Genomic DNA, 53,041 nt, shown 5'->3' with positions numbered 1-53,041 from the left:
CGGACGCGCGGGCGAGCGGATCCTCGACCTCGTGGAACGTCTCCCAGAACGTCACCGGGTCGACGCCGTGGCGGCGCAGGCACTGGTCACGCGTACCGCCCATACCGTACCAGAGGACGGTCACGTCCCGGTCCGTGAACGTGACACCGAGTCGGTCGCCGACCTCGGTCAGGACCTCGCGGGGGTAGGAGGGCTCGATGTCGACCAGGGTGCCGTCCAGGTCGAACACCCAGAAGTCGTAGTCGTCTCGGGGCATGCGGATCGTGTGAGTAGGCGGGTGACAAGTAAGTAGTTTCCGGCGAAGCCGGGATGAGCGGCGTCCGAGCCCGTTCCAGCGGGACAGCGAAAATAGTCAATCGAGCTAACTCTTTTGGACTTCCTGTTCGAAAAGTGAAATATGGACGCGTTCCCCGACACTGACGGCCGTCTCGAACGACGCCGTCTGGGACTGTTCGTACTCGTCGCCTTCGGCATCGCCTGGGCGACGGCGGGCTACATCTACGCGAACGGCGGCCTCACGGACAGTCCGACCGTGATCGAAGCCGGCCCGCTCTCGCTCACGCTGGCCGGGATACTGCTCCCGACCGCCTATATGTTCGCGCCCGGCGTCGCCAACGTCCTCACGCGCGCGCTCACCCGCGAAGGGTGGGACGACCTCGGGCTATCCGTCGGCTTCTTCGAGCACTGGCGGGCGTACGTCGCCGCCTGGTTCGTGCCGGGCCTCCTCACCGCGCTCGGTGCGGCGCTGTACTTCGCCGTCTTCCCGCAGTACTTCGACCCAGCGGCGGAGTCCTTCGTGTCGGCCACGGTCGGCGGCACCGACGTCGGCATGTCGCCGCTCGCCCTCGCCGCGATAACCATCGGCGCAGCGATGGTGGTCAACCCGCTGTTCAACGCCGTCTTCGGCTTCGGCGAGGAGTTCGGCTGGCGGGCCTATCTCCTCCCGAAACTCGCGCCGCTCGGCCTCCGGGGCGCCGTCGTCGTCCAGGGCCTCGTCTGGGGCGCGTGGCACTGGCCGCTCATCGCGATGGGCTACGAGTACGGCTTCGACTACGCCGGCTTCCCGTGGGTCGGATTCGTCGTCTTCCTGGCGTTCGCCCTCGCTGCGGGCACGTTCCTGGCGTGGCTCACCCTCCGGACCGACAGCGTCTGGCCGGCCTCGCTGGGCCACGGCGCCATCAACGCCACCGCCGTCGTCGCCGTCGTCTTCGCCCGCGGGGACCCCGACTACCTGCTCGGGCCGCTCCCGATGGGAGTCGTCTCCGTCCTCCCGTGGCTCGCGCTGGCGGGTTATCTGCTGGTCAGGATGGAAGAGGGTGCGCCGGCGACGCGTTCGACGAGCGGCGTCCCGCCCGCCAGTTCGGCCGACGAGTAACTACTCGACCCGCCGACGAGTAGGTTACTCGACGCGGATCGAACTGCCGAGGTACTTGGTGAGGACCTCGGAGACGGTATCGGCGTTGAACAGGTCGAGGTCGGCAGCGATCCGTTCCTTCAACTCGTCGAGGTACGCCCCCTCGGTCTGAAGTTCCCGGAACGAGACCTCGGTCACCGGGACGTCCAGTGCCTCCTCGGTGAGTTCGCGGAAGTGGGCCTCGTCGCCCAGGTCGCCGCGCCAGAGGTTGTCGCGGAAGAACAGCCACCCCTCGGAGCCGGGCCGGTCGGCCTCGCGGTACAGCACCGTCTCGAAGCTGGCCGGCTCGACCGACAGCTCGGGTGGTCCCGGTTCGACTCGAAACCGGACCCGGAAGACGTAGCTTGCCGTGCCGACGTCCTTCGTCGACTCGCCCTCGCTCCCGCCGTCGGGGAGTAGCCGCGGTGAGCCCTCGTCGCCCACCGGTGGTTGGCCAGCGCCGGTCGATCGTCGACCGTCGCGCATCAGTCGTAGATTTCGTCGAACCGCTCGGCCAGGTCGACGTCGTTGCCCGTGATGCCGCCCTCGTCGTGGGTCGTCAGGCGGATCTCGACCTCGCGCCAGCCGATGGTCATCTCCGGGTGGTGGAACGCCTCCTGGGCGAGGCCGCCGGCCGCCGCGGCGAAGCCGACGCCGTCGAGGTAGGCGTCGAACTCGTACGTTCGGGTGATCTCGTCGCCGTCGCGTTCCCACTCGTCTGGTAGCTGTGCCGCGATCTCGTCGTCGGAGAGCAGGTCTGCCATACGAGCGAATTCTCCCGGCTGGCTGAAAACTATTGGCCCTGCCGGTGGTCTGCGGCCGAGATCTCACCACGGCGTCCTGCGTGTCGGCCTATCGACACGCTTCGTGCCGTTCCCCCGCATGATTTGAAGGGGGAACGCAAACGCGGTAGCGATGAGTACAGCGTCCGACGGGAACGGCGACGCGGGGGACGACGACGAGTCGTTCGTGGCGTTCGGGATCGACGACCGACCATCGCTGCCGAAGTCGATGGTCCTCGGGATGCAACACTACCTGACGATGGTCGGGGCGAACGTCGCCGTCCCGCTCATCCTGGCAGCGGCGATGGAGATGCCGACCGGCGTGACCGCGCGGTTCGTCGGCACCTTCTTCGTCGTCTCCGGGATCGCGACGCTGGCACAGACCACGTTCGGGAACCGCTACCCGCTCGTCCAGGGGGCGCCGTTCTCGATGCTGGCGCCGGCGCTCGCCATCGTCGCGACCGTGAGCGTCCTGCCGGGCGAGGTCGGCTGGCAGGTCAAGTTGCAGGCGCTCCAGGGCGCCATCATCGTCGCCGCGCTGACGGAGGTCGCCATCGGCTACTTCGGCATCGTCGGCAAACTTCGGCGATTCCTCTCGCCGGTCGTCATCGCCCCGACTATCACCTTGATCGGGCTGGCGCTGTTCAACGTCGGCCAGGTCACCAGTGCAGGAAACAACTGGTGGCTCCTCGGGCTGACGCTCCTGCTGATCGTCGGCTTCTCGCAGTACCTCGACAGCTACTCTCAGCTGTTTCGCCTCTTCCCGGTCATTCTCGGCGTCGTCATCGCCTGGCTCGTCGCCGCCGTCCTCTCCGTCACGGGCTTTTACACGCCCGATACGACGGGTTACGTCGCGCTCGGAGCGATCACCGACGCCCGGTTCCTGCTCCCCATCTACCCCCTCCAGTGGGGGATGCCGACGTTCAACGCCGCCTTCGTCATCGGGATGTTCGCCGGCGTGCTGGCCTCCATCGTCGAGAGCATCGGCGACTACCACGCCGTCGCGCGGCTCACCGGCAACGGGATGCCCAGCGAGCGCCGGATGAACCACGGCATCGGGATGGAGGGGCTGATGAACGTCTTCGCCGGGATCATGGGGACGGGCGGGTCGACCTCCTACTCCGAGAACATCGGCGCCATCGGGCTGACCGGCGTCGCCTCGCGCTACGTCGTCCAGATCGGTGCGGTCATCATGCTTATCTTCGGTTTCGTCGGCTACTTCGGCCAGCTCGTGGCGACCATCCCCGACCCCATCGTCGGCGGGCTCTTCGTCGCGATGTTCGCCCAGATCGTCGCCGTCGGGCTCTCGAACCTGCGCTACGTCGATCTCGACTCCTCGCGGAACGTCTTCGTCGTCGGCTTCGCGCTGTTCGTCGGCCTCGCCGTCCCCGAGTACGTGGCCAACGTCGGCTCGATCGGTGCGTTCCGGGAGGGCCTGGCGGCGGTTCCGGTCGCCGGCGCGGTCCTCGGCCAGCAGGTCGTCGCCGACACGGCCTACGTCATCGGGACGACGGGAATGGCCGTCGGCGGGCTCGCGGCGCTCGTCCTCGACAACACCATCCCGGGGACGCGCGAGGAGCGCGGCCTCGCCGAGTGGGACGACATCGCCGAGGACGAGGGCGCGTTCCAGCCCGTCTGGTACCAGTGGTTCGGCTTCGGCGAGGACTCGGTCGCGAGCGAGGACGCCGAGACCGGTCGCAGCGGTCGGTGACCGGCCCTCAACCGGGCGTCTCGCGGACCTGCAAGGTCAGGTCCACGGGGTCCAGCAGGTAGTAACACTGCCAGGCCGGAGCGAGGCCGACGACGCGGGTGCCGTGAACGGTCGTCTCGTGGTGGCTGTGGTGGTGGCCGACGAGGACGAGGTCCGGGTCGAGCGTGGCGATCAGGTCGTCGACGTGGTCACAGCCCGGGTCGTAACCGTAGGAGAGGAGGCCGTTCGGTGCCTCGTGGGTGAGCAGCAGGTCGATATCTTCGAGTTCGGCGAGTCGCTCGACGTCCTCGTGGGTGAAGTGGCGCCGCCGCTCGCCGACGAGGTCGCTCCGCGCCCTGTCGTAGCGCGTCGGTGCGAAGTTGCCGGAGAGGCCCGCGATTCGCAGCCCCTCGATCTCGGTGGCGGTGCTGGCCAGGAGGTGTGCGTTGGTGACCCCTGGTGGCGTCTCGCCCGCTCGCATCGCCTCGGTGACCTCGAAGTCCTCGTTGTTGCCCGCGATGAACCACGTCGGCACCGGCAGGTCGTACCACTCCAGGTCCCCCAACTGGATGGCCACGTCCGCGTCGGCGTCGTCGTAGGCGGCCAGCAGCGCCGCGCGGTTCTCCGGGTCGGCGGCGTGTGCGTCACCGAGCACTAGCATTACCTGAACCTCTGACACGGGCCATGTTAGTACCCCGAGTTCCGTCTGCGACGATCAGCCGTCGACCTCGGGCGCGTACTGTTCGCGGTAGACGTCGAGGGTGGCCCGGAGCGCGCCGATGATGATCGGACCCACGAACAGGCCCATGAACCCGATGGCGTAGAGGCCGCCGATGACGCCGAGGATGATGACGCTCGGGTTGACGCGGGCGTACCGGTCGACGACGACCGGGCGGAGGTAGTCGTCGGAGATCCCGACGATGATCGTTCCGTAGACGAACAGCAACGCGGCCGGCACGGGTCGCCCGACGAGGACGAGGTACACCGACGCGGGCCCCCAGACGAGGAAGGATCCGACGACCGGGAGGAGCGCCAGGACGATCATCACCGACGTCCAGAACAGGGCGTTCGGAATGCCGACGGCGAAGAGGCCGAGCCCCGCGATGGCGCCCTGCACGATGGCGATGAAGACGTGGCCGGCGAGGACGGCCCAGGTGATGTCGTCGATGGCGTCGAGCAGCTCGTCGAGGACGTCGGCCGGGAGCGGCAGGACCCAGCGGAGCCAGGCGACGAAGTCGTCGCCGTCCTTCAGGAAGTAGTACAGGAGGAAGATGGTGAGCCCGAGCCCGATGACGGCGTGGGTCACCGCGCCGAAGACGCCGAGGATGCTGCCGAACGCCTCGGACCCGCCGTTGCTCACGACCGACTGGAGCAGCTCGCTGAAGGAGATATCGGCGCCGACCAGCGCTTCGATTGCCGCCTCGAGTTCCGCGACGCTCTCACCGCCCTGCTGGACGCCCTCGACCAGGGCCGCCGCGTCGGCGGCGACGGCGCGCGTCACGACGACCAGCGGGAGGATGACCGCGACGCTCGCGAGGGCGACGACGGCCCCCGCGGCGATGCGCGGACTCGCCCACTGCTCGGCACGGGCCTGTACCGGTGCAAGCACGTACGCGAGGACGACGGCGAGCAGGAAGTACTGGAGGAACGGGAGGACGAACAGCGCGGAGAGCGCGAGGAGGGCGGCGACGAGGAGGAGGAGAAATCCCCGGCTCGAATCCATACGATCACTGACGGGCCCTGCGGGGAAAAGTGTCTCTAGGGCGACACTCTTCGCGAGTCGGAGAGAACCGGACTCGCGACGTCCACGCCGGACTGCGAGCGCGGCGAGGGGCTGGAACCGACCCTGTTTTCTTCCGGGCTCGCGAACCGTCGGCCGACCAGCTATGGCAGGATCAGACGACGAGGAACCATCGTTTCCAGTGGTCTGCCCGGAGTGCGAGACGGAGACGAGCGTGGCGCTCTCGGACCTCGAAGACGCGATCGACCGACACAACGAACAGTTGCACGACGGCGACGAGGTGGCCCAGATAGACCCCGCCGTCGCCGACCACGTCCTCGACCTCGCCGCCGAGGACATGGGCCTGTACGGCGAGTGAGCGCGACCGGGCGGTCGGAGAGGGCTCGCGGAGAGCAACCGACTTGAGGGTCGGTCCGGTAGGACTACCCGGCCGATGACGAACGTCGCCGGTGACGGTGACCGGTTCCGAGCGGGGATGACCACCTCGCCGTGACGAACCCTATGAGTGCCGAGGCCAGCTTTCTATCCACGGCGCCGAACGGCGACTGCGGTGAGTATGCGACGAGTGGATCCACCGCCCTCGCCTCAGACGTCTCTCATTCGCTCGGTGTAGTCCCAGCTATAGATCTCACGCGGATCGATCCGGATCCTGACCTCGTCGCGGTCGTCACTGAGCAGGTAGCTGGCCAGTGAGGAGTCCGTCCCGCCGAGGTAGCGCTGGACGAGTTCGCGCAGGACGTCACCGCCGCCGTCGCGCGAGACGGTGGCGACGCCGCTCCCCCGGATCCCGCGGTAGGGCACCTCGTTCGTCGAGACGTCGAATCCGACGCCCGGGTCGTTTCGGAGGATGGCCACCAGGGCGGCTCCCGCCTGCGTCGCGCACTCGAAGACCCCGTCGCGGTACCGATACCACACGGTGACGGGCCAGAGCGACCCGTCCGACCGGCGAGTGGCGATCCGGATGGGGACCGTCGTCTCGTGCAGGAAGGATTCGACCTCGTCCTCGTACCAGGTGCCACGGAAGTCGGTCATGTGCGAGAGGTACGCACGGATGGCGGAAAAGTTCGTTCGGTGAGCGTTCCGTCCGATGGTCCGGTGGTCGAGTGGTCCAGCGGCCCGTCGTTTCAGGTGGTCTCGGCGTCTCCAGCCGGACGCACCGCCCTAGTCGCTGGTTTCCGTCTCCGTCACGTCCTCGTAGCGAACCTCGGTCCCGTTCGCGACCGGCTGGAAGAGGTACGTTCCGGTCCGGCCCCGCTCGACCGGCGTGAAGTCGGCGACGAACGTCGTCCGCTGGCCCTCGCGGACCTCGAAGCCCTCCTTGAACTGGAGCGGGGCGTTCCCGGGCGTGTCTACCTCGGCCTCGCCACCGTCGGCGAGCGTCCCCTCGACGGCCGAGACGTCGAGCTGGAGGAACGCGTAGCTCCCCGTCTCGATCTCGCGGTCGTCGACGAGCTGCGAGTTGCCGTCCTGGAGCTTCACGAGGTCCGCTTCCGCCGGCTCGTCGAACTCGTGGTACTCGCGGCCGTCGCTCTCGTCGACGTCGTCGGCGTCCTGGGTCGTCACGGCGTCCGCGTCGGTTTCGGTGGCCGAATCGTCGTCGCCGTCCTCGCCGCTCCCGTCGCCGTCGTCGCCGCCATCACTCTCGTCGCCCTCGCCGGGCTTGAGCCAGATGCCCTCGATCGTAACGACACAGGACTCGAAGTCCGAGATGTCGCCCGGTGCGTCCTTCACCGTCGTCGCGAGCGTACCCGTGGCCGATCCGGTCAGGCTCGAACAGCCGGCCAGCCCGACCGTGCTCGCCAGCCCGACTGCGCCTGCCGCCTGGAGATACGCTCGTCGGCTCGTCGTCGCGTCGTCGTCTGTTTTTCGCATGGTACCTTTGCTACTGACCAGGTCCGGATAAGATGGCTACGTCGTCCAGCCCAGTTCACGCCGAGTTCTGGGCAGTTCAGTCGAGTTTTGCCGGCTGAACCGTCTGAACGGTTCTGGACGGTCACGACGCGGCCAGCGACCGAGCGATGAACGATTCGACGAGGGTCACGGGACGCCGCGCCCGGTCCCGCTCCACCGGTCGGCAGTCGCGCCCGGGTCAGCGCTTTAGTCGCGTCCGGTCCAATCGTCACGTATGACCGCCGAGGCCCGCGACCGCCCCGCGAAAGAGCCCGAAGAGATCGAAGCGGTGTACGAGGACGTGGCGCCGAAGTTCGCCCGGTTCGAAGCGCTCGACCGGCTGTTCACCGGGCGATATCGCGAGCAACTGTTCTCCCGCGCAGACGGGCGCGTGCTCGACGTGGCCTGTGGGACCGGTATCAACTTCCGCTATCTCCCAGACGACGTCGAACTCGCCGGTATCGACCTCAGCGAACCGATGCTCGAGCGGGCGCGCGAGCAGGCGGCCGAACTCGGGAGGGACGTGGACCTCCAGCGGGCCGACGCGGCCGACCTCCCCTATCCCGACGACAGCTTCGACACCGTGATCTCGTCGCTGTCGACGTGTACGTTCACCGACCCGGTAACGGTGCTGCGGGAGATGGATCGGGTCTGCCGACCCGACGGCCGAATCCTGCTGCTGGAGCACGGCCGGAGTAGCCTTGGCCCTGTCGCCAGATTCCAGGACTGGTGGGCGCCGCGCCACTTCGAATCGATGGGGTGTCGGTGGAACCAGGAGCCAGTCGACCTGGTCGCCGAGGCCGGCTTCGACTCGTTCGAGGTCCGCGAGCGGTTCCTCGGCATCATCACCCTGCTGAAAATCCGGCCGAGAGGCCACGACCCCGCGTAGGCTCACAGTTCAGTTCGGGGGTGGATCGGGCCGGTCACGCCGGTCTGGTTGGTCGGGTCGGTCGGACCGGTCAGGCCGGGCGCCGTCGAAAGTGTAGTCCAAACGAACTTACTGGTGCGGGTCCAACTGCGGACGTGAACCGATTACTCGATCCCCGACGGGAGAGCGAAGCGGTAGAACCACCGGACGACGTGACTCCGAGCCCTGACCAGAATCGCTCTGGCGGCGGGCTCAGGAGAATCCTCTTCGGTCTCGGCGTCGCCGCGCTGACCTACCTGGTCGCACGGCGGATCCGGCGAAGCGAGAGTGCGCCCTCGATGGGCGAACTAAAAGAGACGGTGGGTGACGTCCGATCCGGCGACGGGTTCGAGATTCCCATCGGCGAGACCGGCGACGAGCGGTCGGCGGGCAGCGAGGCCTCCTGGGGCACCGGCACGACACAGGGTGCCATCGGTACCGAACCGATGCCCGGCGAGGACCTCTCCAGCGGCCGCAGCGGTGACGAGGACGCCCCGGAGAGCGAGGGGCCCGACCGTGGACAGTCCGACCGGGACGAATCTGGCGGGGACGAACCGGAACCGGACCGCTCCGGGGAAGCGGTCGATGAACGGGCCCAGGATGAGCCGAACGGACCCGGCGAGACGACCGTCGACGAGGACGCGACCGACGACGTTCACGCCGACGCGGACGAGGAGACAGACGGTGTCGAAGACGCTGGTGCGGAGGACGAGGACCGCGGGGCGGAGGACGGGGAGCCGGACTCGACCGACGTCGACGACGAAGGGAACGCGTAGGACCGCTTGCTCGGCGGGCTGGTCGCTTCTCCCTAGTCCGCGGCCGTGACGTTGCCGCCCGTCTCCTCGACGACGTAGCGCTGGCCGACCATCGGGTCGAGCAGGCTGTCGACGGGCGCGTGGTCGTCGCGGAGCATCGGGACGCCACTGGTCTCGGGTGGGTCCCGGTAGTTGGCGATCTCGTCGCCGAGGTCGATACCGACGTCGCGGCGGTCGTTGCGCGCCTGGAGCTGTGCCTCCGTGAGTCGGGTGTCGTTCTTCGTCGCGACCACCTCGATGTTCTGGACCGCGACCGTCTCGGTCGTGGGGAAGCTGTACACCTGGGGATAGACCTGGTCCATCGTTCGGTACTCCGCGCGGTAGAACTCCGAGGCCGGCCCCGTGGGCGCGGAGATGAGGTTGGCGAAGAGGACGCCGTCCTCGGAGAGGCGGTCGTTGGCCAGCCGCATGAACTCCACCGTCGTCAGCTGGAAGGGGACCTTGTCCTTGCGGTAGGCGTCGACGACTATCAGGTCGTACTCGTGGTCGGTCTCCCGGAGGAACTGGCGCCCGCCGGTGGTGTGGACGTTCAGGTTCTCGGACTCCTCCAGCCGAAAGTACTCCTTCGCGGCGCCGACGACCTGGGGGTCGACCTCCGCGACGTCGACCGTGACGTCGTAGTCCGCGGCGAATCGTTTCGGTCCGGTGAATCCGCCGCCACCGATAAACAGCACGCGGTCGACGTCGTCGGTCAGCAGGAGCGGCAGGTGGAAGTAGCGCGTGTACTCGAAGACGTGCCGGTTCGGCTCGGACTTGTCCATCGCGCTGTGGGGCTGGCCGTCCAGGTACAGGGTCCGCGTCTCGCCGCGGTCGACGACTTCGAGTTCCTGGTAGGCGGTCTGGGTCTGGTAGACGACCTGGCCCTCCGGGGCGATACCCACCGCGCCGCTGCTCGCGGCGGCGACCAGCAGCACGGCGACGCCGACGCTCGCCAGCGCCTGGTCCCCGTCGACCCAGGGGCGGACGAGCGCGACGGCGGTCCCGACCGAGAGCAGGCCGAAGACGAGTCCGATGACGTCGACGTCGAGGGCCGGGATGAGGAGGAAGGTCGTGGCGAAGGCGCCGACGATACTCCCGACGGTCCCGACGGCGTACACGTGGCCCGACGCCTCGCCGAGGCCCTCCTTCGCCGAGAGTTCGGCCGCGTACGGGCTGATGTATCCCAGCAGGTACGTCGGCGGCCCGAACATGAGGATGATAGCCGGCAGCGAGGCGTACCGGCTGGGGAGCGGGAACGCCGTCGTCGACCGCAACAGCAGGTCGCCGGCGAATATCAGCACGGCGACGTACAGCGCCGTCAGGAGGAACAGTCGCGCCATGTGCCCGTTGGACGCCCTGCTCGCGGCGTACTTCCCGCCGCGGTAGTAGCCGTAGCTGAGCGCCGCCAGGAACACGCCGATGATGCTACCCCACGTGTAGATACTGGAGCCGAACTGCGGGGCGACCATCCGACCCGCGAGAATTTCGAGACCCATGCTGGTGACGCCGGAGACGAAGACGGCGAGTTCCGGGCGCGACGGGCGGTAGTCCAGGGGCCGGGACGGTGCCATATCGCTACGTCGGGCAGCGACGCCAATAAACGTTGGACGAACGACGGGGCGACGAACGACGACCGAGAACCGACGAACTACGCCGTCGTGGCGCGAAACGTCCGGACGGTGTCGCGGCGGGTCTCGCCGACGTCGACCTGCTCGAAGCCGCGTTCGGTGAACACCCGCTCCCAGTCGCGGTAGTACAGCGGCAACTCGTCGTGGACGTAGTTCACGTCGGCGTCCCCCTGGCCGTCGGCGGCGGAGTCTGGGTCAGTGCCAGAGTCGGCGACAGTTCCGGGATCGGCGTCGTCGGCCGGTTCCGCGTCCTCGGCAGGTTCCGCGTCTGGAGCGGGCTCCTCGATTTCGGCGGTGACGAACACGTCACCGGTGATACGGGCGAGTTCGTCGAACACCCACTCGTCGTCGGGGTGGATGTGCTGGAGCGTCTCGGCGGAGTACACCGCGTCGAAGCGGTCGTCGTCGAACTCGGCGACGACGTTCTCGATGGAGTCGACGTGGAACGTCCCCGCCTCGGCCAGGTCGGGGTAGGCATCCGCCATCACGTCGAAGGCCTCGTCGTTGATGTCGACGCCGGCGAGCGAATCGAAACCGTCCTCGTGGAGGTGCGCGAGGTGGCGGCCCGAACTGCAACCCAGTTCGAGGATAGACGCCTCGCGGTCGAGCAATCGCGCGAGCGACGCCCGGATCAACTCGCTGGTCTCGTCCGGACCGTAGTAGGCGTAATACGCCGGGGAGTACTCGCCGGACCGGTCGGCCCACTGCTGACGGACGTTGTTGGCATCCACTGCCCGAAACTCCGGGCCCGACGCTTAAGTCAGGTCGGACTGGCCGACTGCGGCCGGATCCGTCGAACTTGCGATCCGGCAGAACAACTGGCCCGATCCACCGGAGTGGGCATTTATATCGGCGATTCCCCCACCAGACTGGACATTTATCTCCCCACCCAAGTTTGCTTCGGACGTTCGTCCACGAAACGCGTGGCGGAGTACCACGACTCACGGAACCCTTATCCCTGCATCGGCACTGTGTCTATTTGCAATGGCAAACGGTAAGGTTGACTTCTTCAACGACACAGGCGGCTACGGTTTCATCGAGACTGAGGACGAGGACGACGACGTGTTCTTCCACATGGAAGACGTTGGCGGCGAGGACCTCACGGAAGGGACCGAGATCGAATTCGACATAGAACAAGCCCCCAAGGGCCCGCGCGCGACCAACGTCGAACGCGTCTAACTACGGCTTCTACCCGTCGCCGCCTGGCGACGACGAAGTACAAGTTTTCTCGAACGAACGAATCGCCGAGCGATAGCGACGCTACGCGAGAGAGCCGAGAAAGCCCTGTGAGCGGCGTCACAGCGCGAAAAAAGTGGAGCGGTAATTGACCGGTAGCGTGCTGCCCGGTTACGGTGCGAGCAACAGCGTGTCGTTGCCCGTCTCGTTCGCCTCGGTTTCGTTCACGCCACCAGCGGTCACGTTTCCGGTCGTCTCGTTCTCCGTCGCGTTCAGACCGGCGTCGGTCTCCGTCTCGTCGAGACCGACGTCAGTCTCGGTCTCGGTCTCAGTCTCGTTCATACCGGCGTCGGTCTCGGTCTCAGTCTCGTTCATACCGGCGTCGGTCTCGGTCTCAGTCTCGTTCATACCGGCGTCGGTCTCGGTCTCAGTCTCGTTCATACCGGCGTCGGTCTCGGTCTCGTTCATCGCCGTCTCGTTCGCCTCGCCGTCCTCACCCGGCAGGTTCACCGTCGTCGTCGCGTCCTCGGCAGCCGTCAGGTTGAGGCTCCGCTGGGAGTCGGCCGGCGGCTGGTCGTAGCCCAGCGCGATGGCGGAGTAGGCCGTGCCGCCCTCGACGGTGACGTCGAAGGTCTCCAGGATGTTGGAGCCCTCCTCGTCACCCTCCATACGGACCTCGACGGTGTAATCGCCCTCGGGGACCGTCACGTAGTCCGAGGCGTTCTGGTAGGAGAGGTTGTCGGCGAGGACCACGTCGCTGCCCTCGACCGTGACGTCGACGTTACCCGCGTCGGGGGACAGGTGGACGACGCTCACGGCTGCCTCACCGTCCGCCGGCTGGTACGCGTTGTCGTTGAACAACGCGGCTTCGAGCTGGGGCGTCTCCTCCTCGTCCGCTTGGTCCTCGTCGTCGGCTTCTTCCTCCTCGTCGGTCATCTCACCGCTGGTCGCGGCGAACGTCGTCACCGTGCGCGGGTCCAGCGTCACGTTCTCTGAGTAGACGACCTCGTCGTCTTCGCTCGTCGTGACCGTCACGTTGTACTCGCCGGCTTCGAGCGTCAGATAATCACTCACGGCACCGTAGGGGACCTCCTCGAGGACGGTCTCGTTGTCGACCGAGACGTCGACCGCGTCGACGTCGGGCGCCCCGTGGACGACGCGGAGGTAGGAGATCTGCTGGGTGTCCATCTCGTCCTCGGCAGTCTCGTTGGCAGCAGCCGTCTCGTTCATGCCGGCGTCAGTCTCGTTATCGGTCTCGTTCGCGCCGGTCTCCGTCTCCGTCTCGTTCATGCCGGCGTCGGTCTCGTTATCGGTCTCGTTCATGCCGGCCTCCGTCTCCGTCTCGTTCATGCCGGCCTCCGTCTCCGTCTCGTTCATCCCGGCGTCCGTCTCCGTCTCGTTCAGGCCACTATCGGTTTCGGTCGCCGTCTCGTTCATGCCGGCGTCGGTCTCGTTGCCGGTTTCGTTCCCGTCTGTCTGTGCAGCGACGATCGCGCCGCCCGCGAAGACACTCGCGACGAGTGTCACTGCGAGGGCGATCGCCACTACTCTCGTACGTCTGTTGTCGGACATTCCAGGCGACCATTGGGAGACGGGGCGCTTTGTTATCCAGCGGCAAGTACGCGGGCCCGCTCGCTAAGGTGAAAATACGTGGCCCGCCGTCCGACGGGGCACGAAACCGGCCTCCAGGGCGACCAGGGCAGAGAGCGATGGGATAGTGGCCGTAATCGCAAGAGGGCGGCCGGAAATCCGCCCGTATCTCGAGGGGTGGGACGTACCGAGCGAGTAAGCCGACGTTTCCCGATAATCCGGTGACGGCGGCCGTGTTAGTGATTCACGGGAAAGGTGGTAACAGACATCGTCACTCGCCGGGCGGAAAGACTGGACACGATGGCACGCTCGCGTTCGCGGCGCGTCTCGCAGTCGGAAAATCAGTCGATGTGGCCTTCTTCGCGCAGCTGCTCTGCGTCCTGGCCGGTGTAGCGCCACTCGATGTTGGCCTTCTCGTCCTGCCAGTCCCAGGGCTCGACGAGGACGACGTCGCCCTCGTTGATCCAGGTTCGGTACTTCATACGGCCGGGAATACGGCCCATTCGGTTCTCGCCGTCTTCGCAGCGGACGCGTACGTGGTTGCCGCCGTTGTGTTCCGTCACCACGGCGAACAGCTCGTCGTTGTTGGGCATCCGGAGATTGCGACGCCCTTGTTCTTCACTCACACCTGTACTAGTCCGGACGCACAGTTAAATGGTTTGAGATTGGTGGTACCGTGTGACACGGTCGGCGGCGCTCACTCGGCGCGGGTCGGACTGTCGACGGTGTACTCGTCGATCCACGGCGGTTCGGTCCGGTCTTTCGCCCAGGCGAAGAGGTGGCGTTTCTCGTTGGCGTAGTAGAACCGATAGGCGTCGACGTAGTGGTCGGCCGTCCACTCGCCGGTGACCTGTGGCGGGTCCCGGGCCGACTCGGTTGGCCAGTCGAGGTCGCGAATAGCGCTCTCGTCGAGCGAGTTCACCACCGCCCAGGACGCGTGGTCCTCGTCGTCCGTGTGATCCCAGCGATAGCGCCACTCGTCGTGGGCGGCCCCGGTGTAGTCGCGCAGGCGACGCCAGTTCGCGTGGCTCTCGGTCGCCCAGCGGGTGAGCGGGTGGTCCGCGTGGCTGAAGTACAGGTCCGGTGTCTCGGGATACCCGTTGACCTGCGCGGCGGTGGTGAGCACCGTCGCGTTCTCCAGGACGCTGCTGGTCACGTGTCTGTCCACCAGCCAGCGGGCCGCCTGGGCGACGTCCTCGTCGAGCCAGAAGGCGTTGACCATCGGCCAGAGGTAGTCCCTCCTCGCGGTTATCACCTCCGCTCGGTCCCAATTCACTTCACCGTCGGGCGCCAATCGTTGCCATGGAACAGTACGAGCGGGAGTTCCTGGAGGCCGTCGCCGCCAACCTCGCGGCGAGCATCGCCAGCGGGATGCGCTCGACGACCGACGAGGACCTGTTCGAGGACGAAACGACGCTCACGGTCGCCGGTCGGATGTGGGCCAGGGGCTATCTCACCGGACGTCTCTCCATCGTGCGGAGCGGCACGACGGGGAACCCCAACCTCTCGGCAGACGACCTCGAAGCGGTCGCCGCCCTCATCGACCAGAACGAGTCCGACATCGCGGCGCAACTCTACGGCTAACAGTCACTATTCCAATGCCCCTCCCGGTCAGCGTCCTCTCGTACAACGTTCGCTACGACAATCCCGAAGAGAACACCCATCCCTGGCGGAAGCGCCGCGACCGCGTCGCCAGCGTGATCCGGTTCCACGACCCCGACGTCGTGGGGCTCCAGGAGGCGCTTCACGGACAGCTCGAGGACCTGCGCGACCGACTTCCCGAGTACGAGTGGCTCGCCACCGGGCGCGAAGAGCCCGAATGCGCCGGCGAGTACGCCGCCATCGGGTACAAACGCGACCGCTTCAACCTCGAAGAAGAGGGGACGATGTGGCTCTCCGAGACGCCCGAGGTGGAAGCGAGCGTCGGCTGGGACGCCCAGCTCCCCAGACTCGTACACTACGTGCGCCTGCGCGAGGAGGAGACGGACGTCGAGTTCTACCTGTTCAACACCCACTTCGACCACTACGGCGAGACCGCCCGTCTCGAGAGCGCGAAGCTGTTGCTCGACCGGATCGACGACCTGGCGGCGAACGAGCCGGTCGTCGTGACGGGCGATTTCAACTGCCTGGCGGGGTCACCGCCGTACGAACAACTGACGAGCCGGGAGAAGCGAAGCGCCGGACGGACGCTCCGGGACACCCACCAGATCGCCCGCCGCGGGCACCACGGGCCGACGACGACGGTCACGGACTTTCAGAACCTCGTCCCCGAGCGAAAGATCGACCACGTCTTCGTCACCAGCGACGTCGAACCAGTCCAGCACGGGGTGTGCGCCGACTGCTTCGACAGCGGGGTGTACCCCTCTGACCACCTCCCGATTCTGGTGGAACTGATGTTACCGGAGAACGCGCCGAATCCGGCCGAACAGAACGCCATCGAGGGCGCTGGCGCGCACGAGCCGACCTCGGAGTGAACCGGCCCCGATTCGCCGGCACCCACCCACGTCAGACCGCTTCGACACCACCGCGATGCCCGAATTCGCCGTCGACCTGGCGGAGAACACCAGTGTGTGCCCGTGCCAGCGAGATACCTGCCAGTCCCACGCGCCACGCAACCCAGTAGGCGGCCACCTGCCGGTCGAGAGCGATTCCGGCGCACGCCAGCGCCGCTACCGGTCGGCCGCCTCCGGTAGCGGACGGCAGTATGGACAGCGAAACGCGGCCGCCCGTCTCGCGGGTGCCGGTATCCTCCCGTTATCGGTCGTGAACTAACTGTCCCGGTAAGACCGATAGCGTCCTATCGCTATTGATGGGACAGTATCGCAATCAACCTCGACGTATCGTTCGTGAGTCCGCATGAGTACGCTCCGTGCTCCCGACAGAGCCGTCGAAGTCCTCTACAGCTGCGAGCGCCCCTTCATGCGCAAGACGTTCCAGGCGATCGACCGCCACCTCGACGCCGAATCGGCGTACGTCCCGCTCCGCGAGGAGGCGGTCGGGTGCTGGGACGAGGTCCCGATGGTCGACGTACCGCCCGGTGACGTCGACACTATCGACGAGACCGTACGGGCGCTCGATCCGGACGTGGTCGTCGAGAACCACCGGTTCCGTCCCGGCGAGCGCCAGTACGTCCGCGAGTTCCCGGTCGTTCACGTCCGTCACGGCTGCTCACTCGGCCGGGGCGAGGAGTGGAACACGACCCGGGATCTCGGGGACCTGGTCGACGTCGCGCTCGCGCCCGGGTCGTTCTGGGCCGACCACTACCGCGAGCAGTTCCCCGACGGGGTCGAGACGCCCGTCGTCGGCGTCCCGGAGGCCGACGAACTCGTCGACACCGACCCGCCCCGGAAACGACGGGTGCTCTACGCCCCCACGAACCACAACTACGGTGGCGGAAGTTACGTCAACACGGCCGAGCACGTACTCGACACCTTCGCCGACAGCGACTACGAACTCCGCTTCCGGCCCCACCCGATGGACCGCATCGAAGAGCCCGGCGAGTCCGTGACCGAGCGGTGTCGCCAGCGCATCGCCGACCTCCCGAACGTCACGTTCGACGACGAGGCCACGCCCCGCGAGAGCCTGCTGTGGGCCGACCTCCTCGTCTCGGACTACTCCGGCATCGTGACGGAGTGGCTCCACACCGGCCGGCCGCTGGTCCAGCTGACCGACGTCGTCGCCGACAGGGCGGTCCCGAAGGTAGGGCACGCGACCGACCAGCTCACGCTGGCACTCGTCGACGAACTGTACGAGGACGGCTACGCGCCCGACGTCGAGCGACGACGGGACGAGACGCTGTCCGAACTCGGCATCCCGATGGACGGACGCGCCGGCGAGCGCGCCGCAGCGGAGGTGGCGACGTGCGCGCAGTGATCCTCGCCGCCGGCGAGGGCAGCCGGATGGGCGTCCACACCGAGGACCGACCGAAGGCGTTCATGGATCTCGGCGGTCGAACGCTGTACGCCCGTCAGCGGGCCGTCCTCGACGAGTACGTCGACGACGTGACCGTCGTCCTCGGCTACGCCGCCGACAACGTCCGTGACGAAGTCGGCGGGGCCGACGTCGTCGTGGTCGAGGACTGGGACGACTACGACAACGCCGAGTCGCTCCGTCGGGCGCTCCAGGTCGTCGACGACGACGTGCTCGTGCTCAACGGCGACGTCATCGTCACCGAGCAGGCGCTCGAAGAACTGCTCGGCGCGTTCGCCCGCGCGCCCGCCGGACGGAACGTCGTCGGGTGCATCCGTGGGGACCAGGAGGAGTCGACGGCGATTCGGTGTGACGAGGCGGGCGTCGTCACGGACTACGGGATGATACGGGGGCCCCAGCACGCTGGCGTGGGCGTCGTCGACCGGTCGACCGTCGGCCCGGCGGCGTCGTACCTGGCCGGCTACCGCGAGGAGTGGTACCCCGTGGTCTACCCGGCGTTCGCCACCGATGCCGTCGCCATTCCGCGGGCCCACCACGTCGAGATAAACCGACCCCGGGACAAGGTGCGCGCGATGCGGAAACTGCCCATGGTCGCGACCAGCGAGGCAGACGTCGAAATCTGAGAGGCGCGCGCGGAAATTACACTCGCCCCGACGATAAGGACGGGTTAGCGCCGGCAGAAAACCGCCCGACGGCGAGGCGACAGCGTTAATTGGATCCTTCCCTTCGACTCCGGCAATGCAGGTGATCGGCCACCGAGGCTGTGCCGACGTGTATCCCGAGAACACCGTGCGTGCGGTGACCCGCGCGGCGAAGTTCCTCGACGCCGTCGAGGTCGACGTCCGCCGCTGTGGCTCCGGCGAGCTGGTCGTCTTCCACGACGAGACCGTCGACCGCCTGACGGACGCGAGCGGCCGCCTCGCCGACATGGCGTGGGCGGAGCTACGGGAGCTCGACGTCCTCGGGTCGGGGGAATCGATCCCGCGCCTGGAGACGGTGCTCGCAGCCGTCCCCGACGGCGTCGAATTGCAGATCGAACTGAAGGAGACCGGCCTCGCCGCCGACGTCCGCGAGGCCGTCCGTGCGGCCGACTGCGAGGTGAGTGTCTCCTCGTTCGACGAGGCCGCGATCAGGGAGGTCGTCGACCTCGGCTGGGACGTCTCCACCGGGCTCCTCTTCGAGTCCGACCCGCTGGAGAAGCTCCAGACCGCCGTCGACCTGGGCTGTGACGCCGTTCACCCCTACTACGATATGTGCCTGGAGACGGACGTCGTCGAGGCGGCCCACGAGGCCGGCCTGGCCGTCGTCGCCTGGAAGGCCGCGCGCCGCCGGACCGAGATCCACGTCCTCCGGTCGCTCGGCGTCGACGGAGTCACCGCCGACCGCTGGGAGATCGCCAGCGGGCTGGCGTAAGTCCTCGAAACCAGCGTCTAATCGGCCTCTGTCTCCGTCGCTGTCCCGGTCTCCGTCCGCTCAACGGGGGCGTTTGCCAGCGCGTCAAGCGCGCTACTGATCGTGTCGAGGACCTCGTCGCTGGCCGTGAGCCCGTGGCGACGAGCGAGGTACGCCGGGTCGTTGTACACGACGGTCGTCCCCGCCTCGTCCGCGAAGACGAGGATCTTCTGGGGGAGGTCGATGGCGACGGTCCGCCGTTGGTTCATCAGCTGGGTCCCGAGCGAGGGGTTGCCGAATAGCAGGAGCGTCGTCGGCGGAAGCGACTGGTCCACGGTCGCGGCGTTCTCGGCGTGGTCCACTGTCGTCATCAGGTTCAGGTTCTCGTTGGCCTCGATCGCGCCGGAGATCGCCGCGACGACGTCCGCGACGGAGGCCTCGCGCTCGACGGTCACCAGCCCGTCCATCGCCATCTCCGTGGCCGTCTCGGTCGCTTCGCAGTCGGGCGTCGACCCGTCGGCCGTTGCCCCCTCGGTCACCGTCGCGTCTGTCTCCTCCGTCGAGGTCCGGGTCGACTCCTGATCACCGACGGCACCGGTACAGCCGGCCAGCGCGGTCGTCCCGAACAGGGCGCCGGCGAGGGCGAGCGCGTCGCGTCTCGTGCGTGATCGTTCCGATTGCATAGCCAGTACATGACGACTCGGTGACGGGTGAAACCGTTGTGTCCCGGGTCGCTGCAGCATCGTCGCAGGCTACGCACCAGTTTGATAGACGGCGCAGCCGTCACGGGACGAACGGACGGCTCGCCTACGACGTGATTAGCGTCCGCGTCGGAGCTCCACGGGTGACGCTTCCTCGGAAAAACCGGAGAACGGAACGGCCAGGGTGTGACCCCTGGTTATCGCTGCATGACGCGCTCGAGGGACTGGACGACACCGCCGCTGCTCCCGCCAGTCGCCTGATCGACCATGTCGCTCATGCGCGTCTGTTCGAAGTAGCCCGCGAACGCCAGGAACGTCGGTGGCCACAGCCCGACGAACAGGCCGGTGAGTTTGTCGCCCTTGACGAAGTAAAAGTACCAGGACAGCGCGACCGACGCCGCCGACGCCACGACGGCGGGGTCCATTCCGGTCTTTTCTGCGGCACGCATCGCCTGTTGCTGTTGACCTCTGTTTGCCATGCTCGTGGGCATTGGAGCCAGGCATCCTTTGTTAGAACCTGAGTAGCGCCGACAACCCGACGTTAGCGCTGGATCGACGAGCATTCCCGGCCCGGACCGAAAATCGCGCCGCCGGTGACACAGCGCCCGACAGGCGCCTCCAGTGGGTGAAACGCGACGTTTCCCCGGCCGGAACGAGCGAACGGTCGGCCTAGAGCGGTGGGGATCGCTCTCGCTCCGTCGGCGAGCAACGGTCGACGGGCGTCACTCGTGGGCGTCCCGGAGGTAGGTCGAGAGTGCCGCGACCCGGTCTTCGTCGTACGTCCAGAACCCGTAGTAGATGCCTGGGGAACGCTCCTCGGCGAGGAGGGCACAGGCGTTCAGCGGGTCGCCGGCGGCGTCGTAGACGAGAAACCAGAAGTCACCGATCTCCGTCCCCTCGCTCCGGAACAGTTCGACCCCGTCGGGCACGGGGACCGCCTCGTCGCCGGCGTCGACGAAGGCGTGGATAGACAGGTCGGTCTGCTCGGCGAGGCGGCGATAGACGTCCACCTGCGCCGCCAGGGCGTCGACCGACTGAAAGCCGACGCGGAGAGTGCCGGCGCCGATCCGCCAGGCCCGGTTCTCTATCTCGCGCGTGGCACCGAGCAACTGTCGGCGGCCGAAGGAGGCGAACAGCGTGTTGTCGAGAATCTCGTACAGCGACCGCCAGGGTTCCGAGACGTCCGTCCGGTACGTCGGCCGGAACAGCGGTGGGTCTAGCAATTCGGCGAATTTTTCGATGCCGAAGGCGCCGACGAAGCCGTCCTCGTCCCGTAACACGACGAAGCCGTCCGGCCCGCCCGGCGCGAGCGACTTGCGCTCGACGGTGACGTTGCGCGACTCGAAGTGAGCCGCGACGTCGGGCGCGCCGTCGCTCGCGTACACGACAATCGTCTTGCGTCGCTTCGCCACGTCCGCGACGAAATCCGCGAGCGTCATCTCCCCGATTGCGTCGGACTTGGACCGGGTCCCTGGAGTGGTCGGGTCATGGAGTGACGGGTTCGCCGGTCCAGTGTTCCGAGAGGTAGGCCGCCTCGACGATCTCGCGCTCCTCGGCCGACAGCGGCGATCGGTCGACGACCAGTTCCGTCGCGTCGAAGTCGACGAGTCCCGCGCTCGCCAGCTGTGGGAGGTAATTGTGGTACAGGGCGATACGGAGCGACGACCGGTCGGCGCCGGTGGTGACCCGGGACTCCGTGGTCGCTAGCCAACCGGCGAGGACGTCGGCGAGTTCGGACAGCGTGACGCGTTCGTGGTCGAGGAGGTGATAGAGCGTGTAACGCTGCTCACGCGTCCCCAGAGCGCGGAGGAGGTCCTCGTCGACGTCCGCATCCAGGACACGACCGAGAACGTCCGGCGGGTCGTCACTCATTAAATTGTATATAGTAGCTCGCCCCATTTGTGTCTTCTGCTAACAATACACACGATTGTGTTTCACAGTGTGCACGTACTCGCCGTCGAAGGGGGGAATGATAGCACGATGTACGGAACGCATTTACGTCCTTGCCACCTCGATTCGATATGAACTACGACTCAGCGCTCGACCGCGCGTTCGACGAACTCCCGGACCAGCCCCGGGAGGCCGGTGAACGCCTCTCCGTCCCCGACCCCGTCGGCCAGACAGACGGCGCCTTCACGCGCCTGACGAACCTCGACGACATCGCAGACGCGCTCGCACGTGACTCCAAGCACGTCCACCGGACCATCCAGCGCGAGCTCGGGACCAACGGCCAGTTCGACGGGAGCCAGGCCCGCTACAACGGTTCGTTCGACACCGACGACTTCTCGGCCGCCATCGACGCCTACGTCGCCGAGTACGTCACCTGCTCGGAGTGTGGCCTGCCGGACACCAAACTCACCAAGGAAGACGGCGTCGACATGCTCCGCTGTGAGGCCTGCGGTGCCTTCCGTCCCGTCGCAAAGCGCAGCACCTCCTCGAGCCAGCAGAACACCGCGACGCTCGAAGAAGGCAAGACCTACGAAGTGAAGATCACCGGCACCGGCCGCGAGGGTGACGGCGTCGCCGAGAAGGGCAAGTACACCATCTTCGTCCCCGGCGCCAGCGAGGGCCAGGTCGTCACCGCCTACATCGAGAACATCTCGGGCACGCTCGCCTTCGCCAAGCTCGCCTGATCCGAGAGCGCTTCTTCGTCCGATTCTCCCGTTTCGAGCCCGTTGACGGCGACCCAGAGCAACAGCAGCCCTTCCAGTCGCATCGCCGGCACGACCCACCGACGGACGGTGAACGCTTCGGGCCCCTCGAAGGCCAGCCGCGTGTACATCGCGACGACCTTCTCGGGCGCGATAAGCTGGATCAGCCCGACAACTGCGATGAGGAATCGGAGCATGACGTGGTGTTGGCGCCCCGCAGAGAAAAGTGCGGTGGGGACCGAGGGCAGCCGCCGTCGGACCCGCAATCCTTAGGAGGGATCCGCACCATCTACTGGTAGATGCCAGCCACGACGGGCGATCACATGGATCGGGCGTTCTGCCGGCTGTACGAACAATTGCGGGCCAGGGCCGAGGCGGAGGGACTCGACCTGGACGACGTGGACGAGGGCGAACGCAGGCGGTCGCGATCCCTGTTCGAGTAGCGCGGACCGGAACGGGCGGCGCGGACCACAACGGACTTCTTTCGAGCCACCGAGTCGATAGCCGTGCGATTCGGCGTCGACGAGGCCGGCAAGGGACCCGTCCTGGGTTCGATGTTCGCCGCGGCGGTCCACTGCGAGCCGTCGGCCCTGCCCGACGGCGTCGGCGACTCGAAGGGCATCGCCCCCGTCCGCCGCGAGGAACTCGCCGCCGAGATTCGCGAGGTTGCCACTGTCGGGGTCGCCGAGATCCCGGTCGAACGCATCGACGCCCCCGAGACGGACATGAACACGCTGACCGTCGCCGCCCACGCGGAGGCGCTCGGCGAGGTTGCCGCCGACGGCCAGGTCGGCACGGTCGACGCCGGCGACGCGAACGCTACCCGCTTCGGCGAGCGGGTGGCGAGCCGGGTGGGCGCTGACGTGCGCATCACTGCCGAGCACCAGGCCGACGAGTCCGACCCTGTCGTGGGTGCCGCGAGCATCGTCGCGAAAGTGGAACGGGACGCTCACGTCGAGCGGTTGGCCGCCGAACACGGCGAGGTGGGGAGCGGGTATCCGAGCGACCCGACGACGCGAACCTTCCTGCGGGAGTGTGTGGAAGAAAACGGCGAGTTGCCAGCGTGTGCGCGCGAGTCGTGGTCGACGTGTGACGACGTGCTCGCCACCGCCGAACAATCCGGTCTGGACGACTTTTGAGCAGGAAGCGTCTTTCCAGCGTCTGGAATTCCATCGCCTGGAGCAGTCAGTACAGTGAGGGCAGTGAGCAATTTGGTGGGTTCGAGTTGTAGACGCGGCCGTGGACAACAAGATGTCGAAAGCCCTCGGCGCGCTCGCCTCGCGCGGCTCGCTGCGCGCCTCCCTCCGGTCGGTGCTTGCATCGCCGTGCTTCGGCCAGCGCACCTCGCCCTTTCAGTCCACCAGGGACCGTAATGCTCGCGCACGGAGGCGCTCGCGATTACAACCACCAAACCTCCCCAGTCGCGCCTGGCGGCGCGACACGCTTCCTGACCGCACAGCAACCGCACGGCCGGGAGCGCGTTTCATCGCGCGACCAGGGGGAGGGCAGGGCTGCGGTGCTGTGCGGGCCTTGGAGTCCTCGTGAGCGAAGCGAACGAGGGCTCGTCAGAGCTTGCTCTGACGGTGGACTGAAAGGGCGAGGTGGGCTCCGGGAACCCGGGCGAAGCAAGCACCTACTGGAGCGCAGCGAGCCCCGGGATCGGAGCGCGCCGAGGGCTTTCTGGTTGTTGGCAGTCTAGTTTCTTCCAGCACTATTCCACCAAAACACCCACTCACTTCACAATAGCATACACCAGAGAGCGTAGCGCCACACTCACAAAAATCAGACCGAGACAAAAGAAAACTCAGAAATTCCTTACCGCTCGTCCTCGCTCAGGACGAGGTGGCGGAGGATGTCACCGTAGGCCGGGCGGGTGACGAGCACACCGATGAGGACGCCGACGATGGTGACGATGGCGAAGCCGGTCAGGTCGCCCAGCGAGAGCACCATCAGCGGGCTCATCGCGATGATGGTGGTCGCGGCGGCGGCGCCGATGACCCAGAACGCCTTGCGGAAGCGGTTCTGGAACACCCGCCCGGTCGCCACCCCCTTCTCCTGGAGGATCTCGTCGGCGATGATGATCAGGTCGTCCACCCCCGTGCCGATGACGGCGATGAAGCCGGCGATGTGGGAGAGGTCGATGGGGAACTGGACCAGCGCGACGAAGCCGAGTAGTATCACCACCTCCGAGAGCGCGGTGACGACCATCGGCACCGCGACGCGGACGTCACGGTAGCGCGTGAACACCGCGCCGCTCACGGCGATGACGGCGACGAGGCCGGTGATGACCGAGTTCGTCTTGTACTCGTCACCGAGCGAGGGCTGGAGCGACGTGGTCTGGGCCTGCTCGAAGTCCAGCGGCGCGGGCAGCGGTTCGCCGACCTTGAGGCTGAGTTCGAGGTTTCGGGCCCGTTCCCGGTCGGGCGCGGTCATCGACATCGTCGGGTTGTTGACGAAGGAGCCGTCGCGGAACTGCGCCGCGAGTCCCGGCGTGACCTCCGCGGCGAAGACGGGTTCGTTATTGAGCGTCGTCAGCAGACAGCGGTCGCCCGCGGACAGCTGCTCGGCGACCGGCGTGGAACTGCTCGTGTCGACGCTACACCGGGTCCCCTGCGTGTAGCCGTGTCGCTGCATCGCCTGGACGAACGGTTCCGCCGCGGAATCGGAGAGCGTCACGCTGACGCTGTATCGGCCGGCCTGGTCCTGTTGGACGTTGCCGATGTCGTCGAAGTCCGCCTGGGTGAGGACCTGCTCGCGGACCACCGAGCCGTTGCTGGCCCGGTAGAGCACGTACTGGCGGACGATGCCCCGTTCGTCGAGGATTTCACGTAGCTCGCCGATGTCGCGACCCGTCGCCTCGATGACGATGTAGTTCTCGCCCGTGGGCGTTCTGGCCTCGCGGACGTCCGCGCCTGTCAGTGCGGAGACCTGGAGCTTCTCGTCGATGACGCTGACCATCTCGTCACGGGTCGACTGGGTGACGCCGTTCCGGACGTCGGACTCGGAGACGTCGTACCCCTCGTCCTGGAGCGCGGTCAGTAGCTCGGCCTGCGTGACGTTCCGGCTGTACACCTCGACGGTGCCGCTGTCGGGTTCGTTCTGCTCGTTGGGAGTCACCTCGACGTCCAGGCGGTCGATCTCGAAGCGCTGGGCGAGCGTAGTCTCCAGCGAGTCCGACTCGTTGAAGCTCGTGATGTTCACGTTCTCCGTCGTGTTGCCGACGATGGGCGCCCGGATGCGGGACCCGCCGTCGAGCTGGATGCCGTACTGGAGGTTCGTCCACCCGCTGTCCCGCTCGTCGGCGGAGACGTTGGCCCCGGTCGGCGCTCCCGTCTCGTTGGCGCCGCCGCCGCCGGCCGTCGCACCGGGCACGAACAGCACGACTGCGCTCGCGACGAGCAGGAGGACCAGCAGGACGATGCGCCAGTTGTCGCGGATGGCGCTCATCGCGCCACCCCCTCGTACTTGTACCAGCGAAGGAGTGAGAGGTTCAACAGGTAGGTGTTCATGAGGTCAGCGGTGAGCCCGATGACGAGAACGATCCCGATGTCCGCCATCAGGTCGATGTTGAATATCGTCGCCACGACGGCCATCACCGACATCGCGGCGATGGAGGTGAGCGTCATCGTGATACCGGTCTCCATCGCGCGGTAGACGCTCTCGTAGAAGCCGCCGGAGCGACGGAGGACGTGGTTGTTGAGCAGAATGTCAGAGTCGACGCTGTAACCGATGAGCATCAGGAGCGCGGCGACGGTGCCCAGCGACAGTTTGATCCCGATGAAGTTCATCACCGCCAGCGGGATGATGATGTCGGAGAACGCCGACACCACGACGGCCAGGCTCGGGACGAAGGTTCGGAACAGCCCGAACACGAGGAGGCTCATCCCGGTGAAGGCGACGACCAGCCCGATGACCGCCGTCTGCTGGGCCCCGGCCCCGAAGGATGGCGCGGTCGACGCGCTCGACAGGACGTTCATATCGGCCGCCTGCGCCTGCTGGCGGATCGACTGGACGTCGGAGGACTGGAGGCGCACGACGTAGGTGTCGCCGGACCCGACGACCCCCTGGACCGAGATGACGGTCTGGTCGAACGACGCCTCGACTTCCTGCTGTGTCATGTCCGATTCGACGCGCAACTCGGTTCCCCCGGTGAAGTCGATGCCGGGCGTGACTGGTGCACCGGGGTCGGTCGGCGCCCCGGTGACGAAGAGCGACCAGCCGACGAGAATCAGAATCGCGAGGGCGAGCACCGCCAGCGGCACGGCCGCCAGCTGACGGTTCGAATACTCCGTGTAATCGACCTCGCGCACGTCGAACTCCATCATGGGGTTTGGTGCGAAAGGGCTCCGAATAAGCCTTCTTATCTCGGGGTCGAGGAGTGCGAGAGTCGCCGGACGGGTGAGGAAGCAGTCCACGTGCGCTGGCGGACCGCGCCCCGCCGGCGCGGACCCAAACTGCTTTGATCGTGGTCCGCGGACAGTCGACGAACGATGTACGAATCCAGACGGCAGTTCCTCCGGACGGCGGGAGCGGCCGCGGCCGGTGTCGCGGCGGCCGGCGGCCTGGCCGGCTGTACGGGACCGCTCCGGACGCTCGGCGGCGGTCCGACGAGTCCGGCCGCCGCGACCGCGGACGCGCAGTTCCGCGGTGACCCGACCCGACGGGGGATCGCTCCGGACGCGACGGTCCCCGAATCGGTCCGGGTCAACTGGGAAGTCCCCGACGTCAACACCGGGGACCACACCGCTGCGAAGGCGAGTCCGGTGCTCGCCCCGAACGGCGACGTCGTCGTCCCCGGCGACACCGGCGAGGTGCGTGCCGTCACGCCCGACGGCGAGGTTCGCTGGCGGACCGACGCCACCGATACGTCCCGTGGCTTCCACGGGACGCCCGCGATCGCCAACGACACCGTCTACGTCGGCGCCTACGACGGGAACCTGTACGCTTTCGACCTGGAGTCCGGCGAGCAGTACTGGCGCGTCCAGCTCGGCGACGCCATCGGGTCGAGCCCGGGCTACCTGGACGGCGTCGTCTACATCGCCGTCGAGTACTACGACCCCAGCGGCGGGATGTTCGGCGTCGACGCGGTCACGGGCGATGTCGTCTGGGAGGACCAGCGCCCGACGGACCACCCGCACTCGACGGCCGCCATCGACGCCGAGCACGGCCGGGTCGTCGTCGGGTCGAACGACGGCGACCTCTACGCCTGGTCCTCCCCCGACCACGAGTTCGAGTGGACCTTCTCGACTGGCGAACCCATCAAGGGCCCCGTCGCCACGTACGACGGCAGCGCCTTCTTCGGCTCCTGGGACGACCACGTCTACCGCGTCGCCCTCGACGACGGCGCCGAGGAGTGGGCCTTCGAGACGGGCAGCCTGGTGATGTCCGGCCCCTCCGTCGAGCAGTCGACCGGGACGGTGTACGTCGGCAGCCACGACTCCAACCTCTACGCCCTCGACGCCGCCACCGGCGAGTCGAAGTGGCGCTTCGACACCGGCGGCAGAGTCATCGGATGCCCCGTCGTCACGAACGACCACGTCCTGGCCGGTTCCTACGACCGCCACCTCTACGCCGTGGAGAAGGACTCCGGCGAGGAACGCTGGCGCGTCGAAACCGGTGGCTGGGTCACGAGCACGCCGCTCGTCACCGACGACGCCGTCTACGTCACCTCGCGGGCGTCCGAGGAGTACCTCGGGGAGGATGAAAGCGAGGACGGCGGTGACGACGACGGGGGGGACGGGCCGACGGGGGCCCTCTACCGCATCGTCGCCGACGAGTGAAGAAACTCCAATTCAATACTTGGTCGCACCCACCGTTCGAACAGCGCTTCCACAACCACCAGGGTGGGGCATCGAAAGGGGCGGACCGGTCGTGAGCCGAACCGACGCAAGCACGCGAGCGAAGCGAGCGCGCACAGCGAGGTGTAGGCCACGACCGGGAGGGGGCTTTCGGAGACGCTGACAGTCGCTTCCCAGTTGTTGAAGACTGCGAACTGAGCTACCTCGGTATCGCGAAGGACCTACCTGACTGAGAGTCCTACACTGAGCGATGACACGAGCCACGCGAGTCGTGCTCTCATACCCGTCCGACCTGAGCGACTGGGGCCGCGACGGCGTCGAAGGGCGGCCGTTCCGGGCCTACCTCGCGAAGGCCCACGACACCGCAAGCGAGGGCGACCTCTGGGCGGAGTTCGTCGACGTCGGCTGCTGTGGGGACTCGCTCGACGTCGACCTCCGGGTCGAGTCGGTCGAGGGCGGCGACGCCGTGGACGAGGACACCGAATTCAGGTTCACCGAACGCGACGGCGATGCAGTCGAAGGCGGCTGGCGCGTCCAGAGCGCTGGCGGACCGACCCTGTAGGTTCCCGGGCCGAACCGGCGTCCCTGCCGTCGGTCCCTACTCGCGCCACTCGTTGACCGCCAGCGGCAGGACGACCCCGACGCCGATCAGGACGCCCCACTGCACGAGTTCGTTGTCGGTGACTGCCGAGGCCGCGATCCACAGGATAACGGCGAGCACGACGAACGCGGCCGTGGTTTTGGTATCTCGGGAGACCATCTCAATCGGGCAGGTAGCGGACGCTGACGACGCCGTCCGCGGCGCGTACTTCGACCCGCTCGACGCCGAGGCGGGCCGCGCGCGCGACGGTCTCCTGGTCGTCGACGACGTCCGCCGCGGCCTGGTCGGTGCGGTCCTCGGGCACCGTCAGCACGTGGATCTCGCCGTCGCCGGCGCGTTCGCGCATCTCGATGTCCCCCTCCGACTGGTCGGCGGCCATCTCTTTCTCCATCGACGTGGGTGCCATCTCGCTGCGCTCAACCGGGATGGTCCGCCGTGACTCGACCTCCGTTAGCTGGTAGGCGACTTCGAGGGGTGGCTCGGCCTCGACCGTCCCTTCGATTACCTCCCCGGCCTCGACGCCCGGGTTGTCCGCGAGCGTGATCACCTGCTGGTCGCGGACGTCGCGTAGCGTGGCGGCCTCCTCTTCGGCTGTCGTCACGAGAAACGTCCCTTCCTTCATGAGCCTGGATTCACGAGGCGCGGCCTTCCCTGTTTCGTCCCTAGAAGATGGAGTTGCGGTAGCTGCAGAAAGTGATACGAAAGCTAACGTGAACAACTCGAAGGCCCCGGCCCGCTGCGGTCCCGCGACGCGCTCTGCGCGCCTCGTCGCTCGCTATCGCTCGCTCCGTCGGTGCTTGAGCGGTCGGGGTTCCCGCAGCGGGCCGCCCCTTTCAGTCCCACCCGCGTTTTCTCTTCAGCTGCTGTTTAGGGGCGGTTGGCAGTCATCGCGATACGCCCACGCGGCCGTCGTCGAGCGAGAGTTCGAACCCCCGCGCTTCGAGCCAGTCGGTGGCCTCGCCCTCGCCGTGGAGCATGACTTCGGCGAGGTCCGCGGGGTCGTCGACGTCCGTCGCCAGGCGGAACGAGTCCACCTCGACGACGTCGTCTGTGAGATTCCGGGCGATCCGTCGGTGGTCGCGGATAGAGGCGTCGTGGTAGTCCACCCGAAAGTCAGGGTGGCGGGCGACGAAGGCGTTGGTGCCCCCGCCGCGGCCCGGCGCGAGGACGACGTCGGCGTCGGGTTCGAACAGTCGGTCGAGGGCGTCGGGCGTCGCGAGCGCGAGGTCGGCCATGACGACGGCGACCGGGCCGTCGGTGGTTTCGAGCACGTCGTTGACGGCTGGGTCGAGCGGCCGGTCGTCGACGGTGACCGGCGCGTCGACGTCGACGCGCTCTGTCGCGAGCACCTCGGGGTCCCGGCCGATGGTGTCGAGCGCGGCGAGCACGTCGTCGAGCATCGCGCGCGCGAACTCACGGCGCTCCTCGGGTGAAAGAACGGAAGCAAGTCGCGTTTTCGGCTCCGAGACGGCGAACGGGACGACGGTCCGCATCTACAGGCGGCTGACCGTCTCCTGCTGGGACTTCCAGTAGTAGACCCCGCCGCCGATGAGGGCCAGCACCAGAACGACACCGCCGCCCATCAGTAGCATGCTGGTGGTCTGCTGGGACTGCTGTGCGTTCTCGGCCTTCTCCTGGGCGTTGTTCGCCAGGCCGACCGCGTTGTCGAAGTTCTCGGCCTCGTAGGCCGACACCGCGCTGTCGCGGAGGGTCTCGGCCTCGTCGTGGCCGCCGATCTCGTCGATGGCCGCCTCGGCGTCCTCGATGGCGTTCCGGGCTTCCTGGCTGTCCCCGGTGTAGTGGTGGGCCGAGTCGTTGGCGAGTTGCTCGACGTTCCCGCCGGTGGTCTGGTCGAGCGAGGTGACGCGGTAGGTCTCCTCGGGACTGTACGTGTAGTTCTCGATGGCCGGCGTCGTGCCGTCGAGGTTGACGACGACCTCGTCACCGTTGTCGTCGACGTCGAGCGAGTGGTTGAACGACTGCTCGGTGTAGGTCTCCTGGGAGACCTGGGTGCCCGCCCGGAGGACGGTGACCGTCCAGCGCACGTCTTCGAGTTCGGTCTCACCCTGGAGCGTCCACTCGTTCGGCGCGTCCGTGAACGGGTCGTCGATGGTGTAGGTGACCTGGACCTCGTCGCCGACCTGGGACGACTCGGGAACGCCCTCGCTAGAGAGACTGAGCGCACTCGCTGGTCCGACGGCAGCGACCAGAACCGCCACGAACAGGAGTGCGATCGTCGCCCTAGAACAGGGGATCGAGCTCATCCTCGTCATCTTCGACCAGCTGTTCGAGGTTGTCCTCACTCTGCTGGCGGATGTCGTCGATGTTGTCCTGGGCCTCGATGGCGATCTGCTGGAGCTCCTTGATCCGCGGGACGTTGTGGATGCCCGACAGCAACACCGCCGCGGCGACGCGGGGCTCGTTGGTCGGGTAGTCCCCGCCCCGGACCTCCATCGACCCGGTCTGCTCCTCGAGCCACTTCCGCCCGCGCTCTATGCCCTTCCGGTTGAGGTGCTGGGACGGCCCGGCCATGACGAGCAGCGCGCGCTCGGCGCCCTCGATTTCGCAGGGCAGCGTCAGCCGCCCGAGCGCGGCCTTGCGGACCAGCGACGTGATGCGGTTGGTCGTGTTGGCCGTGTCCATGTCGCTGCCGCCCTCGTCGCCCTTGAACCGGGAGAGGAGGCCGCCGCTGGAGCCGGAGAGTTCGACGTCCTCGGAGGCGTAGCCCACCGTGGAGACGCCGCCGCCGGCCAGCGTGTTGATGATCTCGGAGGAGTCGACGACGGACTCGGCGACGTTGTCGCCGGCGCCGACCTCGCCGGCACCGAACAGCACGCCGAAGCGCCGGACGATCTCCTCGTTGATGTGGTCGTAACCGCCCTGGACGGACTCCCCCGTCTTCCGCCAGGAGTCGTTGTCGAACACGAGGAGGTTGTCCACCTCGCGGACGAACGTCTGGAACGAGCGCGCGGCGTTGAGGGTGTAGATGCCACCCTCGTCGCCGCCCGGCAGGACGCCGAGCCCGTACACCGGTTCGGTGTAGATGCGCTTGAGATGTTTCGAGATAACCGGGGACCCGCCCGACCCCGTCCCGCCGCCGAGTCCGGAGACGACGAGGAACGCGTCGATCTCGTGGACCGGGATGTTGTCGATAGCCCCCTGGATCTCGTCTATGTCCTCCTCGGCGATCTCCGCACCGAGTTCGTTGTCGGCACCGACGCCGTGACCCTTGACCCTGGCCTGTCCGATAAGGACCCTGTGCTCCTCTGGTATCTGTTCGAGTCCGAGCAAGTCAGCTTTCGCCGTGTTCACTGCGACGGCCGAGCGAACGATACCGGAGTTCGTTCGCTGGTCGTATTCGAGGAACTTGTCGACGATTTTGCCACCGGCCTGCCCGAAGCCGATCATCGCGAGTTTCATTGGTTCGAGACTCCGCTTAAAGAGGGCAAGTGCGAAAGCGGGTATAAGCCTTTTGCCAGAATATCGAATACGATAGGGGATCTCCTGTGTGATAATCTACAGCTTTGGGGGCTACAGCCGGTGATTAGCTGGTCGTCACTCGTCGACGCCCAGGTACGTAGCCAGTGTGGTAAGGTCCGCTACGTCGACACCGAATGCGTCGACGTCGTTGTCCGCGACGCTGTTGTCGAAGCGCAGCGAGCGGTACTGGTCGGCGCCCATCGGGAACCCCGGGATGGCCCCGGCGACGGACAGGCCGAGGCCGGCGAGCACCATCGGGACGGGAAGAACGGTCAGCGATTTGCCGCGCGCGCGGTAGGCCAGCTTCGCCACCTCGGCGAGGGTCACCACCTCTGGGCCGCCGATCTCGTACGTCTCGCCGACGTGGGTCTCGTCCTCGAGAGCCGCCGCCACCATCGGGACGAACTCCTCGACGTGAATCGGCTGGAAGCGCGTCCGACCGCCGCCAGGTAGCCCCGTGACGTACGGCGTCGTCAGTTTCGTCGTGAAGGAGACGAACTCGCCGCCCTCCCCGAAGACGATAGAGGGACGGAAGATGACCCAGTCCAGATCGCTCGCGCGCACGACGTCTTCGGCCTTCCCCTTCGCCCGGATGTAGTGAGTCGTCCCCTCCGGGTCCGCGCCGAGGGCGCTCTGCTGGACGAAGCGGTCGACGCCGTGTTCCTCCGCGGCCCGGACGCAGTTGCGCGTCCCGCCGAGGTGGACCGTCTCGTGCATCTCGTTACCGCCGCTGGGCTGGAACAGCGGCGACAGCGCGACGAGGTTCACCACCGCGTCGCGCCCCTCGAAGGCGGGTTCGATGGAGTCGTAGTCGGTGACGTCGCCGGCCACCGTCGAGACGCCGTCGGGGAGCGCGCCCTGGTCGGGCGAGCGCGACAGCGACGTCACCTCGTGGCCGCGCTCGACGAGTTCGGTACACAGGTACTGTCCGATGAAGCCGTCGCCGCCGACCACGAGCACGTTCATGCTCGAAACTGGACCGGGAGCGACCGTAAAACTTGGCGCTCGCTAGCGAGGCGCGCTGACGACGGCAATCGGCGTATCGTTCACGGTCCGACACCAGCCAGGGCTTACCGTCCAGTTTGGTCGGGATACCGGCCGCGCGCAGCGTCCGAGAACGGTGGAGACGGCTGAATCGGACCGCAGTCGGCCAGTTTCTCGAAATTCGTCCCCGTTCGTAGCGACGACCCGGGTGGACGTTAATCCGAGATTTGATCGGGTTTCGCTGCGACTAAGCCGTCAATTACAATCCCCGCTGTCGACGGGTACAGAGACAGATGTCCAGTCAATCGCAAGAGACGACCGAAGAGACCCAGTCGACGGCCGCCGGGTACTCGGTCCGCTGGTTCCGCAGTGGCGACGCGGACGGCGTTCGCGCCCTGTTCGAGGACGCGCTGGGTCGGACACGGTCGCGAGCGTACGTCGACTGGAAGTACGTCGACGACCCGTACCTCTCCCACGTCCCGATCAACGTCGCCGAGCACGACGGCAACCTGGTCGGCGTGCAGGCGTACCTCCCCTGTCGGCTCCGACACGCCGGCCGGACGGTGCTGGCGCTCCAGCCCGCCGACGCAGTCATCCATCCGGACCACCGCCGGAACGGGCTCTACACCCGGATGACGCGCCAGGCCATCGACCGCTACGAGGCCGGAGAGCCGTCGCTGTTCTTCAACTATCCGACCGAGGGCGCGCTGGGCGCCCAGCGAAAGCTCGGCTGGGAGTCGCTCGGCGAACTCGACGTCTTCTACCGCATCCAGCGCCCCTCCGCGTTCCTCGGCGACGCACTCGAGGAGGCTCTCGGCGGCGCGGGCGGTCGGCCGCTCGGGCGCGTCGCGGACGGAGTCGCACGCGGCGCGTTGACGGCCCTCGACAGGGTCGGGACGCCGTCGGAGCGCCTCACGGTCGAACGGCACGTCGACCCGCCCGCGGCACTCCTCGCCGCCCTGTACGACCGGTCGATTCCCGAGCGGTTCCACGTCGACCGCGAAGCGCAGTTCTACGAGTGGTGGCTCGCCGACCCGACCCACGACTACCGGACCTACGTCGCCCGGTCGCGCGGGGACCCCGTCGCGGGCCTCGTCACGCGACTCACCGACAGCGGCGTGTTGCAGCTCCGCGACGCGGTGCCGCTCCCGCCGAACCAGCCCGTGGGCCCACTCGGACGGCTCCTGTCGGCGGCGCTCGCCGACCACCGCGAAGCGGACGTCGTCAAGTCCGTCGGCGAGACGCTCCCGGCCGACGTCCTGGGCCGGTTCGGCTTCGTCCGCGACTCCGCGCCGGTGCTCGACAGCCGGACGAAACCGCTCCGCATGGCCGCGCGGCCGCTCGCGAGCGACGACGCTGAGGGGCCTGTCCACGATGACGACGGGCAGGAAGACGACGGGCCGGACACTGGCGCCGACGGACCGGACAGCGACGCCGTCACCGACCGCGCGAACTGGTTGCCTACCTTCCTCGAACCGAACAAGGACTGATCCGGATGGGACGAGACCGCAGCCGTCCGACAGTGATGGTGCTCGACGGCGACAACGACAACGCCATCCAGGTCGCCACCGAGCTCTCGGAGGACCTGGACGCCGAGGTCGTCGGCGTCGGCACCAGCAACTGGAGTCGCCTGCTCCGGTCCCGGTACTGCGACGTCGGCGTGACGACGGTTCCCGCGAGCGAGCCGGGGTACGCCGACCAGCTTCTCGACGCCGTCGAGGCGCACCGTCCCGACCTCCTGATCCCGGTCGGCTACCACTCCGTGGCCGCCGTCGACGGAATTCGGGACGACCTCCCCGACGCGGTGGAGTGCTGGCTCCCGCCCTCGGACTCGCTCGACGTCGCCGTCGACAAGGTCGCGACCGCGGAACTGGCGGCCGAACTCGACGTCGGCACGCCCACGTCGTTCACCGACCGCGTCGCGGCGCTCGACGAGCGAGGTCGACCAGGGGAGATCGGTAGCCTGCCGTTTCCCCTCTTCCTCAAGGCCCGCCACGAGTGCGGGAAGAACGTCACGGCTGAGGTCGAACGTCCCGGAGCGTTCTGGGCGACCTACGACGACCTCGTCGGCGAGCGCGGCGTGCAGGAGGTGATCGTCCAGGAGTGCATCCCGGGCGAACAGACCTACGCCTGCGGGCTCCTCTACGACGACGGCGCGCCGCAGCTGCTGTTCGCCCACGAGGAACTCCGCTCCGTCCCGCGCGAAGGCGGCAGCGGGACCCGGGTGCGCCTGTTCCGCGACCCACGGATCGAGACCGCCGCCATCCGCCTGCTCGACAGCCTCGACTGGCACGGGCCCGCGCTGGTCGAGTTCAAGCGCTGCGCCGACGGTAGTTACGCCCTCATGGAGATCAACCCGAAGCTCTGGGCCTCCTACGCGCTCGCGAGCCAGGCGGGCTATCGCTTCGTCTCGACGTGTGCGCGCCGCGCGCTCGAACTCGACGGTGCCCAGACGGGCCATCCGCCCGACGCGACGGCAGAGATGGTGTTTCCCCTCCGGGAACTCTACTACGCCGCCCGGACAGACGACGAGTCGCTCCTCCGGTCGGCCGCCGCCATCTGCTGGCCGCCAGCCCGCCTGGATCTGAACCTCCGCGATCTCGGGGCGTGGCTCACCCCGCCGGCCGCCGTCGTCGACACCGTCGACACAGCCACCGCCAGTCAATCCAGCGTCGGGACGTCGGCCCAGAACGCGGCGAACGGCGACAGCCGTGCCGACGAAACCGACCGCCGCCCCGCCGGTACCGAGCCCACGAACGTCGACTCGCCGCCTGGAGACGCCGACGAGGGCATCGCAGACGAAGCAGACCTCCCGGGCGATTGATGCACCGGGCCAGGACCGGTGGTCGACGCGAGACCCCCGCCGCGTAGCGGGGCGTTTACGTGAGACGCCCGTGACCTGCCGGTATGCTCATCACGCTGGAGGGCCTCGACGGGAGCGGCAAGACGTCCGCCTGGGAGTCGCTCCGGGACGGCGACGGCACTCGCGACGACGCCGTGCCGGACGACGCCGTCTTCACCCGCGAACCGACGGAGACGTGGTACGGGGAGGCCGTCGAACGCTCCATCGGGGACGACGACGCCGACCCGCTGGCCGAACTGTTCCTCTACACTGCCGACCACGCCGCCCACCTCGCCGACACCGTCCGTCCCGCGCTCGCCGACGGTCGCGTCGTCGTCTCGGACCGCTACTCCGACTCTCGGTACGCCTACCAGGGCGCGACCCTCTCAGACACCCTCGACGACCCGCTGACGTACGTCCAGGACGTCCACGCCCCCTGGACGCGCCCGCCGGACGCCACCATCTACCTCGACGTCGACCCCGAGACGGCCGCCGAACGCAGCGGCGCCACCAACAAGTTCGAGACCGCCGACTACCTCGCCGACGTGCGTGCGAACTACGAGCGACTGGTCGAGGCCGAGCCCGACCGATTCGTCCGCGTCGACGCTTCTCAGCCGCAAGCGGAGGTTCTCGACGAGGTTCACGAAACTGTGGCGTCGCTTCTCTCGTAGGTTTCGCATCTTCGGCGGAATCAAACACCCAGAAAGCCCTCGGCGCGCTCGACTCGCGCGCCACAGTCTGCGCTCCTCGCTACGCTCCGGTGCCCTCAGCGAAGCTGAGGACTACGCGAGAGCTTCGCTCTCGCGGTCGCTTGACGTGTCGTGCTTCGTCGACCACGCCTCGCCCTTTCATTCCACCAGGTTCCGCATCGCTCACGCGATGAAACGCGCTCGCGATTGATGCCACCAAACCTCCCCGGATTCGGCGCGTCCGCGCCGAATCACGCTTCCCCACCGCTCCGCAACCGTCCGGCCGGGAGCGAGTAGCCGAGCGACGGGCGGGCCGAGCGCAGCGAGGACCGCCGGATGGACGAGCGGGAGCGAAGCGACACGCGAGCCACGAGGCTCTCGTGACCAGGGGAAGGGCAGGGCTGGGGTGCGGTTACCTGGCGGACTGAAAGGGCGAGGCTGGTTCCGGGAACCCCGGACCCGCAAGCACGCGAGGAACGAGCGCGCGCAGCGCGGTCCGCGGGATTCTCGTGAGCGAAGCGAACGAGGGCTCGAAAGACGAGCGAAGCGAGTCTTTCGGTGCCGGAGCGCGACGAGGGCTTTCTGGTCATTCGCGGTATCGTTTCTTCCGACGAGCACAGACCAACCACCCGTTCAACTCACCCAAAATCCTAGGATCGCTCGGGGACGTCCACTTCGTCGGGCGCGGGCATCCAGAAGTAGTCGAAGGTGATGCCGACGGCCAGTGGCACCGCGATGGTGATGGCGATGACCGTCGCGCGGCTCCCCAGGTCGACCCCGAGGCCGAACACGCCCGAGAGGACGAACAGCACCACCACCATCGTGAGCGGGATGAGGAAGAGGGCGTAGAGGATACTCCCCCAGGCCGTCTCGAGGCGGACGCGGAAGAAGCGGGTCATGAGGGCAGCGAGCGCGCTGTTGACCAGCACGATGACGAGGAGACCAGTGATACCGACGACGCCGACCATGGTGGCGCTAGTGACTCAGCCCTCTTTGCCGTATCGAAGCGCTACCGTCGGGAGCGCCGGTTCCGACAGTCGGTGGGAGACACCGCCCGGTGACTCGGCCGGTCGGGATCACTCCAGACAGATGTAGGTGCGCGTGTCGGCGACGCCGTCCAGGTCGCGGATACGCGTCGCGACCGAGTGCATCACGTCGTACACCTCGTCGCCGGCGGCCTCGGCGATGATGTCGTACTGGCCGGCGACGATGTGGGCGTCGGTGACCCCTTCGTGGTCGCGAATGGCCGCCAGGAGCCCTTCAGACTTCCCCGCGGCGGTCTTTATCATGATGAAGGCGGTGACCATACGTAGTATGTGACACGATACCACGAAAAGGTTTGCCCGCCACCGCCCCACGGCGGTCCGCCGTTCGGGGTACATTTATCCACCCCCAGGTTGTAACAGTTACCATGCGATTCGTTATCGTGGGCTCCGGTCGCGTCGGGCTCCGGACGGCCCGCGTCCTCGACGAGAGCGGGCACGACGTCGTCGTCATCGACAGCGACGACGCGAAGGTAGCGCGGGCTCGCGAAGAGGGGTACGATGCCATCGAGGGCGACGGGGCGATGGAAGCGACCCTCGAGGAGGCAGACCTCGATAGCGCTGACGCGCTCGGTGCGCTCACTGGCGACCTCAACGACAACTTCGTCGCCTGTATGATCGCCAAGGAACACGGCTGTCGCACGGTCATGCGCATCGACGAGGACTACCGCGAGGAGATCTACCGCACCTACGCCGAGGACGTCGACGAGGTGATCTACCCCGAGCGGCTGGGCGCCATCGCCGCCAAGAACGCCCTGCTGGGCGGCAGCATCCGCGCCGTCGCCGACGTCGCCCACAACCTCCAGCTCGTCGAACTCACCGTCACCGAGCAGTCACCCGTCCGGGGTTACTCGCTGAGCGAACTCGAACTCCCCGCCCACTCGACGATGATGGCCTTCGGCAAGGACGGCGAACCGGCCCGGCTGGCCACCGACGACGACACCCTCGAACTCGGCGACCACCTCATCGTCCTCGCGGACTTCGACGCGCTCTCGGACGTCCGCAGCATCGTCGTCGGCGAGACCGGCCGCAAGGCGGCCGCGGGGGGTGTGTAGCATGGTCGTCGCCTACGTCATGGTCAAGGCCCACACCGGCGAGGCCGACCGACTGAAACGCGACATCGAGGCTATCGAGGGCGTCGTCGAGGCCTCCATCGTCGCCGGGGACGTCGACCTCATCGCCAAAGTCGACGTCGAGACCCCCGGCGAGGTCAAGGACGTTGCCGCCACCCAGATCCAGGACATCGACGGCATCGAGGACACGCAGACGTACATCGCGATGGACTAGCGACTAAACTTTACGTCGTCGGGTTCGAGTCGCGCCTTCGGCGCGCTCGAACCCCTCCTCGCAAACTTTAGTTTCAAACTTCCCGGTCACTCGCTCCGCTCGTGACCGGTGAAACGGCTCGCTTCGTTCCCGTGAGCGAAGCGAACGGGTGCTCGGAAGAGCTTGCTCTTCCGGTGCTCGCGCCGTATGCTGGAAGGTTAGCGCAACCGCTACAGCGGCGTGCCGCCGACCTCGCCCTCGCCACCCCCGCTGGAAGCGTCGCTGACCAGGTCCGCGACCTTGCCTTCGTAGCTGTAGCCGGGGACGATTCCTTCGACGTAGGTGCCCTCGACGTACTCGACGAAGGCCTTGGCCACGTCGGCGGCCCGGTCGGCGCTGCCGAACGTGAACTCGTAGGTGGTGAGGACGTCTTCGCCGTCCCGTTCGACCGAGAACGCGTCGAGTTCGACGTCGGCCCGCGTCGCTTTCGGGGCGTCTTCGAGGCGGAGTTCCAGCGTCTCGAACCAGCCGTCTGCGACGGCGTCGCCCACTTCGTCCTCGGTGGCGGCGTGGAGCGTCGGCGCGCGCACGGTGACGATGTAAGCGGTTCGCCACTCTTCCGCATCTTCTGCGGTGACGTGGCCGTCGAACACCGTCGTCGTCAGGCGATACGATCCGTCGTCGGCCCGCTCGTAGGCGTCGTGGTGGTCGAACGCCTGCTCGACGGCGTCCGGAAGCTCGTCGGTCATTGGCGTTCGGTAGGTGAGTGTGCGTCAAAAGGCCGTCGTCAGCGGTCCGCCCGGAGAGTTAAGCGTCCGCGCGGCAACCGTTCCGGCGATGCCGCTCACGCCCTTCCACCTCGGTCCCGCGCTACTGATCGGTGTGATCCTCCATCGTCGACTGGACCTCCCGACCCTGCTCGCCGCCAGCGTCGTCGTCGACGTCCGCGCCGCGCTCGTCCTCTTCGGCCCGCTCGACCCGCCCATCCACGGTATCCTGACGACGTTCGCCGGTGGAACCGTCGTGGCGCTTCTGCTCGCAGGCGTGATCACCGGATTCGGAGAGCGTCTCCGACCCCTGCTGGCGCCGCTCCGCCTGGCCGACACCGACGCCGCCGGCCCGGTGGTGGCCGCGGCGCTCGTCGGCGTGTACTCCCACGTGTTGCTCGACGCGAAGCTCTACACGGACGCACGGCCGTTCTTCCCGCTGGAAGTCAATCCATTCTACGTCGGTGCTACGGCGTTTCTGCCGGTCTACGCGGGCTGTGCGCTCGCCGGACTTCTCGCGCTCCCGATAGCCGTCGTTCGCTGGCGTGGCCACTGAAGGTGACACAGCGGCGGAGAGAGATTGAGGGGACGGGGGTTCGAACCCCGGAACTCCTACGAGACGGGTTCTTAAGACCCGCGCCGTTGACCACTTGGCTACCCCCTCACAACCGCTCGTCCAGGGTATAGTCTCCGACGAAGTGTATTGCTTTTCGGTTGTACTCTCCGTAGTCGCCCGGGTTTCTGATAGTGGTGGTTGGAAGCCCGTACAGGCGCTCGACGTGGCCGGTACCGTCAAGCGTCGGTACAAAGTTACAACCACCACTATGAGACTGAAGTTCATCTGCGTCTCCGGCGTCTCGTCGAAGGGAACGAAGAGAGTGACGTCTGTCGGCTCGTAGTAGACGACGTACGCGTCCAGTTCGTCACTCGTGTAGTACGTCTTCTGTGGCGTGCCGTCGCTGTCGTAGACGGTACAGTCGAACTCGACGACGATGGTTCCGTCCCTGTCGTGGTGGTCGTAGGCCGTCTTCACCTGCACTCGCTGCAGATCGCCGTCGCGGTCGATTACCAGGTCGTACCGTTCAGACCCGAACGCGGGGGTGAACACGGCGATTCCCCGGTCGATCAATCGGCTCGTAACGACCGCCTCTGTCCGCCGCCCGCGCCACTGGTGCGCTCTTCCCTCGTTCATCGGGGCGAGTTCGGTCCGTCATCGTACTTCAACCAGATCGGAACCCAACAGACAACTATCGTCTGGTGCCGATTCAGCACGACCTCCGGACCGCTCCGTGGCCACGCAACTGGCCGAAGGACGCACTGTTGGGAGGCGAGGGGCAAATGGATACCTCATAGTGGTCGTTGTAAACCCTTACCGACGTTCGCCGGTACCGTCCACGTCGAACGCCGGTAAAAAGTTACAACGACCACTATCACTCCTCGGGAGAGAACCAGTCCGCTGGAACGAACGTTCGACGTCGTCCTGGTTGCGATGGGCGACAGGCGTGCCGTCCGGGTTTTCGCGGTGTATCTCGATGGAACACTGCTCACGGCCGCGCGGCGACGCCGCTGACGGAAATGGCTGGCCCGTCCAGACTGAATCTCGGTCGGTAAGGGGCCATCGATGATCACTTCCGTTCGTTACTGATCAAAGGCAGATATACATCATTCGGAAAGTAGATACGCAATGTGAAATGCCGACTGTAACATCCAACACGCTTATTCCGTACGAATTTGAAAGACGTGATAGGCGAGACTGGCGGGTCAACAACTGACGATATGTTGCGAGCCAACAAAAACCATGTTAGATAAAGACAATCTATCCCGACGAGATTTCCTGAAGGGCACCGGCGGCGTCGCAGGGGCCTCAGTACTGGCCGGCTGTGACGGCGGCGGCAGCGGCGATTCGACCCCGGCCGAGAGTACCGACACGACCAGCGGTAGTGACGGCGGTGACGCCGGCACCACGCTGAACATGATCAACACCGGGACGATGACGTCGCTGGACCCGGTAGCCATCTCCGACACTGCGAGCGGTATCGTCGCAAACCAGTGTTACGAGGGGCTGATGACCTATCCGAACGCGAACCCGGAGGTCGAGCAGAACCTCGCGACGGGGTACGAGACCAGCGACGACTTCCTGGAGTACACGTTCACGCTCCAGGAAGGGGTCCAGTATCACAACGACATGGGCGAACTGACGGCGTCGGACGTCGTCTACTCCTGGGAGCGGCTGGCGGCTTCGCCCGCATCGGAGCGAGCGTACTTCATCCTCGACTCCATGGGGATCGAGGCGCAAAACCAGAACGGCGAGGCGTACGCCACGGGAGACGAGTACCAGCCGGGGTCGATGCAGGTCGAGGCGACCGGCGACTACGAGGTGTCCTTTACCCTGCGTCGACCGTTCCACGCGACGATGCAGATGCTCGCGTACGGGAACTTCGCCATCCACCCCGAGGGCATCGTCGGCGACATCGAGGGCTACGACGGCGAGGTCGACCAGGAGACGATCGCCACCAGCGCGTCCTACGGGACCGGCCCGTTCGTCCTCGACTTCTGGGAACAGGGCGACTCCGCCCAGGTGACCGCGTTCGAGGACTTCCGTCGCGACGACCAGCCCAAACTCGACGCGATCAACTGGGCGATCATCGAGAAGCCGGAGCCCCAGTATCGCTATGCGACGAACGGGAACGCCGACCTCCTGAAGATACCGACCCAGTACTACGACCCGGGTAAGGTGTCGGTCGAGGAGACGACCGAGGCCGGCCAGGAGATGGGGACGTACGGGCCCATCTCCTCGGGGAGCCTGAACGGGACGACGGTCAACTACCTCCGCACGCCGGAGATCGGGACCTACTACATCGCCTTCGACGTCTCCAACACGGAACCGGCCGTCCGGAAGGCCGTCGCGTACATGGTCAACCGCGAGGAGATCGCCAATTCGACGTTCAAGAAACGCCAGCCTGTGGCGTACCACCTCACGCCGCCCGCCATCTACCCCGGCGGGGCCGAGGCCTACGACCAGCACGTCGAGGAGAACTATCCCTACGGCCTCGCCGAGAGTCAGATCGAGAACGCGAAGCAGGTCATGGAGGAGGCCGGCTACGGGCCGGACAACCAGTACGAGCTGACGATCAACTCCTACCAGGGCATCTTCACCGAGATGGTCCGCGGCCTGCGCGACAAGCTGTCGGCCGCCCACATCAACGCCAGCGTGGAACCGACCGACTTCGCGACGATCATCGAGAAAGGGAAGAAGGGGAACCTGCAGTGTTACACGCTCGGCTGGATCGCCGACTGGCCGGCACCGGACAACTTCGTGCAGCTGATGGCCCCGGAGTACACCGACGTCGCGGAACTGGGTCAGTCCGCGCTGACGTACACGAACTGGAGCGAGATCGACACCGACGCCAAGACGCAGGCCCAGGAGGCCTGGGACACGATTTCGAACAACCTCGACCCGAGCGACGAGGCCACCCAGACCCGTGCCGAGGCCTACGTCCAGCTCGAGGAGGCGAACTGGGAGGACGTGGTCCTTATCAACATCGTCCACGGCGCCACCGAGCGGTTCTACGGGGACAACGTCTCCGTCGAACCGTTCGGCGGGATGGGGATCTCGCGACAGACCCACTACACCACCACGAAGGAGTGACGCCGGTCCAGCGGGACCGGACGCGTCGCCGTTCACCCGCGCAGTCGGCCACCCGTCCGCGCCGTCGGCCGTCCACCGGTCAGTGACGTCCGGGCGCGCCGACGACGCTCCGACGTTCGCCGGATCGCAGTGAATATACGATCGCGACGAGAATTCATACGTGATAACACACTACACCCCGGCTCTTGTAAACTATCCTAACACATGAGTAGATGGAAGTATTTTCTGCAACGACTCGTTCTGACCGTCCCCATCCTGCTGCTGGCGATGTCGATCGTGTTCCTGATCGTCCGCGCCGGCCCGCTGGACCCGGCGCGTGCCATCGTCGGGATGGGAAACCCCGCCGGCTACCACGACGTGGCCGTCGACCTCGGAATCGAACGTGCAGTCAGGGTCGACGGCGAAGTCAGGTACGTGGACGTGCCGCTCTGGCAACAGTACGTCGACTTCATGGCAGGTCTGTTGACGCTTGATCTCGGCCAGTCGTGGGTCATCTACCCGGAGACGAGCGTCTACGAGGTGATCGCTCTGCGCGCACCGCGGACGCTCTGGCTCGGCTTCTGGTCGGTGCTGATCGCCCTGTTCGTGGGGATCCCGCTGGGCTTCTACGCCGGACTCAACCCGAACACGTGGGGCGACTACACCGCTTCGTTCGGCGGGATCGTCTGGCGGGCGATGCCGAACTTCTGGCTCGCGGTGATCCTCGTCGCGGTGCTGTCGAACTCACAGCAGCTGTTCGGCTTCAGCTGGCAGCAGCTGGTCGTCCCGACGAACGTCGTCACCGCACCCAACCTGAGTTTCCTGACGGACCCCGGCATGTTCCTGTCCGACCCCGGACGCGCGTTCAACCAGTTGCTCGGCGCGACCAAACAGATCTTGCCGGCGGCCATCGTGCTCGGGTCGTCGTCGATGGGGAACGAGATGCGGATCGGCCGGACCGCGGTGCTCGAGACGATCAACTCGAACTACGTCGAGACGGCGCGGGCCAAGGGCGTCTCCGCACGCTCGATCGTCTGGAAGCACGTCTTCCGGAACGCGCTCATCCCGCTGATCCCGATCATCACCGCCGAGGCGTTCCTGCTCATCGGCGGGTCGGTGATCGTCGAGTACATCTTCGCTATCAACGGGCTCGGCCAGCTGTTTTTCACCGCCGCCACCAAGGGTGACCTGCCGCTGGTCGGCTCACTGGCCTTCATATTCATCCTGCTGACGCTCTCGCTGAACGTCCTGCAGGACTTCCTGTACACGATAATCGACCCCAGAGTCGGCTACGAGGAGAACTGATGACTGGTACCGAACACGCCGTTCACCGATCGCTGCGGACACGGATTCGGGAGAACCAGCGACCCGCAGCGGTGTGGGTCGCGGTGCTCCTCGCACTGGTCGCGCTCGAAGCCGGCGCGCTCGTCGACCTGGCAGTCGTGCTGGTACAGGGGATGGTGAAAGCCTGGCCCTTCGGCAACCCCGGGATGGCCGGGATCGAGAGCGCGAAGGCCGCGGCAGAGGCCATTCCGACGCTGCTCTCGCGAGAGACGATCCCGAACCAGGGGTGGCGCACGAGCGCGAACGGCCCCTGGACGAACACCTTCCTCGGCCTCGAACCGATGGTCGCCTGGCTGCTACGGTTCGCGCTCACCTACGCCTACGTGGGCGTGCTGATCGGCTGGTTCCTCTACGGCTACCGGCTCTACCGCGAGCACTATCGGCAGGCCGACTGGACCCCGACGGACGACGTCGTCCGCCGGTTCCGATCGCACTCGTGGGGCAAGTTCGGCTTCGTCGTCGTGGTGGTGTTCGTCGTCATGGCCGTGTTCGCGCCGACGCTCTCCCCGGCGCTGGCCGAGGAGAACATCGAGAACCCATACAGCTACGAGATGCAGTACTTCGACGAGGAGACTGGCAGCGTCGAGACGGTGTTCGTCGGCCAGGCTAACAGCCAGTCGACCTCGCAGGGAGCTGGGGACGACAACATCGGCCTCTGGCAGTACGACGACTTCGGCCGGTTCCACCCGTTCGGGACCATGCCGAACGGGAAGGATCTGTTCACCTTCATGATGTACGGCGCCCGCGTCTCGCTGTTCATCGGCCTGCTGTCGATGGGGATCATGGGCGCGTTCGCGACGGTGTTCGCCATGACCACGGCCTACTACAAGGGACTCGTCGACCTCGCGGTGGTCATCGTCGGCGACTCGGTGATGTCGATCCCGCAGCTGTTACTGCTGATACTGGCGATGGCCGTATTCAACGGCCACTGGCTGGAGGGGATCTACAACGGCGGGCTCCTCATCGCGCTCGTCTTTGGGTTGAGCGGGTGGCCGGGGCTGTGGCGCGCCGTCCGCGGCCCCGCGTTCCAGGTGTCGACCGAGGAGTGGGTCGACGCCGCGCGCTCGTTCGGCCAGCGCCCGAGCGCGACGATGCGCAAACACATGCTCCCCTACGTCGTGGGCTACCTGCTCGTCTACGCGTCGATGACGCTCGGCGGCGTCATCATCGGGACGGCGGCGCTGTCCTTCCTCGGCATCGGCATCGACGCGCCGACGCCCGAGTGGGGCCGCGCAGTGAGTCTCGGCCAGCCGTTCATCGCGACCCAGTCCTGGCACATCGCCATGATCCCCGGTCTGCTGGTCGTCGCCGTCGTGACGGCGTTCAACGCCCTGGGCGACGGCATCCGCGACGCCATCGACCCGCAGTCCGAGGGTGGCGAGAGCGAGACCACCGCCGCGGCCGCCGGGGGTGGTGGCGGATGAGCCAGCAACCGCGCCGGCAGCGAACCGCGAGCGAACCGGTCCTGTCGGTCGAGAACCTCCGGACCGAGTTCCACACGGACAAGGAGGTCATCCGGGCCATCGACGACGTCTCCTTCGACGTCCACCCCGGCGAGACGGTCGGCATCGTCGGCGAGAGTGGCTCCGGGAAGTCGGTGACGGCCCGCTCGATAATGGGCCTCGTCGACGACCCCGGGCGGCTCCTCGACGGGTCGTCGATCCGGTTCCGCGGCGAGGAACTCGTCGGCAAGACCGAAGACGAGTACCGCGACGTGCGCGGGGACGGCATCGCGATGGTGTTCCAGGACCCGCTGTCCTCGCTCAACCCCGTCTACACCGTCGGGAACCAGATCAAGGAGGCGCTGAAACTCCACCAGGGCCTCACGGGCAAGGCCGCGACCGACCGGGCAGCAGAGCTGCTGAAGGCAGTCTCGATCCCGGACGCCCGCCGCCGGCTCACGGAGTATCCCCACCAGTTCTCCGGCGGGATGCGCCAGCGAGCCGTCATCGCGATGGCGCTGGCCTGTGACCCGGATCTGCTGATCTGCGACGAGCCGACGACCGCGCTCGACGTCACCATCCAGGCCCAGATCCTGGAGCTACTCAACGACATTCAGGACGCGGAGGACCTGGCGATCGTCTTCATCACCCACGACATGGGCGTCATCGCCCAGGTCGCCGACCGGGTGAACGTGATGTACGCCGGCGAGTTCGTCGAGAAGGCGCCGGTCGAGGAGCTGTTCGCAAACCCGAGACATCCCTACACGCAGAGCCTGCTCGAATCGATCCCGGGTCGGGGCGACGCCGACGAGCGGCTCCAGTCCATCGAAGGCGACGTCCCGACGCCGCACGGGGCCGCCACGTACTGCCGGTTCGCCCCGCGCTGTCCGAAGGCCTTCGACGAGTGCGACGCCATCCACCCGGCCCACGTCGACGTCGGCGAGGAGGACGTCGAACACACCGCCGCCTGCCTGCTCTACCCCGACGACCTGCCCCAGGAGGAGGCGCTGGCTATCCACCAGGAGCACCAGACCGAGGCGGAGCGGACCGGCGACGGCGACGCGCAGCTAGTCGACGAGAACACCCCACCGGAGGAAGAACAATGACAGAAGTCGTCGAATCGGACGAGTCGGCTCGCGAGGAAGACGTCCTCGTCGAGGTGAACGGACTGAAGAAGTACTACGACGCCGGCTCGCTCACCGGGACGCCGGTGAAGGCCGTCGACGGCGTCGACTTCGACATCCGGCGGGGCGAGACGCTCGGCCTCGTCGGCGAGTCCGGCTGTGGCAAGACGACCCTCGGGCGGACGCTCGTCCACCTCGAGGCCGCCACCGAGGGGGAGGTGCTGTTCGACGGGCGCGACGTCACCTCACTCAGCGGGAGCGAACTCAAGCGCTGGCGGCGGAACGCCCAGATCGTCTTCCAGGACCCCGAGTCGTCGCTGAACGACCGGATGACCGTCGGCGAGATCGTCCGGGAACCGCTCGACGTCCACGACTGGCCGACGCTCACCGTCCGCGTCGCGGGCGACCCGGACGCGACCGTCACCGGCGACGCGGAGGCAGTCGGCCCGACAGCGACCGGGCGCGACGTCGACGTCACCGTCACGGTCAGCGGTGACGACGCCGACGTGGCAGTCCGCGACTCGCTCCCGATCGGTCCCGAGGACCTGGCCGTCGACGTGGACAGCGGGTCGACGACGACTGTCGACGTCGAACTGCTCCCTTCCAAGGCGCAGGTCCGGCGAGCCCACGTCAGGGATCTGCTGGAGCGAGTCGGGATGCAACGGGAACACTACTTCCGGTATCCACACCAGTTCTCCGGCGGCCAGCGCCAGCGCATCGGCATCGCGCGGGCGCTCGCGCTCGAACCGGAGTTCGTCGTCCTCGACGAACCGGTGAGCGCGCTGGACGTCTCCGTCCAGGCGAAGATCCTGAACCTGCTCGAAGACCTGCAGGACGAATTCGGACTCACCTACCTCTTCATCGCCCACGACCTCGCGGTGGTCCGCCACATCTGCGACCGGGTCGCGGTGATGTACCTCGGCAACGTGATGGAACTGGGTGCGGCCGATTCCCTGTTCGACGAGCCCGCGAACCCCTACACGCACTCGCTGCTGTCGGCCATCCCGGAACCGGACCCGACCATCGAGTCGGACCCGATCACTCTGCGCGGAACGCCGCCGTCGCCGCGGGACCCGCCGACGGGCTGTCCGTTCTCGACGCGATGCCCGGCCAAGATCCGACCGGAGGCGTTCGACGACCTCGACGACGAGACCTGGGCAGCCATCGACGACCTCCACCGGATCGTCCGCGAGCGCGGCCGGGCCGAACGGTCGCTACGCGAGCGAGCGAGGGAGGTGCTGGGGATGGAGACGCGCTTCTCCGACGTCGAGGACATCGTCGTGGAGGTGTTCGGCCGCCTCGATCGGACGCCCGATACGACAGCAGAGCGCTCGTTCGAGGCGGTGATGGACGCGTTGCCACGTGACGTCCGTGGCCCCCTCGTCGACGTGACCGACCACCTCCGGGAGAACCGCGAGGAGGACGCCCTCGAACGGTTGCTCGACGCCTTCGGGAGCGAGTGTGACGCGACCAGCCCGGCGTACTACGACGTCGACGAGGGCGGGCGCGTCTCGATGTGCCATCGTCACGACCCGGCGTACGACGATGTGGGTCCCGTCCTCGAAGAGCGCTACGGGGACTACGCCGGCCGATGAGGAGCGGGCGCCGGCTCTGGATCAAGGCGGTCGACGGGGTCCAGTACGCCGTCGTCCTGACGGCGCTCGTCGTCGCGGTTTGCACGCCGGTCGGGCTGCTGGCGACCGGGTCGCTGGTCGGACTCAAGTGGCTCCTCTTTCTCGTCGGCCTGTTCCTCATCGGCGTCGGAACCGTGAAGCTCCGACCGCCCCCGGCCGGCCGGGAGAACCCGCGGTTCGGCCTCACGAACTCGCGGGCCGACGACGGACTGGGCGGACTGGTCGGGCGCCTCCCGCCCGTCGCCTGGCTCGAACCCACGCCGGCGGACCACCTCTCAGACGGCGGTCGGTTCCTGCTCGCCGGCGCGCTGTCATGGGCCGTCTCCTTCGGCCTGGAGGCTTTCCTCGGCGTGGGCGTCCCGACGGTCGGTTAAGCGACAGCCTTTACGGCGAGAAGCCTCACTCACTATCTATGACTGACGCCCCCGATATCGACGGGGAGAGCGTGGACGAAGCCGAGCGACTCGCCGCGAGCAGCGAGGTGCACGCGAACGCCTGGCAGCGGACGCTGGACGACATGTGGGCTCTCGAGGAGGAGTTCCAGGACGAGGGGTGGGAGACGCTCGTCACGGCCGCGGGCCACACCGCAGCAGTGACGCCGTCACACGAGAAGGGATACTGGGGATTGACCCACATCGTGCCCGACAGCGACGCCGAAGCCATCGGCGACGCCGTCGAGTCCGCCGACTTCCCGCGCTACGACGTCTACCGGACGCTCGTCGACGGTCGCGTCTTCTCCGTCACGGCTCTGCTCGACCCCGAGGCGGAGACGGCAGTCCTCGTCTCGAACCAGTTCGAACTCCGCAGGGCCCGCCCGCTCGTCGAACACGCCCGCGAGGCCGGCCACGTGAACACCGTGGTCCGGTTCCTCGACGGAACCGTCGTCGCGCAAGCACGTCACGACGACCCCGGAAAATTCTTCCCCCGCTACGAGACGTTCGGCGACGACGAGGCGTGAACGCCCCAGACTGTCCGCTTTCTCACCAGTCTACCGAGAGCGTCCCGTCGCCGTTCGGGTCCGGTGCGATCTCTTCGTCGGTCCGCCGGTCCACGACGTGGATCACCCCGCGGTCCTTCTTCGCCGGACACACCTCCGCGGCGCGGACCTCGTCGTCCAGGTCCGCCTCGCCGACGAAGTACGTCTTCGGGGCGGCGATACCCGTGTCCAGGCTCAGTTCCCAGTTGTCGGAGACCTCGGCGCACTTGCCAGCGCCGATGCACTTGTTGGCCTCGAAGATGATCTTGTAGGGCTTGTCCTCGACCGGTGGCGCGTCCGCGGACCCGAACTCGCTCGGGTCGACGGGACCGTCCTCGTCTGCCATACGCTCACTCGGGACTCCCGGCAGTTAAGTGCGCTTCTTCCAGCGAGGAATTGCCGGACGACGCGATAGCGAAAAAGACGACTCCAGGCGCTCGTGGTGTCGGTTGGAACTATTTTCAGGAGCCAGACGCTGACGGTGATAAATCGGAACCGAATCGGCCGGTGACGAAGCGACACCGGTACAGAAGTACAACCGACGCTATCAGTCGTGTATCCCGACCGATTCGATGGTGATCGGCGACGTCGGGTGGTCGTTCATGTCGGTGCTCGTGGCGCCGATCTCCTCGACGACGTCCATGCCGTCCGTGACCTCGCCGAAGACGGCGTGCTTGCCGTCGAGGTGGGGCGTCGAGTCGAGGGTGATGAAGAACTGCGAGCCGTTCGTGTCCGGACCGCGGTTGGCCATCGACAGTTTGCCCGCCGAGTCGTGGGTCAGGTCGTCGTGGAACTCGTCGTCGAAGGTGTACCCCGGGCCGCCGCGGCCGGTCCCCTCGGGGTCGCCGGTCTGGATCATGAAGCCCTCGATGACGCGGTGGAATTCGACGCCGTCGTACAGCGGGTCGGTCCGCTTCTCGCCGCTCTCCGGGTCCTCCCAGGCTCCTTCGCCGGGACCGACGGACGCCTCGTCGTAGTCCTCCGCTTCGGTGGCGTGGTCGACGAACGCCTCGACCGTTCGCGGCGCGCGCTCGTCGAACAGTTCGACCTCGATGTCGCCTTCGGACGTGTGGATCGTCGCAGTCAGGTCGCTCATGGACGGGGAGACGCGAGCACCGGGCAAAACCCTGGCGGTGCCGTCCGGAGGTTGAAGTGGGAAGGCGGGCCCACCCGCTCCCGTGACCTGAGAGCCGCCGCGAGTAACTAGCGGAAGTACGGTACGACTGCTCGCGGACGGAAAGTACCGTCTGTTCGCCCCTACAGGAACGCCAGTAACTCCCCGTTCACTTGTTCCGGCGCGTCGACCTGCAGCCAGTGACTCGCGTCCGGGTAGCGTTCGACCCGCAGGTCCGGCACCCACCGCTCCAGTCCCTCGGAGAGCGACGGTGACAGCGCCTGGTCCCGCAATCCCCACAGCAACAGCGTCGGCACCTCGACGCGCTGGTCCCCGGCGCCGCCCTGCGTGAGGGTCAGTCGGACCATCCGACGGAACAGCGCTCGGTAGTAGTCGATCGCGGCCGTCATCGCGCCCGGTCGCGCGAACGCCCGCTTGTACCGCTGGATATCTTCGTCCGAGAACGCTTCCTGCCGCACAGGCTGATCCCGGAAGAGTTTCTCCAGCGCCGCGAAGTCGTCCCGACGGAGCGACCACTCCGGCAACCACGGGATCTGGAAGAAGAAGGCGTACGAGGAGCGGCGAATCTGCGATAGCGACGACCTGAGTTCCCGCTCGTACGCCGAGAGGTGTGGCGCGTTGAGGACGACCAGCCGGTCGACCACGTCCGGTCGGTCCATGGCGACCTGCCAGGCTATCACGCCGCCCCAGTCGTGACCGACGACGCGGGCCGACTCGTGACCGAACGACCGGATCAGTCCCACCACGTCAGCGACGAGTTCGTCGAGGTCGTACGACGAGACGCCGGCCGGTTTCTCGGAGCGATTGTACCCCCGCAGGTCCGGCGCCACGACGCGGTACCCCGCCTCGGCGAGCGCGGGAATCTGCTCGCGCCAGGAGTACCAGAACTCCGGGAAGCCGTGGAGGAGGAGGACCAGGTCACCGTCCACGGGGCCGGCAGTGACGTAGTGGAGGTCGACGTCGCTGGCCCGGACAGTTCCGTGGCTCCAGGACTCCTCGGTCGTCCACCGGTCGCTGGCGGTGGCGTCGCTCATGCGTTCGAATGCACGCGAACGAAAGAAGGCTCTTTCCCCGCGTCGGGGGACGCGACCTCAGAAGTCCTTGAGGTCGGCGAGCACCTGGGCCGCGCTCCCGTCGGCGACGACGGCGCGGGCCTGTTCCATCCCTTCGTCGAGCGACGGGACGTCCTCTCGGGCGTACATGCGCAACGCCGCGTTCAGCGCGACGGCGTCCTCGAATGCCTCGTCGTCGTCGAACCAGTCCGTCGTCTCGCCGGCGACGACGGCCTCGGTTATCTCGGCGGAGTCCGCCGCGACGTCGTCGACTTCCAGATCCTCGCTCTCGAGGTCGACGCCGTACTCGGAGGTGCGGATCTCGAAGTCGTCGATCCCCTCGTCGTCGGCGTCGTCGCTCTCGGAGGGCCACTCGGCGACGACGGTCGAGCCGGGCCGGATGTCGTCGTACCCCTCCATCCCCTGGAAGAAGAGGGCACGTTCGACGGACTGGCTCTCGCAGGCCTGGAACGTCCGGATCATCCGCTTGGCGAAGGCCAGGTGGTAGAAGCTGCCGAGGTGGACGGCGGCGTCGGCAGGGTTGGCCAGCGTCTCCATCGTGTTGACGAAGGTGCGGACGCCCATCGCGTCGCGGCGGTCGAACAGGTCGGTGATGCCGGGGTTGAACTCCGGCTGGTAGTAGAAGCCGAAGCCGACCTCGTCGACCATCTCGGCGCTCTCGCGGGGCGAGGGGTCGGTCATCACGCCCAGTTCGTCCAGGACGTGCTTGTAGGCGTCGAGCTTCTGGGTCGGGACGCGGTCGCCGGAGTGGACGACGACCGGCGTGCCAGCGGCCGCCGCGACGACGCCGGCAGCGACGCCGAGGATGGCCGTCGAGTGCTTGCCGTCGTAGTTCGCGCCGCAGTCGACCGGGTCGGCGTCGGGCGCCGCCACCTCGACGCTCTCCTCGCGCATCACGTCGACGAAGGCGGCCAGTTCCTCGGGCGTGTTGCGCTTCCAGCGGTTGGCGA

The 53,041-nt window shown here is 67.1% G+C and carries 61 protein-coding genes, 1 tRNA gene and 1 pseudogene (2 of these 63 only partly in view); 29 read left to right on the top strand and 34 right to left on the bottom strand.

The window, feature by feature from the left end:
• Positions 1-256 carry the start of an HAD family hydrolase gene (locus tag AC5FRV_RS11185; RefSeq protein WP_493561175.1) on the bottom strand. It extends 380 nt beyond the left edge of the window, so 256 of the gene's 636 nt are visible here — the first part of the coding sequence; its start codon is at positions 254-256; its stop codon lies off the left edge, out of view.
• A 141-nt stretch (positions 257-397) separates the two neighbouring features.
• Here AC5FRV_RS11185 and AC5FRV_RS11180 point away from each other — a divergent pair, with 141 nt between their 5' ends.
• Complete coding sequence (locus tag AC5FRV_RS11180; RefSeq protein ID WP_493561174.1) at positions 398-1,375, top strand: CPBP family intramembrane glutamic endopeptidase; 978 nt, start codon at positions 398-400, stop codon at positions 1,373-1,375.
• 24 nt (positions 1,376-1,399) lie between these two features.
• Here AC5FRV_RS11180 and lwrS read toward each other — a convergent pair whose 3' ends face one another.
• The gene (lwrS, locus tag AC5FRV_RS11175; RefSeq protein WP_493561173.1) at positions 1,400-1,879 is read right to left on the bottom strand and encodes an LWR-salt protein; all 480 of its coding nucleotides are present in this window, start codon (positions 1,877-1,879) and stop codon (positions 1,400-1,402) included.
• Complete coding sequence (locus AC5FRV_RS11170) at positions 1,879-2,157, bottom strand: 4a-hydroxytetrahydrobiopterin dehydratase (protein WP_493561172.1); 279 nt, start codon at positions 2,155-2,157, stop codon at positions 1,879-1,881. Before AC5FRV_RS11170 ends, lwrS begins: the two co-directional genes overlap by 1 nt.
• 151 nt (positions 2,158-2,308) lie before the next feature.
• Between AC5FRV_RS11170 and AC5FRV_RS11165 the strand changes: the two genes are divergently transcribed.
• Positions 2,309-3,886: a uracil-xanthine permease family protein gene (locus AC5FRV_RS11165; protein ID WP_493561171.1), complete on the top strand. Its 1,578-nt coding sequence runs from the start codon at positions 2,309-2,311 to the stop codon at positions 3,884-3,886.
• 7 nt (positions 3,887-3,893) lie between these two features.
• On the opposite strand, the gene AC5FRV_RS11160 is transcribed toward AC5FRV_RS11165, so the two are convergent.
• Both AC5FRV_RS11160 and AC5FRV_RS11155 read right to left on the bottom strand, forming a co-directional pair.
• A complete protein-coding gene (locus AC5FRV_RS11160) occupies positions 3,894-4,526 on the bottom strand; it encodes a metallophosphoesterase family protein (protein ID WP_493561170.1) in 633 nt (210 codons plus the stop codon).
• A 54-nt stretch (positions 4,527-4,580) separates the two neighbouring features.
• Entirely contained in the window at positions 4,581-5,588 is a 1,008-nt protein-coding gene (locus tag AC5FRV_RS11155; protein WP_493561169.1) for an AI-2E family transporter, read from the bottom strand.
• A 163-nt stretch (positions 5,589-5,751) separates the two neighbouring features.
• On the opposite strand from AC5FRV_RS11155, the gene AC5FRV_RS11150 reads away from it, so the two are divergent.
• Positions 5,752-5,964, top strand: a complete 213-nt coding sequence (locus AC5FRV_RS11150) for a DUF8149 family protein (protein ID WP_493561168.1) — start codon at positions 5,752-5,754, stop codon at positions 5,962-5,964.
• A gap of 227 nt (positions 5,965-6,191) precedes the next feature.
• Here the strand turns inward: AC5FRV_RS11150 and AC5FRV_RS11145 are convergent, their stop codons facing one another.
• Positions 6,192-6,638 (bottom strand): pyridoxamine 5'-phosphate oxidase family protein, encoded by a 447-nt coding sequence (locus AC5FRV_RS11145; protein WP_493561167.1) that lies wholly within the window; start codon positions 6,636-6,638, stop codon positions 6,192-6,194.
• Positions 6,639-6,767: 129 nt separating this feature from the next.
• Complete coding sequence (locus AC5FRV_RS11140) at positions 6,768-7,478, bottom strand: DUF4382 domain-containing protein (protein WP_493561166.1); 711 nt, start codon at positions 7,476-7,478, stop codon at positions 6,768-6,770.
• 253 nt (positions 7,479-7,731) lie between these two features.
• Here AC5FRV_RS11140 and AC5FRV_RS11135 point away from each other — a divergent pair, with 253 nt between their 5' ends.
• Positions 7,732-8,385 carry a class I SAM-dependent methyltransferase gene (locus tag AC5FRV_RS11135; protein ID WP_493561165.1) on the top strand — a complete coding sequence of 218 codons (654 nt, stop codon included), beginning with the start codon at positions 7,732-7,734 and terminating at the stop codon, positions 8,383-8,385.
• Between the two features lie 134 nt (positions 8,386-8,519).
• Positions 8,520-9,179, top strand: coding sequence for a hypothetical protein (locus tag AC5FRV_RS11130; protein ID WP_493561164.1), 660 nt, complete (start codon positions 8,520-8,522; stop codon positions 9,177-9,179).
• A 32-nt stretch (positions 9,180-9,211) separates the two neighbouring features.
• Here AC5FRV_RS11130 and AC5FRV_RS11125 read toward each other — a convergent pair whose 3' ends face one another.
• Together AC5FRV_RS11125 and AC5FRV_RS11120 are read right to left on the bottom strand one after the other, a co-directional pair.
• On the bottom strand, positions 9,212-10,768 hold the full coding sequence (locus tag AC5FRV_RS11125; RefSeq protein WP_493561163.1) for a spermidine synthase: 1,557 nt from the start codon (positions 10,766-10,768) through the stop codon (positions 9,212-9,214).
• A 77-nt stretch (positions 10,769-10,845) separates the two neighbouring features.
• Positions 10,846-11,556 carry a class I SAM-dependent methyltransferase gene (locus tag AC5FRV_RS11120; RefSeq protein ID WP_493561162.1) on the bottom strand — a complete coding sequence of 237 codons (711 nt, stop codon included), beginning with the start codon at positions 11,554-11,556 and terminating at the stop codon, positions 10,846-10,848.
• A gap of 253 nt (positions 11,557-11,809) precedes the next feature.
• Between AC5FRV_RS11120 and AC5FRV_RS11115 the strand changes: the two genes are divergently transcribed.
• On the top strand, positions 11,810-12,004 hold the full coding sequence (locus tag AC5FRV_RS11115; RefSeq protein WP_089814507.1) for a cold-shock protein: 195 nt from the start codon (positions 11,810-11,812) through the stop codon (positions 12,002-12,004).
• A gap of 168 nt (positions 12,005-12,172) precedes the next feature.
• On the opposite strand, the gene AC5FRV_RS11110 is transcribed toward AC5FRV_RS11115, so the two are convergent.
• From AC5FRV_RS11110 to AC5FRV_RS11100, 3 genes are all read right to left on the bottom strand, one after another.
• Positions 12,173-13,528: a DUF4397 domain-containing protein gene (locus tag AC5FRV_RS11110; protein ID WP_493561161.1), complete on the bottom strand. Its 1,356-nt coding sequence runs from the start codon at positions 13,526-13,528 to the stop codon at positions 12,173-12,175.
• Between the two features lie 404 nt (positions 13,529-13,932).
• Complete coding sequence (eif1A, locus tag AC5FRV_RS11105; RefSeq protein WP_089814502.1) at positions 13,933-14,217, bottom strand: translation initiation factor eIF-1A; 285 nt, start codon at positions 14,215-14,217, stop codon at positions 13,933-13,935.
• A gap of 71 nt (positions 14,218-14,288) precedes the next feature.
• Positions 14,289-14,867, bottom strand: coding sequence for a hypothetical protein (locus AC5FRV_RS11100; RefSeq protein WP_493561160.1), 579 nt, complete (start codon positions 14,865-14,867; stop codon positions 14,289-14,291).
• Between the two features lie 26 nt (positions 14,868-14,893).
• Between AC5FRV_RS11100 and AC5FRV_RS11095 the strand changes: the two genes are divergently transcribed.
• The 5 genes from AC5FRV_RS11095 to AC5FRV_RS11075 all read left to right on the top strand — a co-directional run bounded on the left by AC5FRV_RS11095 (position 14,894) and on the right by AC5FRV_RS11075 (position 18,934).
• A complete protein-coding gene (locus tag AC5FRV_RS11095) occupies positions 14,894-15,175 on the top strand; it encodes a hypothetical protein (RefSeq protein ID WP_493561159.1) in 282 nt (93 codons plus the stop codon).
• A gap of 14 nt (positions 15,176-15,189) precedes the next feature.
• Positions 15,190-16,065 (top strand): endonuclease/exonuclease/phosphatase family protein, encoded by an 876-nt coding sequence (locus tag AC5FRV_RS11090; RefSeq protein WP_493561158.1) that lies wholly within the window; start codon positions 15,190-15,192, stop codon positions 16,063-16,065.
• Positions 16,066-16,447: 382 nt separating this feature from the next.
• The gene (locus AC5FRV_RS11085) at positions 16,448-17,464 is read left to right on the top strand and encodes a CDP-glycerol glycerophosphotransferase family protein (RefSeq protein WP_493561157.1); all 1,017 of its coding nucleotides are present in this window, start codon (positions 16,448-16,450) and stop codon (positions 17,462-17,464) included.
• Positions 17,452-18,144, top strand: coding sequence for an NTP transferase domain-containing protein (locus tag AC5FRV_RS11080; protein ID WP_493561156.1), 693 nt, complete (start codon positions 17,452-17,454; stop codon positions 18,142-18,144). The genes AC5FRV_RS11085 and AC5FRV_RS11080 overlap by 13 nt, the downstream gene beginning before the upstream one ends.
• A gap of 115 nt (positions 18,145-18,259) precedes the next feature.
• Positions 18,260-18,934 (top strand): glycerophosphodiester phosphodiesterase, encoded by a 675-nt coding sequence (locus tag AC5FRV_RS11075; protein WP_493561155.1) that lies wholly within the window; start codon positions 18,260-18,262, stop codon positions 18,932-18,934.
• 17 nt (positions 18,935-18,951) lie between these two features.
• On the opposite strand, the gene AC5FRV_RS11070 is transcribed toward AC5FRV_RS11075, so the two are convergent.
• From AC5FRV_RS11070 to AC5FRV_RS11055, 4 genes are all read right to left on the bottom strand, one after another.
• Positions 18,952-19,596 (bottom strand): DUF302 domain-containing protein, encoded by a 645-nt coding sequence (locus tag AC5FRV_RS11070; RefSeq protein ID WP_493561154.1) that lies wholly within the window; start codon positions 19,594-19,596, stop codon positions 18,952-18,954.
• 215 nt (positions 19,597-19,811) lie between these two features.
• Complete coding sequence (locus AC5FRV_RS11065; RefSeq protein WP_493561153.1) at positions 19,812-20,093, bottom strand: hypothetical protein; 282 nt, start codon at positions 20,091-20,093, stop codon at positions 19,812-19,814.
• A gap of 243 nt (positions 20,094-20,336) precedes the next feature.
• Positions 20,337-21,053, bottom strand: a complete 717-nt coding sequence (locus AC5FRV_RS11060) for a DICT sensory domain-containing protein (RefSeq protein ID WP_493561152.1) — start codon at positions 21,051-21,053, stop codon at positions 20,337-20,339.
• Between the two features lie 46 nt (positions 21,054-21,099).
• Complete coding sequence (locus AC5FRV_RS11055; RefSeq protein ID WP_493561151.1) at positions 21,100-21,486, bottom strand: DUF7344 domain-containing protein; 387 nt, start codon at positions 21,484-21,486, stop codon at positions 21,100-21,102.
• Positions 21,487-21,635: 149 nt separating this feature from the next.
• On the opposite strand from AC5FRV_RS11055, the gene AC5FRV_RS11050 reads away from it, so the two are divergent.
• A complete protein-coding gene (locus AC5FRV_RS11050) occupies positions 21,636-22,247 on the top strand; it encodes a translation initiation factor IF-2 subunit beta (RefSeq protein ID WP_493561150.1) in 612 nt (203 codons plus the stop codon).
• Here the strand turns inward: AC5FRV_RS11050 and AC5FRV_RS11045 are convergent.
• Positions 22,199-22,462, bottom strand: coding sequence for a hypothetical protein (locus tag AC5FRV_RS11045; RefSeq protein ID WP_493561149.1), 264 nt, complete (start codon positions 22,460-22,462; stop codon positions 22,199-22,201). The genes AC5FRV_RS11050 and AC5FRV_RS11045 overlap by 49 nt on opposite strands.
• Before the next feature lie 102 nt (positions 22,463-22,564).
• Here AC5FRV_RS11045 and AC5FRV_RS11040 point away from each other — a divergent pair, with 102 nt between their 5' ends.
• Together AC5FRV_RS11040 and rnhB are read left to right on the top strand one after the other, a co-directional pair.
• A complete protein-coding gene (locus tag AC5FRV_RS11040; protein ID WP_493561148.1) occupies positions 22,565-22,708 on the top strand; it encodes a hypothetical protein in 144 nt (47 codons plus the stop codon).
• 63 nt (positions 22,709-22,771) lie between these two features.
• Positions 22,772-23,404 carry a ribonuclease HII gene (gene rnhB, locus AC5FRV_RS11035; protein ID WP_493561147.1) on the top strand — a complete coding sequence of 211 codons (633 nt, stop codon included), beginning with the start codon at positions 22,772-22,774 and terminating at the stop codon, positions 23,402-23,404.
• 676 nt (positions 23,405-24,080) lie between these two features.
• Here rnhB and AC5FRV_RS11030 read toward each other — a convergent pair.
• Positions 24,081-25,712: a preprotein translocase subunit SecD family protein gene (locus AC5FRV_RS11030; RefSeq protein ID WP_493561146.1), complete on the bottom strand. Its 1,632-nt coding sequence runs from the start codon at positions 25,710-25,712 to the stop codon at positions 24,081-24,083.
• The gene (gene secF, locus AC5FRV_RS11025; protein WP_493561145.1) at positions 25,709-26,590 is read right to left on the bottom strand and encodes a protein translocase subunit SecF; all 882 of its coding nucleotides are present in this window, start codon (positions 26,588-26,590) and stop codon (positions 25,709-25,711) included. The genes AC5FRV_RS11030 and secF overlap by 4 nt, the downstream gene beginning before the upstream one ends.
• A gap of 165 nt (positions 26,591-26,755) precedes the next feature.
• Here secF and AC5FRV_RS11020 point away from each other — a divergent pair, with 165 nt between their 5' ends.
• A complete protein-coding gene (locus tag AC5FRV_RS11020) occupies positions 26,756-28,045 on the top strand; it encodes an outer membrane protein assembly factor BamB family protein (RefSeq protein ID WP_493561144.1) in 1,290 nt (429 codons plus the stop codon).
• 268 nt (positions 28,046-28,313) lie between these two features.
• Positions 28,314-28,625 carry a DUF7968 family protein gene (locus AC5FRV_RS11015; RefSeq protein ID WP_493561143.1) on the top strand — a complete coding sequence of 104 codons (312 nt, stop codon included), beginning with the start codon at positions 28,314-28,316 and terminating at the stop codon, positions 28,623-28,625.
• A gap of 36 nt (positions 28,626-28,661) precedes the next feature.
• Here the strand turns inward: AC5FRV_RS11015 and AC5FRV_RS11010 are convergent, their stop codons facing one another.
• The 6 genes from AC5FRV_RS11010 to AC5FRV_RS10985 all read right to left on the bottom strand — a co-directional run bounded on the left by AC5FRV_RS11010 (position 28,662) and on the right by AC5FRV_RS10985 (position 33,110).
• A complete protein-coding gene (locus tag AC5FRV_RS11010) occupies positions 28,662-28,823 on the bottom strand; it encodes a DUF7987 family protein (protein ID WP_493561142.1) in 162 nt (53 codons plus the stop codon).
• A 1-nt stretch (position 28,824) separates the two neighbouring features.
• Entirely contained in the window at positions 28,825-29,286 is a 462-nt protein-coding gene (locus tag AC5FRV_RS11005; protein WP_493561141.1) for a DUF5812 family protein, read from the bottom strand.
• A gap of 262 nt (positions 29,287-29,548) precedes the next feature.
• Entirely contained in the window at positions 29,549-30,157 is a 609-nt protein-coding gene (gene cofC / locus AC5FRV_RS11000; RefSeq protein ID WP_493561140.1) for a 2-phospho-L-lactate guanylyltransferase, read from the bottom strand.
• On the bottom strand, positions 30,158-30,928 hold the full coding sequence (locus AC5FRV_RS10995; protein ID WP_493561139.1) for a hypothetical protein: 771 nt from the start codon (positions 30,926-30,928) through the stop codon (positions 30,158-30,160). It abuts the gene before it with no gap.
• The gene (locus AC5FRV_RS10990) at positions 30,906-32,084 is read right to left on the bottom strand and encodes a tubulin/FtsZ family protein (protein ID WP_089814464.1); all 1,179 of its coding nucleotides are present in this window, start codon (positions 32,082-32,084) and stop codon (positions 30,906-30,908) included. The genes AC5FRV_RS10995 and AC5FRV_RS10990 overlap by 23 nt, the downstream gene beginning before the upstream one ends.
• A gap of 135 nt (positions 32,085-32,219) precedes the next feature.
• Entirely contained in the window at positions 32,220-33,110 is an 891-nt protein-coding gene (locus AC5FRV_RS10985; protein WP_493561138.1) for a complex I NDUFA9 subunit family protein, read from the bottom strand.
• Positions 33,111-33,421: 311 nt separating this feature from the next.
• Here AC5FRV_RS10985 and AC5FRV_RS10980 point away from each other — a divergent pair, with 311 nt between their 5' ends.
• The 3 genes from AC5FRV_RS10980 to tmk all read left to right on the top strand — a co-directional run bounded on the left by AC5FRV_RS10980 (position 33,422) and on the right by tmk (position 36,641).
• Positions 33,422-34,618 carry a GNAT family N-acetyltransferase gene (locus AC5FRV_RS10980; protein WP_493561137.1) on the top strand — a complete coding sequence of 399 codons (1,197 nt, stop codon included), beginning with the start codon at positions 33,422-33,424 and terminating at the stop codon, positions 34,616-34,618.
• A gap of 5 nt (positions 34,619-34,623) precedes the next feature.
• The gene (locus AC5FRV_RS10975; RefSeq protein ID WP_493561136.1) at positions 34,624-35,952 is read left to right on the top strand and encodes a carboxylate--amine ligase; all 1,329 of its coding nucleotides are present in this window, start codon (positions 34,624-34,626) and stop codon (positions 35,950-35,952) included.
• Between the two features lie 83 nt (positions 35,953-36,035).
• Entirely contained in the window at positions 36,036-36,641 is a 606-nt protein-coding gene (tmk, locus tag AC5FRV_RS10970) for a dTMP kinase (RefSeq protein WP_493561135.1), read from the top strand.
• A 668-nt stretch (positions 36,642-37,309) separates the two neighbouring features.
• Here the strand turns inward: tmk and AC5FRV_RS10965 are convergent.
• Together AC5FRV_RS10965 and AC5FRV_RS10960 are read right to left on the bottom strand one after the other, a co-directional pair.
• Complete coding sequence (locus AC5FRV_RS10965; RefSeq protein ID WP_493561134.1) at positions 37,310-37,627, bottom strand: DUF7991 family protein; 318 nt, start codon at positions 37,625-37,627, stop codon at positions 37,310-37,312.
• 108 nt (positions 37,628-37,735) lie between these two features.
• Positions 37,736-37,966, bottom strand: a complete 231-nt coding sequence (locus tag AC5FRV_RS10960; RefSeq protein ID WP_089814455.1) for an Lrp/AsnC family transcriptional regulator — start codon at positions 37,964-37,966, stop codon at positions 37,736-37,738.
• Between the two features lie 104 nt (positions 37,967-38,070).
• Between AC5FRV_RS10960 and AC5FRV_RS10955 the strand changes: the two genes are divergently transcribed.
• Both AC5FRV_RS10955 and AC5FRV_RS10950 read left to right on the top strand, forming a co-directional pair.
• The gene (locus AC5FRV_RS10955; protein WP_493561133.1) at positions 38,071-38,757 is read left to right on the top strand and encodes a potassium channel family protein; all 687 of its coding nucleotides are present in this window, start codon (positions 38,071-38,073) and stop codon (positions 38,755-38,757) included.
• Between the two features lies 1 nt (position 38,758).
• Positions 38,759-38,989, top strand: a complete 231-nt coding sequence (locus AC5FRV_RS10950; protein WP_089814451.1) for an Lrp/AsnC family transcriptional regulator — start codon at positions 38,759-38,761, stop codon at positions 38,987-38,989.
• 209 nt (positions 38,990-39,198) lie between these two features.
• On the opposite strand, the gene AC5FRV_RS10945 is transcribed toward AC5FRV_RS10950, so the two are convergent.
• On the bottom strand, positions 39,199-39,717 hold the full coding sequence (locus AC5FRV_RS10945; protein WP_493561132.1) for a DUF5813 family protein: 519 nt from the start codon (positions 39,715-39,717) through the stop codon (positions 39,199-39,201).
• A gap of 88 nt (positions 39,718-39,805) precedes the next feature.
• Here AC5FRV_RS10945 and AC5FRV_RS10940 point away from each other — a divergent pair, with 88 nt between their 5' ends.
• Positions 39,806-40,291 (top strand): hypothetical protein, encoded by a 486-nt coding sequence (locus AC5FRV_RS10940; protein ID WP_493561131.1) that lies wholly within the window; start codon positions 39,806-39,808, stop codon positions 40,289-40,291.
• Positions 40,292-40,316: 25 nt separating this feature from the next.
• On the opposite strand, the gene AC5FRV_RS10935 is transcribed toward AC5FRV_RS10940, so the two are convergent.
• Together AC5FRV_RS10935 and AC5FRV_RS10930 are read right to left on the bottom strand one after the other, a co-directional pair.
• A tRNA-Leu gene (locus AC5FRV_RS10935) sits at positions 40,317-40,399 on the bottom strand.
• Positions 40,400-40,579: 180 nt separating this feature from the next.
• Positions 40,580-40,927, bottom strand: a pseudogene (locus AC5FRV_RS10930) (group I intron-associated PD-(D/E)XK endonuclease); the annotation flags it as partial.
• Positions 40,928-41,533: 606 nt separating this feature from the next.
• On the opposite strand from AC5FRV_RS10930, the gene AC5FRV_RS10925 reads away from it, so the two are divergent.
• The 7 genes from AC5FRV_RS10925 (at position 41,534) to AC5FRV_RS10895 (ending at position 49,865) form a co-directional block, all read left to right on the top strand.
• Positions 41,534-43,384 carry an ABC transporter substrate-binding protein gene (locus AC5FRV_RS10925; protein WP_493561130.1) on the top strand — a complete coding sequence of 617 codons (1,851 nt, stop codon included), beginning with the start codon at positions 41,534-41,536 and terminating at the stop codon, positions 43,382-43,384.
• A gap of 204 nt (positions 43,385-43,588) precedes the next feature.
• Positions 43,589-44,668 carry an ABC transporter permease gene (locus AC5FRV_RS10920; RefSeq protein ID WP_493561129.1) on the top strand — a complete coding sequence of 360 codons (1,080 nt, stop codon included), beginning with the start codon at positions 43,589-43,591 and terminating at the stop codon, positions 44,666-44,668.
• Entirely contained in the window at positions 44,668-46,131 is a 1,464-nt protein-coding gene (locus AC5FRV_RS10915) for an ABC transporter permease (protein WP_493561128.1), read from the top strand. The genes AC5FRV_RS10920 and AC5FRV_RS10915 overlap by 1 nt, the downstream gene beginning before the upstream one ends.
• Positions 46,128-47,255, top strand: a complete 1,128-nt coding sequence (locus AC5FRV_RS10910; RefSeq protein ID WP_493561127.1) for an ABC transporter ATP-binding protein — start codon at positions 46,128-46,130, stop codon at positions 47,253-47,255. Before AC5FRV_RS10915 ends, AC5FRV_RS10910 begins: the two co-directional genes overlap by 4 nt.
• Positions 47,252-48,868 (top strand): ABC transporter ATP-binding protein, encoded by a 1,617-nt coding sequence (locus AC5FRV_RS10905; RefSeq protein WP_493561126.1) that lies wholly within the window; start codon positions 47,252-47,254, stop codon positions 48,866-48,868. The genes AC5FRV_RS10910 and AC5FRV_RS10905 overlap by 4 nt, the downstream gene beginning before the upstream one ends.
• Positions 48,865-49,281: a DUF7555 family protein gene (locus AC5FRV_RS10900; RefSeq protein WP_493561125.1), complete on the top strand. Its 417-nt coding sequence runs from the start codon at positions 48,865-48,867 to the stop codon at positions 49,279-49,281. Before AC5FRV_RS10905 ends, AC5FRV_RS10900 begins: the two co-directional genes overlap by 4 nt.
• A 38-nt stretch (positions 49,282-49,319) precedes the next feature.
• Positions 49,320-49,865, top strand: coding sequence for a DUF7529 family protein (locus tag AC5FRV_RS10895; protein ID WP_493561124.1), 546 nt, complete (start codon positions 49,320-49,322; stop codon positions 49,863-49,865).
• A gap of 22 nt (positions 49,866-49,887) precedes the next feature.
• On the opposite strand, the gene AC5FRV_RS10890 is transcribed toward AC5FRV_RS10895, so the two are convergent.
• The 4 genes from AC5FRV_RS10890 to AC5FRV_RS10875 all read right to left on the bottom strand — a co-directional run.
• Complete coding sequence (locus AC5FRV_RS10890; protein ID WP_493561123.1) at positions 49,888-50,229, bottom strand: ferredoxin; 342 nt, start codon at positions 50,227-50,229, stop codon at positions 49,888-49,890.
• A 201-nt stretch (positions 50,230-50,430) separates the two neighbouring features.
• A complete protein-coding gene (locus AC5FRV_RS10885; protein ID WP_493561122.1) occupies positions 50,431-50,979 on the bottom strand; it encodes a peptidylprolyl isomerase in 549 nt (182 codons plus the stop codon).
• 161 nt (positions 50,980-51,140) lie between these two features.
• Complete coding sequence (locus AC5FRV_RS10880; RefSeq protein ID WP_493561121.1) at positions 51,141-52,052, bottom strand: alpha/beta fold hydrolase; 912 nt, start codon at positions 52,050-52,052, stop codon at positions 51,141-51,143.
• Positions 52,053-52,109: 57 nt separating this feature from the next.
• Positions 52,110-53,041: the 3' portion of an anthranilate phosphoribosyltransferase gene (locus AC5FRV_RS10875; RefSeq protein ID WP_493561120.1), read on the bottom strand. Its footprint extends 172 nt past the window's final position; the window shows 932 of its 1,104 coding nt (coding positions 173-1,104); its start codon lies beyond the right edge, outside the window — the gene reads right to left on this strand; its stop codon occupies positions 52,110-52,112.

The sequence above is a fragment of the Halomicrobium sp. HArcel3 genome (genome assembly GCF_058933135.1).
The sequence above is the reverse complement of the archived record's forward strand: the minus strand, read 5'-3'. Positions and strand labels throughout refer to the sequence as shown.

Excerpts from the sequence above, each read along its gene's own strand:
- AC5FRV_RS11180 (WP_493561174.1), top strand. The coding sequence starts at position 398 with ATGGACGCGTTCCCCGACACTGACGGCCGTCTCGAACGACGCCGTCTG.
- lwrS (WP_493561173.1), bottom strand. The coding sequence starts at position 1,879 with ATGCGCGACGGTCGACGATCGACCGGCGCTGGCCAACCACCGGTGGGC.
- AC5FRV_RS11170 (WP_493561172.1), bottom strand. The coding sequence starts at position 2,157 with ATGGCAGACCTGCTCTCCGACGACGAGATCGCGGCACAGCTACCAGAC.
- AC5FRV_RS11165 (WP_493561171.1), top strand. The coding sequence starts at position 2,309 with ATGAGTACAGCGTCCGACGGGAACGGCGACGCGGGGGACGACGACGAG.
- AC5FRV_RS11160 (WP_493561170.1), bottom strand. The coding sequence starts at position 4,526 with ATGCTAGTGCTCGGTGACGCACACGCCGCCGACCCGGAGAACCGCGCG.
- AC5FRV_RS11155 (WP_493561169.1), bottom strand. The coding sequence starts at position 5,588 with ATGGATTCGAGCCGGGGATTTCTCCTCCTCCTCGTCGCCGCCCTCCTC.
- AC5FRV_RS11150 (WP_493561168.1), top strand. The coding sequence starts at position 5,752 with ATGGCAGGATCAGACGACGAGGAACCATCGTTTCCAGTGGTCTGCCCG.
- AC5FRV_RS11145 (WP_493561167.1), bottom strand. The coding sequence starts at position 6,638 with ATGACCGACTTCCGTGGCACCTGGTACGAGGACGAGGTCGAATCCTTC.
- AC5FRV_RS11140 (WP_493561166.1), bottom strand. The coding sequence starts at position 7,478 with ATGCGAAAAACAGACGACGACGCGACGACGAGCCGACGAGCGTATCTC.
- AC5FRV_RS11135 (WP_493561165.1), top strand. The coding sequence starts at position 7,732 with ATGACCGCCGAGGCCCGCGACCGCCCCGCGAAAGAGCCCGAAGAGATC.
- AC5FRV_RS11125 (WP_493561163.1), bottom strand. The coding sequence starts at position 10,768 with ATGGCACCGTCCCGGCCCCTGGACTACCGCCCGTCGCGCCCGGAACTC.
- AC5FRV_RS11115 (WP_089814507.1), top strand. The coding sequence starts at position 11,810 with ATGGCAAACGGTAAGGTTGACTTCTTCAACGACACAGGCGGCTACGGT.
- AC5FRV_RS11095 (WP_493561159.1), top strand. The coding sequence starts at position 14,894 with ATGGAACAGTACGAGCGGGAGTTCCTGGAGGCCGTCGCCGCCAACCTC.
- AC5FRV_RS11090 (WP_493561158.1), top strand. The coding sequence starts at position 15,190 with ATGCCCCTCCCGGTCAGCGTCCTCTCGTACAACGTTCGCTACGACAAT.
- AC5FRV_RS11085 (WP_493561157.1), top strand. The coding sequence starts at position 16,448 with ATGAGTACGCTCCGTGCTCCCGACAGAGCCGTCGAAGTCCTCTACAGC.
- AC5FRV_RS11075 (WP_493561155.1), top strand. The coding sequence starts at position 18,260 with ATGCAGGTGATCGGCCACCGAGGCTGTGCCGACGTGTATCCCGAGAAC.
- AC5FRV_RS11070 (WP_493561154.1), bottom strand. The coding sequence starts at position 19,596 with ATGCAATCGGAACGATCACGCACGAGACGCGACGCGCTCGCCCTCGCC.
- AC5FRV_RS11065 (WP_493561153.1), bottom strand. The coding sequence starts at position 20,093 with ATGGCAAACAGAGGTCAACAGCAACAGGCGATGCGTGCCGCAGAAAAG.
- AC5FRV_RS11060 (WP_493561152.1), bottom strand. The coding sequence starts at position 21,053 with ATGACGCTCGCGGATTTCGTCGCGGACGTGGCGAAGCGACGCAAGACG.
- AC5FRV_RS11055 (WP_493561151.1), bottom strand. The coding sequence starts at position 21,486 with ATGAGTGACGACCCGCCGGACGTTCTCGGTCGTGTCCTGGATGCGGAC.
- AC5FRV_RS11050 (WP_493561150.1), top strand. The coding sequence starts at position 21,636 with ATGAACTACGACTCAGCGCTCGACCGCGCGTTCGACGAACTCCCGGAC.
- AC5FRV_RS11045 (WP_493561149.1), bottom strand. The coding sequence starts at position 22,462 with ATGCTCCGATTCCTCATCGCAGTTGTCGGGCTGATCCAGCTTATCGCG.
- AC5FRV_RS11040 (WP_493561148.1), top strand. The coding sequence starts at position 22,565 with ATGCCAGCCACGACGGGCGATCACATGGATCGGGCGTTCTGCCGGCTG.
- AC5FRV_RS11030 (WP_493561146.1), bottom strand. The coding sequence starts at position 25,712 with ATGAGCGCCATCCGCGACAACTGGCGCATCGTCCTGCTGGTCCTCCTG.
- secF (WP_493561145.1), bottom strand. The coding sequence starts at position 26,590 with ATGATGGAGTTCGACGTGCGCGAGGTCGATTACACGGAGTATTCGAAC.
- AC5FRV_RS11020 (WP_493561144.1), top strand. The coding sequence starts at position 26,756 with ATGTACGAATCCAGACGGCAGTTCCTCCGGACGGCGGGAGCGGCCGCG.
- AC5FRV_RS11015 (WP_493561143.1), top strand. The coding sequence starts at position 28,314 with ATGACACGAGCCACGCGAGTCGTGCTCTCATACCCGTCCGACCTGAGC.
- AC5FRV_RS11010 (WP_493561142.1), bottom strand. The coding sequence starts at position 28,823 with ATGGTCTCCCGAGATACCAAAACCACGGCCGCGTTCGTCGTGCTCGCC.
- AC5FRV_RS11005 (WP_493561141.1), bottom strand. The coding sequence starts at position 29,286 with ATGAAGGAAGGGACGTTTCTCGTGACGACAGCCGAAGAGGAGGCCGCC.
- cofC (WP_493561140.1), bottom strand. The coding sequence starts at position 30,157 with ATGCGGACCGTCGTCCCGTTCGCCGTCTCGGAGCCGAAAACGCGACTT.
- AC5FRV_RS10995 (WP_493561139.1), bottom strand. The coding sequence starts at position 30,928 with ATGAGCTCGATCCCCTGTTCTAGGGCGACGATCGCACTCCTGTTCGTG.
- AC5FRV_RS10990 (WP_089814464.1), bottom strand. The coding sequence starts at position 32,084 with ATGAAACTCGCGATGATCGGCTTCGGGCAGGCCGGTGGCAAAATCGTC.
- AC5FRV_RS10985 (WP_493561138.1), bottom strand. The coding sequence starts at position 33,110 with ATGAACGTGCTCGTGGTCGGCGGCGACGGCTTCATCGGACAGTACCTG.
- AC5FRV_RS10980 (WP_493561137.1), top strand. The coding sequence starts at position 33,422 with ATGTCCAGTCAATCGCAAGAGACGACCGAAGAGACCCAGTCGACGGCC.
- AC5FRV_RS10975 (WP_493561136.1), top strand. The coding sequence starts at position 34,624 with ATGGGACGAGACCGCAGCCGTCCGACAGTGATGGTGCTCGACGGCGAC.
- tmk (WP_493561135.1), top strand. The coding sequence starts at position 36,036 with ATGCTCATCACGCTGGAGGGCCTCGACGGGAGCGGCAAGACGTCCGCC.
- AC5FRV_RS10965 (WP_493561134.1), bottom strand. The coding sequence starts at position 37,627 with ATGGTCGGCGTCGTCGGTATCACTGGTCTCCTCGTCATCGTGCTGGTC.
- AC5FRV_RS10960 (WP_089814455.1), bottom strand. The coding sequence starts at position 37,966 with ATGGTCACCGCCTTCATCATGATAAAGACCGCCGCGGGGAAGTCTGAA.
- AC5FRV_RS10955 (WP_493561133.1), top strand. The coding sequence starts at position 38,071 with ATGCGATTCGTTATCGTGGGCTCCGGTCGCGTCGGGCTCCGGACGGCC.
- AC5FRV_RS10950 (WP_089814451.1), top strand. The coding sequence starts at position 38,759 with ATGGTCGTCGCCTACGTCATGGTCAAGGCCCACACCGGCGAGGCCGAC.
- AC5FRV_RS10945 (WP_493561132.1), bottom strand. The coding sequence starts at position 39,717 with ATGACCGACGAGCTTCCGGACGCCGTCGAGCAGGCGTTCGACCACCAC.
- AC5FRV_RS10940 (WP_493561131.1), top strand. The coding sequence starts at position 39,806 with ATGCCGCTCACGCCCTTCCACCTCGGTCCCGCGCTACTGATCGGTGTG.
- AC5FRV_RS10925 (WP_493561130.1), top strand. The coding sequence starts at position 41,534 with ATGTTAGATAAAGACAATCTATCCCGACGAGATTTCCTGAAGGGCACC.
- AC5FRV_RS10920 (WP_493561129.1), top strand. The coding sequence starts at position 43,589 with ATGAGTAGATGGAAGTATTTTCTGCAACGACTCGTTCTGACCGTCCCC.
- AC5FRV_RS10915 (WP_493561128.1), top strand. The coding sequence starts at position 44,668 with ATGACTGGTACCGAACACGCCGTTCACCGATCGCTGCGGACACGGATT.
- AC5FRV_RS10910 (WP_493561127.1), top strand. The coding sequence starts at position 46,128 with ATGAGCCAGCAACCGCGCCGGCAGCGAACCGCGAGCGAACCGGTCCTG.
- AC5FRV_RS10905 (WP_493561126.1), top strand. The coding sequence starts at position 47,252 with ATGACAGAAGTCGTCGAATCGGACGAGTCGGCTCGCGAGGAAGACGTC.
- AC5FRV_RS10900 (WP_493561125.1), top strand. The coding sequence starts at position 48,865 with ATGAGGAGCGGGCGCCGGCTCTGGATCAAGGCGGTCGACGGGGTCCAG.
- AC5FRV_RS10895 (WP_493561124.1), top strand. The coding sequence starts at position 49,320 with ATGACTGACGCCCCCGATATCGACGGGGAGAGCGTGGACGAAGCCGAG.
- AC5FRV_RS10890 (WP_493561123.1), bottom strand. The coding sequence starts at position 50,229 with ATGGCAGACGAGGACGGTCCCGTCGACCCGAGCGAGTTCGGGTCCGCG.
- AC5FRV_RS10885 (WP_493561122.1), bottom strand. The coding sequence starts at position 50,979 with ATGAGCGACCTGACTGCGACGATCCACACGTCCGAAGGCGACATCGAG.
- AC5FRV_RS10880 (WP_493561121.1), bottom strand. The coding sequence starts at position 52,052 with ATGAGCGACGCCACCGCCAGCGACCGGTGGACGACCGAGGAGTCCTGG.